Origin of the sequence: Brevundimonas sp. LPMIX5 (genome assembly GCF_003576505.1) — a bacterium.
GTDB classification, from domain to species: domain Bacteria; phylum Pseudomonadota; class Alphaproteobacteria; order Caulobacterales; family Caulobacteraceae; genus Brevundimonas; species Brevundimonas naejangsanensis.
Map to the genome: position 1 here is coordinate 166,526 of NZ_QWTZ01000010.1, position 55,946 is coordinate 222,471.

A 55,946-nucleotide genomic window follows, 5' to 3' on the forward strand; every position below is an offset into this window, starting at 1 on the left:
TGGCTGTAACCGCCCTGATAATAGCCCTGTTGTTGATAGCCGCCGCTGTACTGACTGCCGCTGTATTGGCCGCCGTAGCCGCCATAGCCGTAGCGCGCCCACGGATAGCGGCCGTAGCCGTCGACCGGATAGCCGAAGGGCATGGAGCGGGTGACGCCGGAATAGCCGTAGCCGCCCTGCTGGATCGGCGGTTGCGACGGAGCGACCACGACGGGCGGCCGCACCCCGGCGCCGCCGTAGCCGTATCCATAGCCGTAGCTCTCGACGGGGCCGTAACCGCCCTGCCAGCCGGTGTCGCTGTACCAGGTCTGGGCGCGGCTCTGGACCACAGGACCGCGGGCGTAGCCTGCGGCGGCGTTATAGCGGGCGCCGGCCTGGTGGGCCTCGGCCGCTCCGGCGATGAGGATCGCCGCGCCGGCGGCGGCGTAGAATAGAGCCTTCATGGCTGCGCTCCTTGTTTCGGCCGCAAAGGTTAATGCGCATTTCGCCGGAGCGTTCATTATTCTCCCAGCAAGGGAACCGATGCGGGATGAGCGCCGCCGCGCGGCGAGCGGCAGCGCCTTAAAAATCTACCGCCAGGCCTTTCTTCTCCCAGTCGCCGAAGCGGGTCGGCTCAGGCCCTTTGCGGCCGCCGACTTCATTGGGCAGGGCGGCGGCGTCTTCGGCGGCGCGGCGTTCAGCCGCCTCCAGCAGGGCGCGGCGTGCGGCCTCGCTCAGCGGGCGCTCCGGCGTGGCGTGGGGCACGTCGGCGTTGAAGACGGCCTCGGGGGAGGTTTCGATCGGGGGGGTGGGCTGTTCGGTCACAGGTCGCCTGCCTTGAGAGCGGGGATGCTGGGCCTCAAATAGACGTTCCGGCCGAACACGCCACCCCTGACGCTCGAAACCTTCGTCCGAAGCCTCTCGCATGAACCATCTGAAGACATTCGCCCTGCTGGCCGTGATGACCGCCCTGTTCATGGGGATCGGCTATCTGATCGGCGGCGCCAGCGGCATGGCCATCGCCTTGGCCGTGGCGGCGGGCATGAATGTCTTCAGCTATTGGAACGCGGACAAGATCGTCCTGAAGATGTATCGCGCCCAGCCGGTGGACGAGACACATCCCAACGCCGTGGTGCGCGCCTATGTCGCCGATGTGAAGCAGATGGCGCAGGATGCGGGCCTTCCCCTGCCCAACATCACCATCATCCCGAACGACCAGCCCAACGCCTTCGCCACGGGGCGCAACCCTCAGAACGCGGCGGTGGCGGCGACGACGGGGCTGCTGGACATGCTGACCCGCGAAGAGATCCGCGGCGTGATGGCGCACGAACTGGCCCATGTGAAGAACCGCGACACCCTGACCATGACGGTCACGGCGACGGTGGCGGGCGCCATCGCCATGCTGGCCAATTTCGCCCTGTTTTTCGGCGGCAACGACCGTGAAAGGCCGGGCGGCATGATCGGGACCATCGCCCTGATGCTGCTGGCGCCGATGGCGGCGGGTCTGGTGCAGATGGCCATCAGCCGCGCACGCGAATACGAAGCGGACCGCGTCGGGGCAGAGATCGCCAACGATCCGCAGGCGCTGGCCTCGGCCCTGCAGAAGATCGAGGCCTATGCGCGGGGCGCGGTCAACGCGCCTGCCGAGCGCAATCCGGCGACGGCCCATATGTTCATCATCAATCCGCTGAACGGGAAGGGGGCGGACAATCTGTTCTCGACCCACCCGGCCACCGGCAACCGCGTGCGCGCCCTGATGGAGCTTGGCGCGAAGATGGGCATGGGCGGGCGTCCGACGGCGGCCTTCGTCGCGACTGCGCCTTCCGCATCGCCGGTTCGGGGAACCAGCGTGCCGACAACCGACGATGCGCCGCCGCGCGGGCCGTGGGGCTGACTTTCCGCAAGGATGGGGCTTTGCGTGTGCGGGCTTAAGCCGCTAGAGCGAAATCGGTTCAGTTGGACGAGTGTCCAACTGAACGCAGATATTCGCTCAAAGCATGATTTTGGACCATTGATCTCGGTTCAGTCGATTTCGACTGAACCGAAAATGGTCTAGAGCGCGCGCCATGACCGACGAGACCGATCCCAAGCCGTCCGACGCCGACCGCCCCGAATGGGCCAAGGCGCATGGCCCGTTGCGCTCCTTCGGGCGCATCAAGTCGCGGCCGATCAAGGCGAAGCAGGCGGCCCTGTTCGACACCCTGATGCCGCGCATCGCCGTGCCGGACCCGGCCAAGGGGCCGATCGACCCGCTGGCCCTGATGCCGGGTGCAAGCGCCGCCTGGCTGGAGATCGGCTTCGGCGGCGGCGAGCATCTGGCGGCCCAGGCGGCGCGTCATCCCGAGGCGGTGATGATCGGCTGCGAGCCCTTCCTGAACGGCGTGGCCTCGGCCCTGCGCCACATCGAGGAAGGCGGGCTTCAGAATGTCCGCCTGCATGCCGACGACGCCCGCGCGGTGATGGCGGCCCTGCCCGACGCCTCTCTGGATCGGGTGATGATCCTCTTCCCCGACCCCTGGCACAAGGCGCGCCACAACAAGCGTCGCTTCCTGCAGGACGAAACGGCGGTCGAGATCGCCCGCCTGCTCAAGCCGGGCGGCAGGGTGCGCTTCGTCACCGACTGGCTGGACTACGCCGACTGGGCGCTGGAGCGGCTGGCGCGCACGCCGGGCCTGACGCGCATCGAGACGGGCGCCGACTGGTTCGCCGCGCCTGAAGACCACGTCGTCACCCGCTATGAGGAAAAGAAGCTGGGCGACACTGATCCGATTTTCCTGGAGTTCGTGAAGCGGACCTGACGGCGGGTCTTCGCCCAATAAGACGGCGGGGGGCTGACACGGCCCCCGCTTTGGCCTATATGACCGTTCACATCGTTAGACCGACGTCCAACGGCGTCGTTTCAAGCGGCGGCCCGGATGGTCCGTCGCTTTTGTTTTCTGGAGTATCCGCTTGCGGGCCAAGACCGCCGAAGACCGCGCTCTGCTGGAGCTGATCGACCCTGTGGCCGAGAGCCTGGGGCTGGCGGTCGTGCGCGTGCGCCTGATGGGCGGGACGCTGCGCCGTCGTCTGCAGATCATGGCCGAGCGCCAGGCCGACCACGACATCTCGGTCGAGGAATGCGCCCGTCTGTCGCGCGCCGTGTCCGAGGTGCTGGACGCCGCCGACCCGATCGCCGGCGAATATCTGCTGGAAGTTTCGTCGCCCGGTATCGACCGGCCGCTGACGCGCCTGATCGACTTTGACCTGTTCGAGGGGCTGGAAGCTCGTCTCGAAACCGACCGCATGGTCGAGGGGCGCAAGCGCTTCAAGGGCGTTGTCGCCGGGACCGAGGGCGAGAATGTCGCCATCGACCTGGACGGCGAGGACGAGACCGCCCTGATCCCCTTCGCCTGGCTGGCCGACGCCAAGCTGGTGCTGACCGACGAACTGCTGAAGCGCGGCGCCGCCCTGCGCGCGGCGCGCGGCGAACCTGAAGACGATGGCCTGCCTGAGGGCGCGCCGGACGCCGACAACTCCGACTCCACTCAAGACTCCACCAAGGACGACGCCTGATGGCCGTGACCGGAATCTCCGCCAACCGCCTGGAACTGCTCTCCATCGCCGACGCCGTCGCGCGCGAGAAGAGCATCGACCGGGAAATCGTCATCGACGCGATCGAGGAGGCGATCCAAAAGGGCGCCAAGTCGCGTTATGGCGCGCACCACGACATCCGCGCCAAGATCGACCACAAGACCGGCGAGCTGACCCTGACGCGTCACGTCACCATCGTCGCCGACGACTGGCAGCCGGAAGACGAGCTGGAAGAGTTCAACGACAGCGCCATGGTGCGTCTGCGCGACGCCCTGAAGCGCGACGCCGAGGCCGAGGTCGGCAAGGAATACGTCGAGGTCCTGCCGCCGTTCGAGTTCGGCCGCGTCCAGACGCAGATGGCCCGCCAGGTCGTGACTGGAAAGGTCCGCGAGGCTGAGCGCGCAAACCAGTACGAAGAGTTCAAGGATCGCGTCGGCGAGATCGTCAACGGCACGGTCAAGCGTGTCGAATACGGCAACACCATCGTCGACCTGGGCCGTGGCGAAGGCATCATGCGCCGCGACCAGTCGATCCCGCGCGAAGTGTTCAACATCGGCGACCGTGTGCGCACCTATATCTACGACGTGCGCCCGGAGGCCAAGGGCCCGCAGGTCATGCTGTCGCGCGCCCATCCGGGCTTCATGGCCAAGCTGTTCGCCCAGGAAGTGCCCGAAGTCTATGACGGCGTGATCGAGATCCGCGCCGCCGCCCGCGACGCCGGTTCGCGCGCCAAGATGGCCGTGCTGTCGAACGACAGCTCCATCGATCCGGTCGGCGCCTGCGTCGGCATGCGCGGGTCGCGCGTGCAGGCGGTGGTCGCCGAACTGCAGGGCGAGAAGATCGACATCATTCCGTGGGTCGACGACGAGCCGACCTTCATCGTCAACGCCCTGGCCCCGGCCGAAGTGGCCAAGGTGGTGCTGGACGAAGAAGCCGACCGCGTCGAAGTCGTGGTGCCGGACGAACAACTGTCGCTGGCCATCGGTCGCCGCGGCCAGAACGTCCGCCTCGCCTCGCAGCTGACCGGCTGGCAGATCGACATCATCACCGAGTCTCAGGACTCCGAGCGTCGCCAGAAGGAATTCAGCGAGCGCACCGCTCTGTTCCAGGAAGCCCTGGATGTGGACGAGACGATCGCCCAACTGCTGGTCACCGAAGGCTTCGCCACGGTCGAGGACCTGGCCTTCGTCGAACCCTATGAAATCTCGGAGATCGAGGGCTTCGACGAAGACACCGCCGAAGAACTGCAGACTCGCGCCCGCGAGCACCTGGATCGTCTGGCGGCCGAGCTGGACGCCAAGCGCGTGGCTCTGGGCGTCGAAGACGGCGTGCTTGAGGTTCCGGGCGTGACCGCCGCCATCGCTGTCGCCCTGGGCGAAGGCGGGGTGAAGACGGTCGAGGATCTGGCCGACCTGGCCACCGACGAAATCCGCGGCGGCTACGAAGTGCGCGGCGGCGAGCGGGTCAAGGTCGCCGGCGTGCTGGAAAGCTTCAACCTGAGCCAGGAAGACGCCGAAATGCTGATCCTGCAGGCGCGCGTGGCCGCCGGCTGGATCGACGCTTCGGAACTGCCCCAGCCTGAGTACGTCGAAGAAGAGACGTTTGAGGGCGAGTTCGATGGTGACTTCGACGGCGAGGGCGAAGACGCCCCGGCCGCCGATGCGAGCGACGACAGCGAGGCGCAGGCCGCCCCCGCTGACGACCTCGACGACCAGTCCCGCGACATGTGATGGGAGCCGTAGCCGTCCATGAGGTCGTCCGAGACGTTGATCGATAGGGATCGTCAGGACCTGGCGTCACGCCAGGCCCTCGATGAATCTCGCCTGATCCGTTTCGTGGCCGGCCCGGACGGCGCGGTGGTCCCCGATCTGGGGCGCAAGCTGCCGGGCCGGGGCCTGTGGGTCGCCGCCGACCGCGTCTCTCTGGAGGCGGCGATCAAGAAGAACATGTTCGCGCGCGCCGCCAAGGCGCCGCTGAAACCCGCCGCCGACCTGCCTGATCTGGTCGAAAGTCTGCTGGTTCGCCGCTGTCTGGACCAACTGGGGCTTGCCCGGCGCGAAGGCGTGCTTATCTCTGGCTTCGAGAAATGCGCTGCGGCGATCCGCAGCGGCCGCGCCGCATGGCTGATCGAAGCCGCCGACGGTTCGGCCGATGGGCGCGGTAAGCTTCTGGCCCTCTCCAGACACGCCTCGCCCGCCCCCGAAATCTGCGGGGCTTTCAGCGCGGACGATTTGAGTTTGGCCCTTGGGCTGGAAAATGCGATACACGCCGTCCTGCTGCAAGGCGGGCGGGCTGATCGCTGGACCCTGGAGGTTCAGCGGCTGGCGGGATTTCGACCTCTCTGTCCCCAGAGCTGGAACCGGGCGGGGCCCGAACACGGCGCAGAGGACGACCGGGGCGACGCCCCGGATGGAGAGCCTTAGGGTTTAAGCGGCTGCGGGCCTGTTTCCGAAACAACGGAGGCGGGGCCGCATTCTGCTATGGGTGATTGAGACAGGCGAAGGCGGAATTCTCCGCCCTGAGTAAAGCGACCGGATGAGCGACGAAAACAACAATTCCAACGACGGCAAGACTCCTGCCAACGCGCCTTCGCAGACGGGGCCGCGCGCCCCGCTGAGCCTGAAGCCGCGCGCGACGGGTTCGGTCTCGACCGGCACTGTGAAACAGAGCTTCAGCCACGGCCGTTCCAAGACCGTCGTCGTCGAGACCAAGCGCCGGGCCGGCGCCCAGGGCGGGCATCAGCGCCCGCAGGGCTTCGATGTCGCGCGTCCGCGTTCCGAAGGCGGCGCGCCGCGTTCTGCCGCGCCGCGTCAACCGATGGGCGGAGGTCTGTCGGCCGAGGAGCAGGAAGCGCGTCGTCGCGCCATCGCCCTGGCGACCCAGCAGGCGGCCGAAAAGGAACGCCAGGCCGTAGCCGCCAAGGCCGCCGCCGAGGCTGCCGAGCGCCAGCAGGCGGCCGCCGCTGAAGCCGCCGCCGCCAAGGCCGTCGCCGAAGCCGCCGCTGCAAAGGCTGCTGCTGAAGCGGCGCGGGTCGAGGCCGCCAAGCTGGGCGCCGCCGCCCCGGCGCCGGCCAAGCCCGCTGCGCCCAAGGTCGAGACTCCCAAGGCGGAAGCGCCGAAGGTCGAGGCCCAGAAGGTGGAGGCCAAGCCTGAGCCGGTCAAACCGGCCGCGCCCAAGCGCCCGGCCGTCAACTTCGGCCAGCGTGCGCCCAAGATTCCGCAAGGCCGCGCGCCGCTGGAACGTCCCGCCTTCGGGGGGCGCTCGGCTCGCGAACAGGCGATGGGCGGCGAGCGTCCGCAGGCCAGCGAACAGGCGCCGCGTGAAGGCGGTCGCGAGGGCGGCGAGCGTCCCGCCCGTCCGGCCCAGACGGTTCGCTATTCGGCCCTGAACCCGCGTCCGGCTCCCGGCGCCCGCACCGGCGCGCCCGGCGCGGCCCGTCCTGGCGGCCGCCCGGCCCCTAACCAGCCACCGGCCCAGCCCGAGGTGGCGCGTCCCAGCCGCGCCGGCGGCGGCTTCGCCCGTCCGGCCGGTCGTGAGGACGACCGCGACAAGCGTTTCGCCGACAATGCGCCGGGCAAGGCCGTCAGCCGCACGCGCGGCGAGCCCAAGCGCCGCGAAGGCCGCCTGACCATCCACTCGGTGGCGGGGGGCGACGAGGACGCCGTCGAGCGGATGCGCTCGCTGGCCTCGGTGCGCCGCGCTCGCGAACGCGAGAAGGAAAAGCGCCGCGGCGGCTCGACCGAAACGCCGAACCGTCCGCGTGAAGTGATCATTCCGGACACCATCACCGTTGGCGAACTGGCCAACCGGATGGCGGTGCGCGGCGTCGACATCATCAAATTCCTGATGCGTCAGGGCCTGATGATGAAGATCAACGACGTGATCGATTCCGACACCGCCGAACTGGTGGCCGAGGAATACGGCATGGCCGTCAAGCGCGTGTCGGAATCCGACATTGAAGAAGGCTTCATCGCCGAGGCCGACGAGGCCGACACCGGCGACCTGCGCGCTCCGGTCGTGGCCATCATGGGTCACGTCGACCACGGCAAGACCTCGCTGCTGGACGCCCTGCGCACCACGGACGTGGCGGCGGGCGAAGCCGGCGGCATCACCCAGCACATCGGCGCCTATCAGGTGCGTCTGGCCGATGGTCAGCGCATCACCTTCCTGGATACGCCGGGCCACGCGGCTTTCTCGGCGATGCGGGCGCGCGGCGCCAACGTCACCGACATCGTCGTCCTGGTGGTGGCCGCCGACGACGGCGTCATGCCGCAGACGGTCGAGGCCATCCAGCACGCCAAGGCGGCCGGTTCGCCGATCATCGTGGCGGTCAACAAGGTCGATAAGCCCGACGCCAACCCGCAGAAGATCGTCAACGAGCTGCTGCAATATGAGGTGATTGCTGAATCCCTGGGCGGCGACACTCAGATCATCGAGCTGTCGGCCAAGGAGAAGATCAACCTGAACGGCCTGACCGACGCCATCCTGCTGCAGGCGGAAGTCATGGACCTGCGCGCCAACGCCGAGCGTTCGGCCGAGGGCGTGGTGATCGAGGCCCAGTTGGACAAGGGCCGCGGGCCGGTCGCGACCGTCCTGGTCAAGCGCGGCACGCTGAAGCGCGGCGACATCGTCGTGGCCGGCTCCGCCTGGGGCAAGGCGCGCGCCCTGCTGGACGAGCGCAACGCCCAGCTGACCGAAGCCGGTCCCTCGGTTCCGGTCGAGATCCTGGGTCTGTCGGAAGCCCCCACGCCGGGCGACGTCTTCGCTGTGGTCGAGAACGAGGCCCGCGCCCGCGAACTGACCGAATACCGTCAGCGCGTGAAGCGTGAAAAGGGTCAGGTCTCCGGCGGCAGCCTGTCGCTGGCCGACATGATGGCCAAGCTCGGGTCAAAGAAGATCAGCGAGCTGCCGGTCCTCATCAAGTCGGACGTGCAGGGCACGGCCGAAGCCATCACCACCTCGCTGGAGAAGATGGGCAACGACGAAGTGCGGGCCCGCGTGGTCATGCATGGCGCCGGCGGCATCACCGAGAGCGACGTCAATCTGGCCAAATCGGCCGGGGCGCCGATCCTGGGCTTCAACGTCCGTGCATCGAAACAGGCGCGCGAACTGGCTGAGCGTGAAGGCGTCGAGATCCGTTACTACTCGATCATCTACGACCTGCTGGACGACATTAAGGGCGTGCTCTCGGGCATGCTGGCGCCGCTCCAGCGCGAAACCTTCCTGGGCAACGCCAAGGTGCTGCAGACCTTCGACATCACCAAGGTCGGCCGGGTCGCGGGCTGCCGCGTCACCGAGGGCGTGGTCCGCAAGGGCGCGCGCGTCCGCATCATCCGCGACGACGTGGTGGTGCTGGAGCTGGGCGTGCTCAACACGCTCAAGCGCTTCAAGGACGAGGTCAACGAAGTGCCTTCGGGTCAGGAGTGCGGCATGCAGTTCGCCGGCTTCCAGGACATCAAGGAAGGCGACTACATCGAGTGCTTCACTGTCGAAGAGATCAAGCGCACCCTGGACTAGGGTGCCTAGATCTGGACGTTTGAGCCTCACGGCCTGAAACATGAAGGGCGCGGTTTCGAAAGAAGCCGCGCCCTTTGTCTTTGGCGTTGCGGCCAATTTCCGCTCATCCCGGCGTCCGACGGGATAAGCGGGTGGGGTAGGGTCAGTCCTCCACGACAGACTTCAGCGCGCCGTCCGAGAAGGTCATGGTGAAGCGCTGGATCGGCGCCGCATCGTCGGCCTGAAGCTCGATCTCCAGCCGTTCGCCGGTCAGTTCGGCGGTCATGGAGACCTCGGTCTCGCCCAGCCAGGCCCGGCCCGTCACCTGCTGATACTTCTGCTCCAGCTCCAGGCGGCAGGTTGTTCCGTTTTCGCGGGTCCAGTCCCAGCGCCCGGCGACCGAGGCGGGCACGGTCCATTTGTAGATATAGCCGTCGGCGACCCTGATCCGCTCATCCGCGGCCCAGTCGTCCATGTCGAAGGCGTGGGAGACGATGCGGGCGCCGGGCTTCAGCTGGCTGAGCAGGCGCGGGCGCAGTTCGACATTGATCGATTGCAGCAGATAGAGACTGACCACGGTGGCTTCGCGGACATCGACGCTGAACAGGTCTTCCTCGATGAAGTCGACCATGTGTTCGACCCCGGCCCAGCCCGCGTATTCCATTGCGTCGGCGATGCGGGTCGGGTCGATGTCGAAACCGATGGCGTGGGCGTCCCGGTCGCGGGCGGCGGCGATGACGATGCGGCCGTCGCCGCACCCCAGATCATAGAGGCGATCCTTCGGCCCTACCCCCGCCAGCGCCAGCATGGCGGCCACGGTGTCCTCCTCCGTCGGGACGAAGGGCACGGCCAGATAGCGGTCCGGGTCCTGGGCGTAGTTGTCGATGTCGAAGGGGTCTTTGAACACGGCGGCTCGGATCATGAAGGGGAGGAACGGGCGTAGGGGGCCTAGGCAGAAGGCCATACGCCCGGACGCCCATCATGCCGGATGGACGCCTGCCTCGCCAGCGGCCGAGCATCGAAGGCTTCATCTGACGTTCGGTTGGCTTTAGGGTTCGGCCATCGCGTCGGGGGGCGCAGAAGAATAGGCCGCCAATGTCACGCCCTGGACTGTCCCTGCTCTTGATCGCCTTCGTGGCCGCCAGCGTGGCGACGCCCGCGCTGGCCGACACGCGGTTCCTGTCGTTCGACGCCAGGGATCGCGCCACCCAGGCTCTGACGCGCGGCGTGACGCTGGAGGTGGAGCGCGGCTGGTTCGGCGCCACCTCGGTGAAGAACCTCTTCTCCTCGACCTCGCGCGGATCGGCCCGGTTCGAGCGCGGCGGGCCCGATCAGGTCCGGCGCGTCCTGCCTCAGGGCGCGGCTGACGGCGGAGTCTACAGCATCACGGCCGACGGCGACGGTCGCGCCCTGTCACGCGCCCTGTGCCCCGGCGCGGATGAGGCCTTCATCGTCGTGGGCCGGGTGCGCGCCGGCCATCCGCTGACGATCGAGACGGTCGGCCGCTGGGCCGACGGCCAGTTCCGTCATTGCGTCAGCCTGAACTACAGCTATCGGGGCGAGTGGGCGACAATGCAGGGCTCTTCGCCCGCGCGCGACGTTCCGGCCGCATTCGGCAACAACTAAAGGCGAGGCGGGCGTGCTCATCCGCTGGAGCTTCGCTGTTCTTCTGGGTCTGTTGGCGGGTCTGTGGACGGCGCAGCGGCCGGGCGATCCGGCGCTGTTTCCACCCGAGGGAGAGCAGGCGGCGATCGTCGTTCATCTGCTCGACAACGGGTTTCACACCGATCTGGCGGCGCCGCGCGCGGCGTTGGCGGCCGGAGACGATGCGCTGGCGCGGGCCGTGCGAGCCCTGCCGCCCGGCGACTGGGTGCGGATCGGCTGGGGCGACGCCGTCTTCTATGTCGAACAGGGGCCGATCAGCGGGCGGCTTCCCGACGGCGCGCGGGCCTTCTTCAGGCCGGGCGGCAATCCCTCCGTGGTCATGCTGGACCCCGATCCGGTCGATCCGACCCTTCTGCCCGAGAAGACGCGGGCGACCCTGAGCCTGTCGCCCGACGGTTTTGCAGCCTTGCGCGCGCGCGTGGCGTCCTCGCTGCGGCTGGATGCAGAGGGGCGGGCGGTCATCGCGGCCAGCAGGCCGGGCGACGACGCTGTCTTCTACGCCAGCCATGAGACCTTCTGGGTCGGCCATCTGTGCAATCACTGGACGGCCGAGGTGCTGAACGCGGGCGGCCTGCCCATGCCGATGGTCCGCAGCCTGACCTCAGGCGCGGTGATGCGGGCGGCGAGAACCGCCGAACAGCGCGTGGCGGAACTGGACTTGAGCGACGCAGGCGACTAGACCCCGCCCCTTCGCGTTTCAGAGCCGGCGTCCGATCCCCGGCGGCGCGAGCAGGAGGAGCCCCGATGGCCCGCAAGCAACACACCCGCAACGCCAGCGGTCCCCTGGGACCGTCGCAGCGCCAGCTGCGCGCCGGCGAACTGATCCGCCACGCCTTGGTCGACGTGATGCGCGAACATGAGATCCACGACGAGGCGTTGGCGGGTGTCTCCGTCACCGTGACCGAGGTGCGGATGAGCCCGGACCTGCGCCACGCGACCTGTTTCGTCGAGCCGCTGGGCGCGGGCGTCGAGGCGGCCGAGACGGCCGGGCAGGAGAGCGCCATCATCAAGGCGCTGAATGAACACGCCAAATTCTTGCGCGGTCAGCTGGGCCGCCGCATCGACATGAAGTTCACGCCGGATCTGAAATTCCGCCACGACGAGAGCTTCGACGCCGCCAGCCACATGGACCGTCTGTTCAATGATCCGCGCGTGCGCGCCGACATCGAACAGGCTGACGACCAGGGCGAAGACTGACTCATGGCACGGCGCAAGAAGGGCGATCTCGTCAACGGCTGGGTCTGCCTCGACAAGCCCTATGAGATGGGCTCGACCGAGGCGGTGACGAAGGTCCGTCGCCTGTTCAACGCCCAGAAGGCGGGCCATGCCGGGACGCTGGACCCGCTGGCCTCGGGCATTCTGCCCATTGCGCTGGGCGAGGCGACCAAGACCGTGCCCTTCATGATGGAAGCGCAGAAGGTCTATCGCTTCACCATCCACTGGGGCATTTCGACCGACAGCATCGACCGCGAGGGCGAGATTATCGCCCGGTCGGACGTGCGGCCTTCGGTCGAGGCGGTGACGGCGGCCCTGCCGTCGTTTGTCGGCGAGATCGACCAGACGCCGCCCGCCTTTTCCGCCGTGAGGGTCAACGGCGAGCGCGCCTATGATCTGGCGCGGGCGGGGGTCGAGGTCGAGCTGCAATCGCGCCGGGTGACCATTCATGAGGCGGCGGTGACGGCCGCGCCCGACGCCGATCACGTCGAGATCACGATGCGGACGGGCAAGGGCGTCTATGTCCGTTCGCTGGCGCGCGACCTGGCGATCATGCTGGGCGCCGAGGGCCATGTCTCGGACCTGCGACGCGAGCGGGTGGGGCCGTTCTCGGTCGACAACGCCGTAACGCTGGATTTTCTTGAGGAGTTGGCGCATAAGGGCGCCGCCTTTGAGGGCTTGCTGCCCGTTTCGACCGCTCTGGACGACATCCCGGAGTTGGCCGTGACGGATCAGGACGCCCTCTCTTTGAGGCAGGGACGGCCGATCGTTCTGCTCCCCCGACAGATTGAAACGCTCAAGGCCCGGCTCACCGCCGGTTCGCGGCTGGTTTCGGTCTTCGAGGGCGGAACCCTGGTCGCGCTCGGCAATCTCAGGGCCGGTCGGCTTGAACCCGACCGTGTTTTCAACCTCCCTTGAAGCAGGCCTACCCGCTTGCCGACAGGAACTCCAACGCCCTCAAACAGCGAGCCTCCGCGAGGCGAGCGTTAGGGCAAGAAAGGACCTCCGATGTCGATTACAGCTGAACGTAAAGCTGAAGTCATCGCCGACAACGCTCGCTCGACGGGCGACACCGGTTCGGCCGAAGTGCAGGTCGCGATCCTGACGGAACGCATCGCCAACCTGACCGAGCACTTCAAGACCCACAAGAAGGACAACCACTCGCGTCGTGGCCTGCTGAAGCAGGTTTCGCAGCGTCGTCGCCTTCTGGACCACCTGAACAAGACCGACAGCGCCCGCTATCAGGCGCTGATCGCCAAGCTGGGCCTGCGTCGTTAAGGCGCCCCGGTTGCGGATCGGATAATCTCCACGAGGCGCGGGCGGACACGTCCGCGCCTCGTTCCGCTATTAGTAGCAAGCTTCCCGCGCGCCGCGGGTCTGACCGGCGCAACCGACGCGAGGGCCTTGAATCCGGTCCTCAATCACCCGCCCGGCCGCGACATTGCGGTCAGGTCACCGGGGACCGTTAAGGACTGAACGGCCTGACGCTCCGCACACCCCCGACGGGAATACGCCCGCGGGAGACGAAAGACGAAACATGTTCGATATCAAACGCAAGACGATCGAGTGGGCCGGACGCCCGCTGACCTTGGAGACGGGCCGCATCGCCCGTCAGGCCGACGGCGCCGTGCTGGCGACCTACGGCGAGACCGTGGTCCTGGCCACCGTCGTCTACGGCCGCCAGCCCAAGCCGGGCCTGGATTTCTTCCCCCTGACCGTCAACTATCAAGAGAAGACGTTCGCCGCCGGCAAGATCCCGGGCGGCTACTTCAAGCGTGAAGGCCGTCCGACCGAGAAGGAGACCTTGGTCTCCCGCCTGATCGACCGCCCGATCCGCCCCCTGTTCGTCAAGGGCTTCAAGAACGAGACCCAGGTCATCGTCACCGTGCTGCAGCACGACCTTGAGAACGATCCCGACATCCTGGGCATGGTCGCCGCCTCGGCCGCCCTGACCATCTCGGGCGTGCCCTTCATGGGCCCGATCGGCGCCGCGCGCGTCGGCCTGATCGGCGGCGAACTGGTGCTGAACCCGGCCATCGACCAGATGGGCGAAAGCGCCCTGGACCTGGTCGTCGCGGGCACGCAGGACGCCCTGATGATGGTCGAATCCGAAGCCAAGGAACTGTCGGAAGAGAAGATGCTCGAGGCCCTGATGTTCGCGCACGCGGGCATGCAGCCGGTGATCGACGCCATCATCGACCTGGCCGAGCACGCCGCCAAGGAGCCGTTCGACTTCCAGGCCGAAGACCACTCGGACGTGGTCGCCTCGATCAAGTCGCTGGTCGGCGAGGACATCAAGGCCGCTTACGCCCACCCGGGCAAGTATGAGCGCCGCTCGGGCGTCGACGCCGCCAAGAAGAAGGCCGCCGAGGCCCTGGTGAAGACCGACGAGAAGCCGGAAGGCGTCGACTCGTCCAAGTTCTCGGCCGCGTTCAAGGAATGCGAAGCCGACGTCCTGCGTCGTGATATCATCGAGAACAGCCACCGCGTCGACGGTCGCGCTCTGGACAAGGTCCGCGCCATCGTCTCGGAAGTCGGCGTCCTGCCGCGCACCCACGGTTCGTCGCTGTTCACGCGCGGCGAAACCCAGGCCCTGGTCGTCGCCACCCTCGGCACCGGCGAGGACGAGCAGTACATCGACAGCCTGACGGGCACGTACAAAGAGTCCTTCCTGCTGCACTACAACTTCCCGCCCTATTCGGTTGGTGAAGCGGGCCGCATGGGCTCGCCGGGCCGTCGCGAAATCGGTCACGGCAAGCTGGCCTGGCGCGCCATCCGTCCGATGCTGCCGTCGCGCGAAGACTTCCCCTACACCATCCGTCTGGTGTCGGAGATCACCGAGTCCAACGGTTCGTCCTCGATGGCCACGGTCTGCGGTTCGTCGCTGGCCCTGATGGACGCCGGCGTGCCGCTGGTCCGTCCGGTCTCGGGCATCGCCATGGGTCTGATCCTGGAGCCGTCGGGCGAGTTCGCCATTCTGTCGGACATCCTGGGCGACGAAGACCACCTGGGCGACATGGACTTCAAGGTCGCGGGCACTTCGGAAGGCATCACCAGCCTTCAGATGGACATCAAGGTCGCCGGCATCACCAAGGAGATCATGCAGCAGGCCCTGACGCAGGCTTCGGCCGGTCGTCTGCACATCCTCGACGAAATGTCGAAGGCGATGGAGGCTCCGCGCGCCGAGCTGGGCGAGTTCGCTCCCAAGATCGAATCCATCAAGATCGCGGTCGACAAGATCCGTGAAGTGATCGGTTCGGGCGGCAAGGTCATCCGCGAAATCGTCGAGAAGACCGGCGCCAAGGTCGACATCGGCGACGACGGCACCATCAAGATCGCCGCCAACGAGCAGGAAAAGATCGAAGCCGCCAAGGCCTGGATCCAATCGATCGCCTCGGAGCCGGAAGTCGGCACGATCTACACCGGCAAGGTCGTGAAGGTCGTCGACTTCGGCGCCTTCGTGAACTTCTTCGGCGCCAAGGACGGTCTGGTCCACGTGTCCCAGATCGCTCTGGAGCGCGTCGCCAACCCGGCCGACGTCCTGTCGGAAGGCCAGGAGGTCAAGGTCAAATTCCTGGGCTTCGACGATCGCGGCAAGACCAAGCTGTCGATGAAGGTCGTCGATCAGGAAACCGGCGAGGACATCACCGACAAGATCAACGCCGAGCGCGCTGAACGCGGTGAAGCTCCGCTGTCGGAAGACACCGGCGGCCGTCCCAAGGGCGACCGCAACGGCGGCGACCGCGGCCGTCGCCGTCGCGACTAAGCCTCGGCGTCATCGCTGAATTGAAGAAGACCCCGGTGGAGCGATCCGCCGGGGTTTTTTCTTGGGCGCTATCGTTTGCCGCGCGGCGGCTCGCTGCTTGAGCGCGCCTTCTCCCTCCCCTTCATGGGGAGGGAGAAGATCAGCCCTTGCATTCTTTCGGCGGGGTTTCGCCGTCGCGGGTCCACATCGCGCAGGAACGATCGATCTCGCCCTGGATCAGGTCGCAGGGATTGGCGCTGTTGCAGGGCGGGCGCGTGGCCGGGCTGACGGCGATGCAGCGCTGGACCAGGCGGGCGGAGGCGGCTTCGCCCAGGGTCTCAAGGCAGGGGCGGTCGTCGAGCGGAACCGGCTGGGGCGCCATATCCGGACCTTCGGGCAGGCGGGCTTCGGGCTCGGGGGCCGAGGCGGGCGCTGGCGTCGGGACCGGCGCGGGGGCCGCTGGCTCAGGACGCGGCTGGCAGGCGACGAGCAGGCTGCTCAGGATCAGGCAGGCCAGAAGGGGCGGTCGGGTCATGCGGGGCTCCGGATCGGGGTTCGCCTATGCAACGACGATGGCCCCGATCCGGCTCCGCGAAAAGCCTTATCGGCGGGCGGCCTCGACGGCGGCGCGTTGCAGGGCGAACAGTTCGGTGCAGCCGATTTCCGCCAGTTCGAACAGACGGTCGAACTCGGCCCGGCTGAAGCCGCGCTTCTCGCCGGTGGCCTGAATCTCGACGATCTGGCCTGCGCCGGTCAGGACGAAGTTGGAATCGGCTTCGGCGGTGGAGTCTTCCTCATAGTCGAGGTCCAGCACCGGCAGATCCTTGAACACGCCGCACGACACGGCCGCCACCTGATCCAGAATGGGGTCGGTCGTCAGCACGCCCTCGTCCTTGAGGTAGTTGAGGGCGCTGGCCATGGCCACCCAGGCGCCGGTGATGGAGGCGGTGCGGGTGCCGCCGTCAGCCTGGATCACGTCGCAGTCGATCAGGACCTGACGCTCGCCCAGCGCCTTCAGGTCGACCACGGCGCGCAAGGAGCGGCCGATCAGGCGCTGGATTTCCTGGGTGCGGCCCGACTGCTTGCCGGCGGCGGCTTCGCGGCGGCCGCGAGTGTGGGTGGCGCGGGGCAGCATGCCGTATTCGGCCGTGACCCAGCCCTGGCCGGTGTTGCGCATCCAGCCCGGCACCTTTTCCTCGATCGAGGCCGTCACCAGCACCTTGGTATGGCCGAAGGACACCAGGCATGAGCCTTCGGCGTAGCGGTTGACGCCGGTTTCCAGCGTGACGGTGCGGAGTTGTTCGGGGGTGCGTTCGGACGGGCGCATGGGAATTCCTTGGAAGCGGGATGGCGCGTGCTTATCCTGAAACCATGAGCCTGTCCCGCCCTGACCCGTTTGCGGTGAGTCTCCGTTCCGTTTTGACGGGGCGGAGGGCGGCGCCATGAGCCTGCTTTACCCCTCGCCGGGTCTGGCGACGCTGGATGCGCGGGCGCGCGACATCTTCCGCCGGGTGGTCGAGACCTATCTGGAGACGGGCGAGCCGGTGGGGTCGCACACCCTGTCGCGCGCCGGGCTGGACCTGTCGCCCGCCTCGATCCGCAACACCATGCAGGCGCTGACGCAGGCCGGGCTGCTGGCCTCGCCGCACACGTCAGCCGGGCGGGCGCCGACCCATGCGGGGCTGCGGCTGTTCGTGGACGGCCTCCTGGAGGTCGGCGACATCGGTCAGGAGGAGCGGCGCGAGATCGACGCCCGGCTGGCGGTGATGGGCGCCAAGGGCGGCGGCCGCAATGTCGAGGAGGCGCTGGATGCGGCCTCCTCCCTGCTGTCGGGTCTGGCGGGCGGGGCGGGCATCGTCGCCAGCCCGGTGCGCGAGGCGGGGGTGCGCCATGTGGAGTTCGTGGCTCTGGGCGGCGGACAGGCGCTGGCGGTGCTGGTCGCCGACGACGGGGTGGTCGAGAACCGGCTGATGAATCTGGCGCCGGGCGTGACGCCCTCGACCCTGCAGGAGGCGTCGAACTTTCTCAGCGCGCGGCTGAAGGGGCGCCCGCTGGCCGAGGCACGGCACGAGATGAAGGCCGAGATGGAGGCTGCCCGGCGCGATCTGGACGCCGCCGCCGCCCGTCTGGTCGAGGACGGACTGGCGGCCTGGAGCGGCGGCGCAGGCGGCGGAGGCCACGACCGCAACCTGATCGTGCGCGGGCGCGGCAATCTGTTGCAGGACGCCCGCGCGGCCGAGGATCTGGAGCGGGTGCGCGTTCTGTTCGACGATCTGGAGCAGAAAGAACAGCTGATCGGCCTGCTGGACGACGTCGGCGCCGCCCAGGGCGTGCGCATCTATATCGGCGCCGAAACGCGACTCTTTTCGCTTTCGGGTTCCGCCGTGATCGCGGCGCCCTATATGTCGGGCCGGCAGCGGGTGCTGGGCGCCATCGGCGTCATCGGTCCCGCGCGGTTGAACTACGCCCGTGTCATACCGTTGGTGGACTATACCGCCCGGGTGCTGGGCCGGATTCTGGACGGACAAGAGACGTGAACGACATCAACGACGAGACCCGGGACCAACTCGAGCAGGACATCCACGAGGCCGATCTCGCGCCTGAGGGCGATGAGAACGCCGTGGTCGACGCCCTGATCGCCGAGCGCGATCAGTGGAAAGACCGCGCCCTGCGCGCCGTGGCCGATGCCGAGAACACCAAGCGCCGCGCCGAGACGCAGCAGAATGACGCGCGCGCCTACGCCATCCAGCGCTTCGCCAAGGATTTGCTGGGCGTGGCCGATACGCTGGAGCGCGGTCTGGCGACGGCGCCCAAGGATGCGGACGGCCCCACGGCGGCCATGGTCACGGGGCTGGAGCTGACGCAGAAGTCCCTGCTGTCGGCCTTTGAGGCCAACGGCCTGACCCGCGTCGACCCGGCGCCGGGCGACGCTTTCGATCCGCACCTGCATCAGGCGATGATGGAGCAGCCCTCGGACACCGTGCCGGGCGGCGCCGTCATCCAGACGCTGCAACCGGGCTACGCCCTGTTCGGCCGCACCGTGCGCGCGGCCATGGTGGTGGTCGCGGCCAAGGGCTCGGGCCCGGCGACGGGCGGCGCCTATGCCGATCCGAACACGACGGGCGGGAATTTCGACGCCAAGGCCTGAGGCTTTCGCGCGTTGATATGACGACGGCCCGGCGCAGACGCGTCGGGCCGTTTTTATGCGCCTGCAAAATAAACCGCTCATCCCGGCGGACGCCGGGATGAGCGGGTGGAGAGGTTAGCCCTTCAATTTCGAATCGAACAGTTCCAGCAACCTCCGCCAGCCGTCCTTCGCGTCCGCTTCGCGGTAGGAGGCGCGATAATCGGCGTGGAAGCCGTGCGGAGCGTCGTCATAGAGGATGATCTGGCTGTCGGTCCGGCCCGCAGCCTTCAGCGCGTCGTTCATCGCCCTGACCGTGTCGTTGGGAATGCCGCTGTCCTGGCCGCCGTAAAGACCCAGCACCGGCGCCTTCAGTTCGCCCGCCAGGTCGATGGGCCAGGGGCGACCCGCCGCCTTCTGGTCGTCGGTCGCATTGGCGGCGGGCGACAGGCGGCCGTACCAGGCGACCCCGGAGTCCAGCGCCGGGAAGCGGGCCATCGCCTGCCACACCACCTTGCCGCCCCAGCAGAAGCCGGTGATCCCGACCTTGTCCGCCTTCGCCCAGGATTGGGTGCCGACCCAGTCCAGCGTAGCGGCAATGTCGCCCATGACCTGTTCATAGCTCGCCGCGCCGACGATGCGCTGGATCGCCTGCATGTCGCTGAGCGGGGCTGGGTCCTGGACGCGGACGAAGAAGGCGGGCGCCACGGCCGCATAACCCGCCTTGGCCAGGCGGCGGCAGACGTCGCGGATGTATTCGTGCACGCCGAAAATCTCGGACACGACGATCACGACTGGGAAGGGGCCGGGGCCTTCGGGGCGGGCGATATAGGCGGGCAGGTCAAAGCCGTCGGGCGCCGGATAGGCTGCGTCTTGTGTGACCAGCCCCGCCGCGTCGGTGGCGATCGGCTGGGCGGACTGGCTGAGGGCGGCGGGGGCGTAGGCGGCGAAGAACAGCCCGCCCGCCGTCGCCACGCCCAGACTGCGGCGGCTGGGGGCGATCTGGTCGGGGCTCAGGCCCTCGGGCCGGGTGATCAGGGTCATCTCGGGTCTCCGGTCGGCGCTGTGGAAGCGGCGACAGTGCCTCGGCTTTCCCTCCGCCGTCGAGTCTTTCCGGCCTAGGCGGCGACCCGCAGCGTCAGATTGACCCGCCCGCCGCCGGGCAGCAGGCGCGACGAACCGGCCAGCAGCCGGTCGATCCCGTGGCGCGCCAGCCGCGCTGGGCCGGTCAGGGTGCAGACATCGCCGGAAGCCAGGCGCACCGTACTGGTGGCGCCGCCCTTTCCGGTTTCGTCGGGGGCCGGACCGATGCGAAACACCGCCGTATCGCCCAGAGACACCGACAGCACCGGCGCCGTCAGGTCGCGTTCGTCCTTGTCCTGATGCAGGCCCATCTTCGCTTCGCCCTGATAGAGGTTGACCAGGCAGGCGTCGGGCGGAGCCGGCCAGCCGGTCAGGGCGTCCCACAGGCTCAGCAAGCGGGCCGGGATGGCGGGCCAGGGCGCTCCGGTCGCCGGGTGTGTCGGCTGATACCGATAGCCCTGACGGTCCGACACCCAGCCCAGGGCGCCGAAATTGCTCATCCGCACCGAGAAGGGCCGCCCGCCGGGCGTTGTCGGCCGATAGAGGGGCGCTGCCTCCAGCCCTGCTCGCACCTCGGCCAGCAGTTCCGCCTGCGCCGCCGTGTCCAGCAGACCGGGCCACAGCCGAAATCCGGGCAGGGCGGTCGGAGTTTCCGGGGACGCTGGCGGTGGGATTTGCGAGGTCATCGGCTGAATTTAGCGGCGCGATGCACACTTGTCCGCCATAAGGCGCGGAATCTGGCCGGAAGCGGGCGGAAGGCCTTGCAGCCCCTGCGGTCTTTCCCATATCCGAGCCAATCCGGCGATAACCCCCTTTTCGTTAGGGGCTTGTCCGCCGACCTCATCCACCGCCGTACCGGGCCTCGCGTCCGGCGCGGCATGATTTCAGAAGCCCATCAGGGGGCGGTCACGCGCGGCGCTTGATTTTGCGAGGCCGCCGCATCGCCCGCCGCAAGGAGTGAAAAAGACAAGCCCATGGCCAAGATCATCGGCATCGACCTCGGCACGACCAACTCGTGCGTCGCCGTCATGGACGGCAAGAACCCCAAGGTCATCGAAAACGCCGAAGGCGCCCGCACCACCCCGTCGGTGGTCGCCATCCAGGACGGCGGCGAGATTCTCGTCGGCCAACCCGCGCGCCGTCAGGCGGTGACCAACCCCGCCAACACCTTCTTCGCCATCAAGCGCCTGATCGGCCGCAATTTCGATGACCCGGTGGTGGCCAAGGACAAGGGCATGGTGCCCTTCGAGATCGTCAAGGGCCCGACCGGCGACGCCTGGGTCCAGGCCCACGGCAAGGACTATTCGCCCCAGCAGGTTTCGGCCTTCACCCTGGGCAAGATGAAGGAGGCCGCCGAAGCCTATCTGGGCGAGAAGGTCACCCAGGCCGTCATCACCGTTCCCGCCTATTTCAACGACGCCCAGCGTCAGGCGACCAAGGACGCCGGCAAGATCGCCGGTCTGGAAGTCCTGCGCATCATCAACGAGCCGACGGCGGCGGCCCTGGCCTATGGTCTTGAGAAGAACGACGGTCAGAAAATCGCCGTATACGACCTGGGCGGCGGCACCTTCGACGTCTCCATCCTTGAGATCGGCGACGGCGTGTTTGAGGTGAAGTCGACCAACGGCGACACCTTCCTGGGCGGTGAAGACTTCGACATGCGTCTGGTCGACTACCTGGCCGACGAGTTCAAGAAAGAGCAGGGCGTCGACCTGCGCTCGGACAAGCTGGCCCTGCAGCGCCTGAAGGAAGAGGCCGAAAAGGCCAAGAAGGAGCTGTCCTCGACGACCCAGTACGAGGTCAACCTGCCGTTCATCACCATGAACGCCTCGGGCCCGCTGCACCTGAACATCAAGCTGTCGCGCGCCAAGCTGGAAGCCCTGGTCGATGACCTGGTCCAGCGCACCATCGAGCCGTGCAAGAAGGCCCTGGCCGACGCCGGGCTGAAGGCTTCGGACATCGACGAAGTGGTTCTGGTCGGCGGCATGACCCGCATGCCCAAGGTGCAGGAAGCCGTGAAGGCCTTCTTCGGCAAGGAACCGCACAAGGGCGTGAACCCGGACGAGGTCGTGGCTCTGGGCGCCGCCGTTCAGGCGGGCGTGCTGCAGGGCGACGTCAAGGACGTGCTGCTGCTGGACGTGACCCCGCTGACGCTGGGCATCGAGACGCTGGGCGGCGTGTTCACCCCGCTGATCGAGCGCAACACCACCATCCCGACCAAGAAGGCCCAGGTCTTCTCGACCGCCGACGACAACCAGTCGGCCGTGACGATCCGCGTCTTCCAGGGCGAGCGCCCGATGGCCGCAGACAACAAGGTCCTGGGTCAGTTCGACCTGATGGGGATCCCGCCGGCGCCGCGCGGCATGCCGCAGATCGAGGTCGCCTTCGACATCGACGCCAACGGCATCGTCCACGTGACGGCCAAGGACAAGGCGACCAACAAGGAACAGTCGATCCGCATTCAGGCCAACGGCGGCCTGTCGGATGCGGACATCGACCAGATGGTTAAGGAAGCCGAGGCCAACGCCGCGGCCGACAAGGCCCGCAAGGAGCTGGTCGAGGCCCAGAACGGCGCCGACAGCCTGGTCCACTCGACCGAGAAGGCCCTGTCCGAGCACGGCGACAAGATCGACGAGGCGACCAAGACGACCATCCAGTCGGCCCTGGACGATCTGAAGTCGGCCAAGGACGGCACGGACCCCGAGGCCATCCGCGAGAAGACCAATACGCTGGCTCAGGCTTCGATGAAGCTGGGCGAGGCCATGTACGCCGCCCAGCAGGGCGGGGCTGAAGGCGACGCCGAGGGTCAGCCCGCCGACGACGGCGTGGTCGACGCCGAGTTCGAGGAAGTCTCGGACACGGACGAGAAGAAGGACGCCTGAACCGGCGCCTGACTGATGTTCGGCCCCGCTTGTCAGACGGCAGGCGGGGCCGTTTCATAGAACTTGCATCATTCGACCGGGCGCCCATGTCATCAGGCAGGCCGTCGGTCATCCGCGAACGGAACGCCTCCGTGTTGAAGAGAGGCTCGAAAGCGGCGGGAAGGTAAGAGGACGAACGCCTGATGGCGCAACGTGACTATTACGAGATTCTGGGGGTCGAGCGGACGGTCGATGCGGCCGTGCTCAAGAGCGCCTATCGCAAGCTGGCGATGGAGCACCACCCTGACCGCAACGGCGGCTCTGAAGAGTCCGTGGCCCGCTTCAAGGAAATCTCCGAGGCCTACACCGTCCTGTCTGACGAGCAGAAGCGCGCGGCCTATGACCGTTTCGGCCATGCGGGCGTGGGCGGCGGCGGCGCGGGCGGGGGCAATCCCTTCGGCCAGGGCGGCGGCCAGGGTTTCCACGACATCAACGACATCTTCTCCCAGGTCTTCGGCGACGCCTTTGGAGACGCCTTCGGCGGCCGGGGCGGCGGCGGACGCCAGAGCCACGGGCCGCGTCGCGGCTCGGACCTGCGCTACGATCTCGAGATCACCCTGGAGCAGGCTTACAAGGGGGCCGAGGTCGAGATCGCCATCCCGACCCTGATGGCCTGCGAGGTCTGCGACGGCTCGGGCGCCAAGGCGGGCACCAAGCCGACCATCTGCTCCACCTGCGGCGGCGCCGGGCGCGTGCGTCAGGCCAACGGCTTCTTCCAGGTCGAGCGCACCTGCCCCCGCTGCGGCGGTTCGGGCGAGATGATCGCCGACCCCTGCACCACCTGCCGGGGCCACGGTCAGGTCCGCAAGACCCGTAAGCTCAGCCTCAAGGTTCCGGCGGGCGTCGACGACGGCTCGCGCATCCGCCTGTCGGGCGAGGGCGAGGCGGGCCAGCGCGGCGGGCCTCGCGGCGACCTCTACGTCTTCCTGTCGGTGCAGCCGCACGAATTGTTCGAGCGCGACAATCTGGACCTTCTGGTCACGGTGCCGGTGCCGATGACGGTGGCGGCCCTGGGCGGCGTCGTGGACGCCCCCTGCCTGATCTCGGACGCCTGCGACGGCAAGTGCAAGGCCCCGGTCGAGGTGCCTGCGGGCGCCCAGACCGGCAAGACCGTCCGCATCAAGGGCAAGGGCATGCCGCACCTGAACGGACGCGGTCGCGGCGACCTGGTGGTTGAACTGTTCGTCGAGACGCCGACCGATCTGAACGCACGCCAGAAGGAGCTGTTGGCCGAATTGGCGGCGTCGCTGGGCGAGAGCCAGACCCCGCGCAACACCAGCTTCGCCGGCAAGGCCAAGCGCTTCTGGGCCGACATTCTGGGCGGCGACGCCGATAATCCGAAAGAAACCGCGTGAGCGACATCTTCCACGCCGGCATCTCCGGCGCCCGGGGCCGCATGGGCCGCGCCGTTTCTCAGGTTCTGGACGCCCGTGAGGACGTGGTGGTCGCCGCCCGCTTCGATCGCGGCGAGACCGTCGACCTGAAGCTGTGCGACGTCATCATCGACTTCTCGACGCCCGAGGCCTCCGTGGCTCTGGCGCGCGCCTGCGCCGAGGCGGGCGGACCGGCCCTGGTCATCGGCTCCACCGGCCTGACGCCGGAGCAGGAGACCGAGATCGAGGTCGCCGCCGAGAAGATCGCCATCGTCATGAGCGGCAACTTCTCGCTGGGCGTGAACATATTGATCGGTCTGGTCGAGCACGCCGCCCTTCGGCTGGACGCGCGCGACTGGGACATCGAAGTGCTGGAGACTCATCATCGGCGCAAGGTCGACGCGCCTTCGGGCACGGCCCTGATGCTGGGCGAGGCCGCCGCCAACGGCCGGGGCCGCGATCTGGCGGAGCTGCAAAGCGCCCCCTACGACGGCATCACCGGCCCGCGCGAGCCGGGCAAGATCGGCTTCGCCTCCCTGCGCGCCGGCGGCGTGATCGGCGAACATACCGTGATGTTCGCCTCGGAAGACGAGATGCTGACGCTGTCGCATTCGGCCATCGACCGCAGCCTGTTCGCCAAGGGCGCCGTGGCCGCCGCCGCCTGGGTGCGCAACCGCCGCCCCGGTCTCTACGACATGCAGGACGTGCTGGGCTTTCGTCAGGCTTGATGCCTGGGGGCGCTGAGGCGCCCCGCGTATCGCTTGCCGCGCGGCGGCTCGCTGCTTGAGCGCGATTTACGCGCGACTTCTCCCTCCCCGGGACGGGGAGGGTGAGGCGTTTCGCCTTGTTTTTCAGGCCGCCTTGTCTTTCAGGCCGCCTGGACGAGGAGTTCGGTCATGGCGCCGCGCCAGGCCAGCAGATCCGGCGAGCGCGCGACGATCAACTGTCCCAGCGCCTCGGATTGGCCGAGAGACGGCGCGGTCATTCCCCAGGCAGCGAAGTCGCGGCGCTCGATATGCTCTCTGGCGACGACCTCAATGTCTTCATGCCGTTCATCGAAATGCAGATGCAGCATGAGGATATCGAGCGCGCTGGGCGAGCCTTCCAGAAATTGCACGAACGTGCCGTCCTGAAGGGTCAGGGCGCCGCTGATGCCGTTTCGGGCGTTCAGATAAGCCGCGACATGGACGATATCGGCAAGCGCCGCCGCCTCTTCGTCCGGCGAAAGTCGTGACCGGCTGCAGTAGACCAGCTGTTCCAGCGTGTTCATGGCGGCCACGCTAGACCAGTATCTAAGGATGTGAAAGTAGAGTCTTCATCAACGCCCGGTTGAACCGAATCCTCCGGCGCCCCGCTCGGTTTCGTCCAGGGTTTCGACCTCGACCATCTGCGCCTGCTCATAGCGGGCGATCACCATCTGGGCGATGCGGTCGCCGCGCTTGATCTCGAACGGCAGCTCGCCGTGGTTGATCAGGATGACCCCGACTTCGCCGCGATAATCGCTGTCGATGGTGCCGGGCGAATTGGGCGCCGAGACGCCGTGTTTCAGCGCCAGGCCCGAACGGGGTCGCACCTGGGCCTCATAGCCGGGTCCAAGGGCGATCTTCAGCCCTGTGGGAACCAGCTTGCGTTGGCCGGGCTCCAGCACCAAGGTCTCGCCCTCTGCGAGGGCGGCGCGCAGGTCCATTCCGGCCGAACCGGCGGTCTCATAGGCGGGCAGGGCCAGACCCTCGGCGTGGGGCAGGCGTTCGACGCGGACGGTGGTCATGTCGGGAGGTCTCTTCTAGGCCTTGAAGTGATCGGCGATGCGCTGGGCCAGCTTCCTGGCGACTTCGGTCTTGGATTGGCGGGGCCAGGGCTCGTCGCCATCCTGGGTGAACAGGGTCACGGCGTTTCCGTCCGAGCCGAACACCTCGTCCGAGACGTCGTTGCCGACGATCCAGTCACAACCCTTGCGTGAGAGCTTGGCGCGGGCGTTGGCCTCAAGGTCGCTGGTCTCGGCGGCGAAACCGACCACCAGTTTCGGGCGGCGCGGACCGGGCGCAGAGACGCCCGCCAGGATGTCGGGGTTTTCGATCAGGGCCAGCGACGGCGGTCCGCCCGGCGCCTTTTTGATCTTGCCCGAGGCCACGCCGTCCACGCGCCAGTCGGCGACGGCGGCGCTCATTACGGCGATGTCGGCGGGAAGGGCGGCCTCGACGGCGGCCTTCATTTCGGTGGCGGCCTCGACCCAGACGCGGGTCACGCCGACAGGGGCGTCCAGCGCCACCGGGCCGGAGATCAGCGTCACCTGCGCCCCCAGATCGGCCAGGGCGGCGGCGACGGCGTAGCCCTGTTTGCCGCTGGAACGGTTGGTCAGGCCGCGCACCGGGTCGATCGGCTCGAACGTCGGCCCGGCCGTCACGACAGCGGTCCGGCCGGTCAGCGGGCGCCCGTCCGGCCCGGCTAGCAGGCGGGCGATGGCGTCCAGAATGATCGGCGGCTCGGCCATGCGACCCGGCCCGAACTCGCCGCAGGCCATGATGCCGTCGTCCGGTCCGACCACGGCCATGCCGTGAAAGCCGTCGAAACCCTTCAGCCGCTCGACATTGGCCTGAACCGCCGGATGCAGCCACATGCGCACATTCATCGCCGGGGCCAGCAGCACCTTCTTGTCGGTAGCCAGAAGCGTGGTCGAGGCCAGGTCGTCGGCCATCCCGTTGGCCGCCTTGGCGATCAGCCCGGCCGTGGCGGGCGCTGCGACCACCAGATCGGCCCAGCGCGACAGCTCGATATGGCCCATGGCGGTTTCGTCTTCCGGCATGAACAGGTCTTGTCGGACCGGATGGCCTGTCAGGGCCGCCAGCGACATGGGGGTGACGAACTGGGCCCCGGCCTTGGTCAGGACGGTCATCGTCTCCGCCCCGGCCTTGCTGAGCAGGCGGATCAGTTCCAGCGCCTTATAGGCGGCGATGCCGCCGCCGATGATCAGCAGGACCTTGCGGCCGGTCAGGACGCTGGAAAGCGAGGGTGCGGTCATGAACCAAGGTCTAGCGGCGTGGCGTGACGGCGTCGAGACAAAGCCACCTCGCTTACGCTTATGTCAGCAGCAGCGTTGAAGGGGCGAAAAATCTATGTCTATCTGCGTTCGTCGAAATTTCAGAGAAGGGGCGACTGATGGCTGTGCGGAGGTTGGCGGCGCTAGCGGCGTCGCTGTTGTTTCTGGCCGGATGCGACAGCGGCGGCTCGGCGGTGGAGACCAGGGACCGCAGCACCGCTGAACCGGTCGGATTGAGCGCGGCGGCGGAAACCGACATGGCGGGCGCCGCAGGTCCTGTCGAGGCGGCCAAACCTGCCGTCACCGCCAACCGGCGCGAGACCGCCGACGCCAAGGTGCAGCGGCTGTACGAGCGCAACGGCGCCGACTTCGGCGCGCGCTCTGCGGACGACTATCTGCAGAAGGTCCGGACCTTCACCGAGGCGACGCCGAAAGGAACCGAGACGGTTAAGCGAGCCAACGGCGACACTCTCTTCTATCAGGCTGCGACCAACACCTTCGCCGTGGTGGACCGCAACGGCGTGCCGCGCACCATGTTCAAGCCGGACGACGGCCCGACCTATTGGGCGCAGCAGAAGGAGCGGGCGCCCACCTTCGGCCAGCGTCGAAACGCGACCCGCACGGCTGAATAGCGGGCGAGCGTCTCAGGCCGCCTCGAACGTCAGGGGCGCGCCCCAGAACTGGGCGACGAGGTCCGATTGCGGGCCGGGCGTTCCGGTGGTCAGGAAGTCGCGGCGGGCCGAGGATCCCAACTCATACTCCGGGTGACGCTGGAAATAGCGCTCCAGCGAGTCGGCGACGGCGGCGGGCTGGCTGATGACCTCGACGCCGGGCGGAAGGGCCTGGGCGAACAGATCGGCCACGATCTCATAGTGGGTGCAGCCCAGGACGGCCTTGTCCGGATGGCGGCCGATCCGGCGGCGCAGGGCGTCGACGTGGTCGTCGATCACCACCTTCAGCTCCTCTGTCGGGGCGCCCAGTTCGATCAGTCCGGCCAGGCCGGGGCAGGCCTCGGTGAAGACCGCCAGGTCGTCGCGGCGCTTGTCGATCTCGATCTCATAGACGCGGCTCATGGCGGTGGCGGCGGTGCAGAAGACGCCGGTCACGTCGATGGCCTGTTTCTTCTCGCCTTCCAGCCGCCCGTTGCGTTCGGCCTCATAGGACCAGGGCAGGCCGGTGGCCGCTTCGATGGTCGGGACGATGATGCCGAGGACGTTGACCGGACGGCCCAGCTTTTCGCGCATCCCCGGGATCCAGGTCTGCTGCAGGCGGCGCAGTGCAATGGCTGAGGCCGTGTTGCAGGCCAGTACGACCACGGAGGCGCCCGCATCGAACAGGCGCTCGCATCCTGCGCGGGTCAGTTCGACGATGTCCTCGCCGCCGCGCCCGCCATAGGGGGCGTGGGCCTGATCGCCCAGATAGATGAAGTCCCGCGTCGGAAAGCGGGTCGTGAGTTCGCGGTGGACCGTCAGGCCCCCCACGCCGGAGTCGAAAACGCCTATCGCCATGCAGCGGCCTTTAGACCTGCGGGGTTTCGCCGTCCAATACTTAGGACTAAACCGGATTTATGGGACGCTGTCGGCCCCTGCGCCGAAGGATGTCCAAAACAGCTATGGTTGGGAGACCTGGATGCATAGACGCCATCTTCTCATCGGGGGCGCGAGCCTCTTCGCCCTGTCGGGCTGCGCCTCGGCCGGGGCCGTGGAGAACGCTGTGAGCGGCGCCGTCGCCGCCCTGACGACCGCCGATGAGGCCCGTATCGCCCGCGCCGTCCTGCCGACGACAGCGCCGCGCGCCGAGCTGCTTCAACCTTGGACCGGCCCCTATGAAGGCGTGCCGCCGTGGGACAAGGTGACGGCGCCCAAGATGCGCGAAGCCATCCTGGAAGGCATCGAACTGCAGCGCGCCGACATCGCCGCGATCGCTGACAACCCCGAGGCGCCGACCTTCGCCAACACCATGGCGGCGATGGAGATGGCGGGCGAACCGCTGGACCGCGCCATGAACGTGTTCAGCGTCATGACCTCGAACATCGGCGGCGAGCAGTGGGACGTGCTGGAGACCGAGCTGTCGCCGATCCTGTCGGCCGCCTCGGACGAGATCACCTTCAACGAGACGCTGTTCGCCCGCATCAAGGCCGTGGCCGACGGCGCTGACGCCGCAGGCCTGAACGCCCAGCAGAAGCGTCTGGCCGAGCGCAGCCGCGACGCCTTCGTGCGCAACGGCGCCGCCCTGGACGCCGCAGGCAAGGCAGAACTGGGCCGCATCAACACCGACCTGTCGAACGCCTTCACCAGCTTCGGCCAGAAGGTGGTCGCAGACGAGAACACCTGGACCGTCATCGCTGACGAGGGCGGTCTGAAGGGCCTGCCGGACTCCAACAAGGCCGCCGCAGCCGCCGCCGCGCGTTCGCGCAACGTTCAGGGCTGGGCCATCGTCAACACCCGCTCCAGCGTCGATCCCTTCCTGACCTTCGCGGACGACCGCGCCCTGCGTCAGCAGGTTTGGACCAAGTTCGTCAAGCGCGGCGACAACGGCGACGCCAACGACACCAAGTCGACGATCGCCCAGATCGTCGCCCTGCGTCAGCAGCGCGCCCGCCTGCTGGGCTTCGGCAACCACGCCGAATGGCGGATGCAGGACACGATGGCCAAGACCCCGGCCGCGGCGATGGACCTGATGCAGCGCGTCTGGGCCCCGGCCAAGGCCCGCGTCGCCGAGGAAGTCGCCGACATGAAGGCGATCGCCGGCCACGACATCGAGCCGTGGGACTACCTCTACTACGCCGAGAAGGTGCGTAAGGCGAAGTACGACCTCGATCAGAACGAGCTGAAGCCCTACTTCGAACTTCACGCCGTTCGCGACGCATCCTTCTATATGGCTGAACGTCTGTACGGCTTCGTCTTCAAGCGCTTGCCTCAGGGCCAGGTCTCGACCTTCGAGCCGGACGTGACCACCTATGAGGTCACGGACAAGGCCACCGGCAAGCTGATCGGCCTGTTCTACGCCGACGACTTCGCCCGTCCGGGCAAGCGTTCGGGCGCCTGGATGACTACCTATCGGTCCTTCTCGAAGCTGACCGGCTCCAAGCCGATCCTGGCTTCGAACAACAACAACTTCGTTAAGGCGCCCGAAGGCCAGCCTCTGCTGATCTCGCTGGACGACGCCGAGACTCTGTTCCACGAGTTCGGCCACGCCCTGCACTACTTCTCGTCGGTGGTGACCTATCCGTCGTTCGGCAACACGCCGCGCGACTTCGTGGAATATCCGTCTCAGGTGCATGAGCACTGGGTGCTGACCCGGCCCATCCTCGACGGCTACATGAAGCACGTCGAAACGGGCCAGCCCATGCCGCAGGCGCTGGTGGATAAAATCGAGGCCTCCTCGACCTTCAATCAGGGCTACGCCACGGTCAGCTATCTGTCCTCGGCCCTGGTCGACATGGATCTGCACACGCAAGCCACGCCGCCGACCGATATCGACGGCTTCGAAAAGGCCTCGCTGGCGCGTCTGGGCATGCCCAGGGAGATCGTGATGCGGCACCGCCTGCCGCAGTTCAATCACCTGTTCACCTCGGACGCCTATTCGGCCGGCTACTACTCCTACCTGTGGTCGGAGACGATGGACGCCGACACCTGGGCCTACTTCGAGGAGTCGGGCGACGTCTTCAATCCGGACATCGCCGGCCGCTTCAAGTCGATCATGCTGGCGCCGGGCAACACCACGGATCGCGGCGACGCCTATCGCCAGTTCCGCGGCCGCAACCCGGACGTGGCGGCCCTGTTGAAGGTGCGCGGCTTCCCGACTTCTTAAGTGGGCCTATCGGCCTTCGGCCTGCTTGAGGCCGTTGGACGCTAGAATGGTGAGGCCCGGTGGAGCAATCCGCCGGGCCTTTTCTATTTTCCGTTGAGGTAGCGTAAGCCTTGCCCGTGGTTCTGCTGGAGAAGTCTGCATGAGCGTCGTCGCCTCCTACGTCTACAAGGACGGCAAGCGGGTGCGCGAAGCGCCGCTGACGGATCAGGGGCTCGCTCTGGCCGAGGGCGAATACCTGTGGATCGGCCTGCATGAGCCGTCGGACGAGGAGTTCGACGTTCTGGTCCGCCGTTTCCATCTGCATCCCCTGGCGGTCGAGGACGCCCTGACGGCGCATCAGATCCCCAAGCTGGAAGTCTATGGCTCCGAGTTGTTCATCGTCGCCCGCACGGCTCAGGCCAAAGGCGACCGCATCCTGTACGGAGAGACCCACGTCTTCGTCGGGCCCAACTACGTCATCACCATCCGCCACGGTTCAGCGCGCGCCCACACCCAGCTGCGCGCTCAGCTGGAGGCCTCGCCGCATCAGCTGAAGCACGGGCCGGACTTCATCCTGCACGGGGTGCTGGACTTCATCGTCGACGGCTACATCCCCATCATCGACGCCATCGAGGACAAGGTGCTGGAGATGGAGCAGGTCGCGCTGGACAGTTTCCTGGCGCGCGACGACATCACCCGTCTGTTCCAGCTGCGCCGCGAACTGGTGAAGTTCAGCCGGGTGCTGGGGCCGATGGAGGAGGTCTGCGTCAAGCTGCAGTCGCTGGACCTGCCCTGCATCGACCGCGAGGTGCGGCCCTATTTCCGCGACGTGGCCGACCATGTGCGGCGGGTGTCCAGCCGGGCGGCGGGTCTGCGCGACATCCTGGCCTCGGTGTTCGAGGTGTCGAACCTGCTGGAGCAGCAGCGGCAGGGCGTCATCACCCGCAAGCTGGCGGCCTGGGCCGCCATCCTGGCCACGCCGACGGCGGTGGCGGGCATCTACGGCATGAATTTCGAGCATATGCCCGAACTGCGCTGGACCTATGGCTATCCGGCGGTTCTGGCCTTGATCGTCGCCATCTGCATCGGCCTGTACGTCACCTTCAAGCGGTCGAAGTGGCTGTGATCAGCCGCTGTTCCTGAGGCCCGCCGCCACGCCGTTGATGGCCAGAAGGATGCCGTTGCGCACGCGCGGGTCGTCGTCGCCCGCTCGGCGACGGCGGATCAGCTCGATCTGCACATGGTTCAGCGGCTCGACATAGGGCATCCGCTGACGGATCAGCCGATCCAGTTCGGGCTGGCCTCCCAACAGGCTCTGCTGGCCGGTGATCGACAGGACGGCGGCGATGGTGCGGTTCCATTCGGCGCGGATAGCGGCGTAGATTCGCTCGGCCAGGACGGCGTCGGGGACCAGCCCGGCGTAGCGGCGGGCGATGGCCATGTCGGCCTTGGCCATCACCATCTCCATGTTCTGGACCACGGTGCGGAAGAAGGGCCAGGTCTCGGTCATGGCGCGCAGTTCGGCGGGATCTTCGCCCTGGACCGCCGAGCCGAAGCCGAACCAGCCGGGCAGCATGACCCGCGACTGCGACCAGCTGAACACCCAGGGAATGGCGCGCAGGTCCTCGATGGCGGGCGAGGCGGTGCGGCTGGCCGGGCGCGAGCCGATCTTCAGGTCGGCGATCTCGGCGATGGGGGTGGCTGCGCGGAAATAGTCGACGAAGCCGGGCGTGTCATAGACGAGGGCGCGATAGGCCTTCATGGAGGCCGCGGACAGGCGCGCGGCCGTCTCGCCGTGGCGGGCGCTGTAGCCCGCGTCGGACTGCGGCCCCAGCGAGGCCAGCAGGGCGCCGCAGGTCAGGGCGTCGAGGTTCCGCTGGGCCACCTCCGGCTCGCCGTACTTATTGGCGATGACCTCGCCCTGTTCGGTGACGCGGATGCGGCCCGCGACGGTGCCGGCGGGCTGGCCCAGAACGGCCGAGAAGGCGGAGCCGCCGCCGCGCCCCACGGCGCCGCCCCGGCCGTGGAACAGTTGCAGCCGCACCCCCGCCGCGCGCGTGACCTCCAGCAGGGCGCGCGAGGCCTCGTGCAACTCCCAGCCCGAGGTCAGGTAGGAGCCGTCCTTATTGCTGTCGGAATAGCCGATCATCACCTCCTGCACCCCGCGCGCCTCCGCCACGGCTCGGGCGGAAGGCTCGGCGAGGACGCGCTCCAGCGTGTCGCGGGCGGCGCGCAGGTCGTCGATGGTCTCGAACAGGGGCGCGGCCTGAATGGGGCAGGCGCCGGGGTCGGTCGGGTCGTATAAGCCGACCTCCTTGAGCAGCAGATAGACCTCCAGCATGTCCGAAGCGGCGTCGGTCTTGGACACGATGTGGGTGCGGATCGCCTGCGGACCGAAGGTGGAAAGGGCCTCGGCGGCGGCCTGAAGGATGGCGCGCTCCTTCAGCGTCTCGGTCGCATAGTCGGCATAGGGCGAGAACAGGGGGCGGGGGTCGGCCAGTTCGCGCGCCAGCACGGCCAGCCGATCGGCCTCGTCCAGGGCGGCGTAGTCGGGACAGACGCCCGCGACTTTCAGCAGGTCGGCGACAACCCGTTCATGCACGTCCGAGTTCTGGCGCAGGTCCACCGTCGCCATGTGGAAGCCGAACACGTCCGCCGCCGTGATCAGCCGCGCCAGCCGGTCGTCGGCGAAGACGGCGCCGTGGGTCCGCACCAGACTGTCATGCAGGATGTTCAGATCGGCGCGGAAGGCGTCGGGGCCGTCATAGGGAGCGGTGGCGAAGCGGGCGGGGCGCGGCGTCGACTCGCCGGTCAGGGCCGGATAGGCCGCCGACAGGCGGGCGTAGATCTGGCTGAGCGCCCGGCGATAGGGTTCGTCCGCGCGCTGGATGGAGGCGTCGCCTGATCCTTGCGCCAATGCGGCCAGTTCGGGGGTGACGCGGGTCAGGTCGATGGACAGGCTGAGCTCGGCGCCCAGGGCGTGCACCTCGTCCAGATAGAAGCCCAGCGCGGCGCGGGCCTGGCTGCGGAAGGCGGCGCGCAGGGTGTCGGCGTCGACATTGGGATTGCCGTCTCGGTCGCCGCCGACCCATGAGCCGATGCGCACGAAGGGCGCCAGGTCCGGCGCCTCCAGAAGGCGGCGCCATTCGGCCAGCTGGGTCGGGGCGACGTGCAGGAAGATGCGCTGGAGCCAGTCGACAACGGTGTCGATCTCGTCCTGCACCACCAGAGCCGAGGCGCGGGTCAGCCGCGTGGTCCACAGGATGACGATCTGGCGGCGCAGCGCTTCCTTCAGGGTTTTGGCGTCGCAGGCGATCCCGTCGCGGTCGCATCCGTCCAGCAGCTCGCCGACCGCCGTGGTGCGGTCGATGACGCTCTTGCGGCGCACCTCGGACGGGTGGGCGGTCAGCACCGGCGAGATCAGGGCCTGGGCCAGCAGATCGCGCACCGCGCTCCTGTCGACGCCCGCCTCGGCCAGGCGTTTAAGCACGCCCTCGGGCGTATCGGCCCGTTCGCCCGCTTCGGCCTGGGCCTGGGCGCGGCGCTTGCCCGCCCGGTCCTCGGCGACATTGGCCAGCAGGGAGAAGGCGGCGAAACCATGCGTCAGGCCGACGGCCTGATCCAGCGACAGCTCGCCGAGCAGTCGCTCCAGTTCCGAGGCGTCGTCCGAGGTCGGGTCGCGGTGATAGGCCACCGAGGCGCGCCGCACCGCCTCGATGCGGTCATAGAGGACCTGTCCGCCTTCGTCGCGGATCACCTCGCCCAGCAGGGCGCCCAGCAGCCGAACCTCTTCGCGCAGGCGGTCGTGGGGGAACTCGGGGGTCTGGGTCATGGGGTCGTCTCTCAGCGGGGAGGCCGGAAGCGGAACCGTATCAGCGGAATCCGAACGCGCCAGTCCATGTTGCAACGCGCAAACCCTTTGGGTGGTCGCCTCGCGGGTTGAATGACGCTTCAACAAACTATCGACTCCGGCTGGATTTTCCGCCATAAGCCGCGACTTCCGGCGCAATTGAACCTGCGCCTCCACCGGGACGATCCCATCCTTTCATGGATGGATGAGCCCGGAGAGGGCCTCTGTCGACGTGATCGTTCGCAGAGGTCGCCCGCCTATGGGCGTTGCTCACGGAGGCCAAGGCCCAGGCGCATGAAAGGGTTTGAATGTTCGAGGCTCTGAACGAGCGGCTGACAGGCGTCTTCGACCGGATCACCGGCCGCGGCGCCCTGTCCGAAAAGGATGTCGAGGAGGCCCTGCGCGAGGTCCGCGTCGCCCTGCTCGAGGCCGACGTCGCCCTGCCGGTGGTCAAGGACTTCATCGCCCGCGCCAAGACGGCCGCGACCGGCGAAGACGTCATCCGCGCGGTCAAGCCCGCCGATCAGGTCATCAAGATCGTCTATGACGGCCTGGTCGACATGCTGGGCGGCGAAGAGCCGGTTCCGCTGAACACCAATGCGACCCCGCCCGCCGTCGTGCTGATGGCCGGTCTGCAGGGGTCGGGCAAGACGACGACCTCGGCCAAGCTGGCCCTGCGTCTGTCGAAGTTCGACAAGAAGAAGGTCATGATGGCCTCGCTGGACACGCGTCGTCCGGCGGCTATGGAACAGTTGGCTACCTTGGGCCAGCAGATCGAGGTCGCGACCCTGCCCATCGTGGCGGGCGAGAGCGCGGTCCAGATCACCCGCCGCGCGCTTCAGTCGGCCAAGCTGCAGGGCTTCGACGTCCTGATCCTCGACACCGCCGGCCGCATCACCCTGGACGAAGGGCTGATGAACGAGGTGGCCGAGGTCGCCCAGATCGCCAAGCCGGTCGAGACGTTGCTGGTCGCCGACAGCCTGACCGGTCAGGACGCGGTGCGCACCGCCGCCGCCTTCCATGAGCGTCTGCCCCTGACGGGTCTGGTGCTGACCCGCGCCGATGGCGACGGGCGCGGCGGCGCCATGCTGTCGATGCGGGCCGTCACCGGCCTGCCGATCAAATATCTGGGCGCGGGCGAAAAGGTCGATGCGCTGGACGTGTTCGACGCCCGCCGCGTGGCCGGCCGCATCCTGGGTCAGGGGGACATCGTCGCCCTGGTCGAGAAGGCCGCGGGCGAGCTGGACCAGGCCAAGGCCGAGAAGATGGCCCGCAAGCTGGCCAAGGGTCAGTTCGATCTGGACGATCTGGCGGGTCAGCTGAACCAGATGAAGAAGATGGGCGGTCTTCAGGGCATCATGGGCCTGCTGCCCGGCGTGGCCAAGCTGAAGAACCAGATGGCCGAGAACAACGTCTCGGACAAGATGATCGACCGCCAGCTGGCCGTCATCAACTCCATGACCAAGGCCGAGCGCAAGAAGCCGGATCTGCTGAACGCCAGCCGCAAGAAGCGCGTGGCCAAGGGCGCCGGCGTTGAGGTTCAGGACATCAACCGTCTGCTGAAACAGCACCGGCAGATGGCCGACATGGTCAAGTCGCTGTCCAAGGGCGGCGGCAAGAACCTGCAGAAGATGGCGGCCATGATGGGCGGCCTGCCCGGCATGGGGGGCGGCGGCCCGGACATGAACCGTCTGAAGGCTCTGGGCGGCGGCAAGATGCCGGAACCCAGCGCCGATGAAATGAAAGCCATTCAGGACCGCCTGGCGGGTCTGCGCGGCGGACAACTGCCGGGGGGCCTTCCGGGTCTGCCGGGCCTTCCCAAAAAGAAATAACGACTTTCTAGAAAGAGACTGAAAATGCTGAAGATTCGTCTGTCCCGCGGCGGCGCCAAGAAGCGTCCCTACTACCACATCGTCATCGCCGACTCGCACGCTCCGCGCGACGGCAAGTTCATCGAGCGCGTCGGCAGCTACAACCCGATGCTGCCGAAGGACAGCGCCACCCCGCGCATCGTCCTGAAGGCCGACCGCATCGCCGAATGGCTTGCCAAGGGCGCTCAGCCGACCGATCGCGTCGCCCGCTTCATCAGCGAGAGCCAGGACGAAGCGCTGGCCGGCAAGGTCCAGTGGGTCCAGGGCAACAACCCGAAGAAGGCCGAGCCGGGCAAGAAGGCTCAGGAACGCGCCGCCGAGCGCGCCCAGCGCGAAGCCGACCGCCTGGAGGCCGAAGCCGCCGCCAAGGCCGAGGCCGCTGAAGCCGCCGCCGCCGCAGCCGCCGCCCCGGCCGTGGAAGAAGCTCCGGCTGAAGAAGCCCCTGCCGAAGCCGCTGCTGAAGCGACCGAAGAGCAGGCCTGAGCCTTATCTCTTCATCCGGCCACGGCCGGTTGAAACGGGAAAGCAGCGTCCTTTCGGGGCGCTGCTTTTCTGCTATCTGGACCCCATCGCATCGGTAAACGGAGCCCGGTATGAGCAGCGAAGACAGACTGATCCTGGTGGGCCAGATCGGCGGCGCCTTCGGCGTGAAGGGCGAGGTGCGGATCAGCGCCTATACCGCCGAGCCGATGGCTCTGATGGGCTATTCGCCGCTGTTGGGCGCTGACGGCAAACCGGTGCTGACCCTGATCTCGGCCCGGCCGGACAAGGCGGGCGTGGTGGCGCGCGTCAAGGAGATCGCCACCAAGGAAGAGGCCGACGCCCGGCGAGGCCAGAAGCTGTTCGTCACCCGCGAGGCCCTGCCCCAGCCGGAGGAAGACGAGTTCTACCTGGCCGACCTGATCGGCCTGGAGGGTCGCGATCCGTCCGACGTGGTTCTGGGCACGGTGAAGTCGGTCCAGAACTTCGGCGCCGACGACATGCTGGAGATCGCCCCGGCCGAGGGCGGCCCGACCTGGTACCTGCCCTTCACCCGCGAAGCGGCGCCGGAACTGCACATCAACGACGGTTGGCTGCGCATCGTCCGCCCGACCGAAGTCAGCGACCGCGACGAAGACTGACGCCGACACGGTTGCGGATCGCCCTGCGGCTTCCGACATGGACGGGGTCACAACAGCCGGAGCGTTCCATGGCCGACCTGTCCGCCTTTCCCGTCACCTGCCAGTTTCCGCCGCAGCATCCCGACCGGCTTCAGCTCTACTCCCTGCCGACGCCCAATGGGGTGAAGGTCTCCATAATGCTGGAGGAGCTGGGCCTGCCTTATGAGGTCCACCGGGTCGACATCAGTAAGGATGAAACCTGGACGCCTGAGTTCCTGTCGCTGAACCCCAACGGCAAGATCCCGGCGATCATCGACCCCGACGGTCCCGGCGGAAAGCCGCTGCCTCTGTTCGAATCCGGCGCCATCCTGGTCTATCTGGCTGAAAAGGCGGGGCGCTTCCTGCCGACCGATCCGGCGACGCGCTATGAGACCCTGCAGTGGGTCTTCTTCCAGATGGCGGCCATAGGCCCGATGTTCGGCCAGGTCGGCTTCTTCCACAAATATGCGGGCAGCGCCTTTGAGGACAAGCGGCCGCGCGACCGCTACGTCGCGGAATCGCGGCGTCTGCTGGGCGTGCTGGAAGGGCGGCTGAAGGATCGCCAGTGGATCATGGGCGAGGACTATACTATCGCCGACATCGCCACTCTGGGCTGGGTGCGCAATCTGGTCGAACACTATGGCGCGGGCGATCTGGTCGGCTATGCGGACTTTCCGCATGTCGCCGCCTGGCTGGAACGCGGCGTAGCGCGTCCGGCCGTGCAGCGGGGGCTGAACATCCCGCCGCTTTCCTGAAGACGCCAAGGCGGGGGCGGACGCTTGAGCCGCCCCCCGCAGTCTCAGGCTCAGATTTCTTCGGTCGGGGCGTCAGGAACGTATTTCTTGATCGACTCGATGGCGCGCTTGGCGCCCGACTTGTCGGAATAGCCTTCGGTCGAGAAGATGATCTCGGAGTTGTACTTGAACCGCACGCGGTACTCGCCAGCCTTGTCCTTATAGACTTCGAACTTGTGCGCCATGATCGCCTCGCTCTGACGGCCGCCAGTCGGCCGAGGGCAGAAGGCTGCCACGGTCCAGCTTCGGGCGTAAAGAGTGCGAAATGTAAAACGCCGTCATCGCTTCAGGAGCGGGCGGGGATCCATCGTCGCGCCGCCAGCGCCAGAAATCCAACGGCCAGTCCCCAGAAGGCCGAGCCTACGCCGAACAGGGCGACGCCCGACGCCGTGGCGGCGAAGGTCAGCACGGCGGCCTCGCGATTCTTGACCTCGCTCATCATGGCGCCCAGCGACCCGGTCAGGGGCGCGATCAGGGCCAGTCCTGTGATGGCGGCCAGCGCGCCGGTCGGCATGGCGATGAACAGGCCCGCCAGCGGCGCCGCGAACAGGGCGACGACCAGATAGAACAGGCCGTAGATCACCCCCACGGTCCAGCGTCTGGCGGGGTCGGGGTGGGCGTCCGGCTCGGTGCAGATGGCGGCGGTGATGGCGGCCAGATTGACGCCGTGCGCGCCGAAAGGGGCCAGAAGCGTGCTGGTCAGCCCGCCCCAGAAGATCAGCTTTCCGGCAGGCGGGGCGTAGCCGGCGGCCCTCAGCACCACCAGACCGGGCAGGTTCTGCGAGGCCAGCGTCACCAGATACAGCGGCAGGGCCAGACTGACCGCCGCCTTCCAGTCGAAGGCGGGCATGACCGGCGACAGGGCGCCGAACAGGCCGGTTCCCTCGGGCAGGGCGACCTGACCGCGCACGGTCAGAACCGCGAAGGCGACGACCAGAACGGCGGGCAGGGACCAGGCGGGCGCCAGCCGACGCATGACCAGAAAGACCAGCAGCAACCCCGCCGCCAGCATCAGGTCGGTCGGGAACACGAGAAACAGCTTGAGGCAGAAAGGCAGCAGCACCCCGGCCAGCATGGCCGAGGCGACGGCGGCGGGAATGCGCTCGGCCAGTCGACCCAGCGCCGGGACCAGCCCGGTCAGCACCATCATCAGCCCGGCGATGACGAAGGCGCCCACGGCCGTCGACCAGCCGAGCCCCAGCGTCGAGGCGGCCAGCAGGGCGGCGCCCGGCGTCGACCATGCCAAGACCACGGGCATCTTCAGCCGCCAGCTCAGTACCGCGCCGGGCAGGCCGATGCCCAGGCACAGGGCGGTGACCATGGAGATGATCTGGCCGGGCGACGCGCCCATCGCCTGTCCCGCCTGAACGATCAGGGCGACCGTGCCGCCGAAGCCGACGACGGTGGCTACGGCGGCGGCGGAAAAGCTGGCGGGAGGAGGCAGGCGCGCGGAACTCATGCGCCCAAGCTAGGCCGGTAGAGGGGCGCCTGAAAGTGGAAACCTATCTTCCGCTCATCTCGGCGTCCGCGGGGATGAGCGGGTAGTGGAGGAGATGCAAAAAAGGCCGCCGGTTCGCCCGGCGGCCCTCTGTGTTCTCATGAAGTCGGGGGCTCAGCCCTCCATATCGTCCGGCAGGCCGACGGCGTGGAAACCGGCGTCGACGTGGACGACTTCGCCCGTCGTCGAGCGGCCCAGATCCGAGCACAGCCACAGGGCGGCGCCGGCGACGCCTTCCATCGAGGTCTCTTCCTTGATCAGCGAGAATTGGGCCGACTTGGAGTGCAGGCCGCGCCCGCCCGAGATGCCGGCCAGCGACAGGGTGCGCATGGCGCCCGCCGAGATGGCGTTGACGCGGATGCCCTTCGGCCCCAGGTCGCGCGCGATGTAGCGGGTGGCGGCTTCCAGCGCGGCCTTGGCCACGCCCATGGTGTTGTAGTTGGGGATGACCCGCTCGGAGCCGAGGTAGGTCAGGGTGATCATCGAGCCGCCGTTCGGCATCAGCTTGGCCGAACGCTTGGCCACGTCGACGAAGCTGAAGGCCGAGATGTTCATGGCCAGCAGGAAGCTGTCGCGGGTGGTGTTGTCGACGAAGGAGCCCTTCAGCTCGTCCTTGTTGGCGAAGGCCACCGAGTGGACGACGAAGTCGATCGTGCCGAATTCCTTCTCCAGCTCGGCGAAGGCGGCGTCCATGGAGGCGTCGTCGGTGACGTCGGCCTGGATCAGCAGCTTGGCGCCGACGCTTTCGGCCAGGGGACGCACGCGGCGCTCAAGCCCCTCGCCCAGATAGGTGAAGGCCAGTTCGGCGCCCTGCGCCGCCAGTTGAGAGGCGATGCCCCAGGCGATGGAGTTGGAGTTGGCCACCCCCATGATCAGGCCCTTCTTGCCCTTCATGAGTTCGCCGGTGGGCATGTCCCAGCCTTCGCTCGTCGCCATGGTTCGTCTCCGTATCTAGAACTTGATCTGCCTTTTGGACGGGCGCGCGGCGGGTGACAAGTGAGTGCTGACGCTGGCGTTTATCCGCCAGCGGCCTAAGTTGGCGTCATGAGCTTCGACGCCGACAGTTCGAATGCACAGCCGCAGGGGCCTTCCCCGGCCGGGCCTGTCTTCTTCGACCGCCGCGAGTTGGGCCAGATGCTGCGGGTCTATGGGCGGATGGTGGCGGCGGGTGAATGGCGCGACTACGCCATGGCCGGGGCCAGGGAGCACGCCGAGTTCGCCGTCTTTCGCCGCCACGGCGACGCACCCGTCTATCGCATCGAGAAACGTCCGGCGCTGCGTCTGAAACAGGGGCAGTGGGCGGTGATCGGCGAGGGCGGCCATGTGCTGAAGCGCGGCCGCGATCTGGCCCAGGTGCTGCGCGTGTTCGACAGCCGGAAGTTCACGGTGGTGGAATAGGGCTGTGCGCCACGCAACATAAGAAAAAGGCTCCGACAGCGATGTCGGAGCCTCTCTTTCTGGACCTGTTTAAGCCGCGCTCAAGTCGGCCGTGACCGCGTCACGGCCATAGCGCACTCAAAAATTCCTATTCGCGGCCGCCCATGAAGGCGAGCAGGAACTGGAACAGGTTGATGAAGTTGATGAACAGGCTCAGGGCGCCGAAGCCCGTGGCCACGCCCATGGCGTTCTTGTCGCCGCCGAGGGCGTAGTAGGTCATCTTCAGACGCTGGGTGTCATAGGCGATCAGGCCCGAGAAGATCAGCACGCCCAGGCCCGAGATCACCAGGCCGAACATGCCCGACTTCACCAGGAAGGCGTTGACCAGCATGGCCAGGATCAGGCCGATCAGGGCCATGATCAGGAAGGTGCCCATGCCGCTCAGGTCCTTCTTGGTCGTGTAACCGACCAGGCTCAGACCCGCGAAGGCGGCGGCGGTGACGAAGAAGGTCGAGGCCAGCGAACCGCCCGTATAGCGCAGGAACAGCACGCCCAGACCGGCGCCGATGGTGGCGACCACGGCCCAGTAGAGCATGTTCACGCCCTTGGCCGTCGGATTCTTCATGAAGAACATGGAGCCGAACAGCATGACCAGCGGCGAGAACTGGATGATCATGCCCAGCATGGTCAGGCCGATGCGGCCGTCCGGCATGCGGGCGAACAGCAGCTGCTGCACCGCCGGGACGTTGCCGGTGACGTAGGCCAGGACGCCCGCGACGACCAGACCGATCGCCAGCTTGTTGTAGACGCCCAGCATGAAGGCGCGCAGACCGGCGTCGACGGACATGTCCGCCGACTGCGGAAGCGGGCGCGCATAGCCGTTGTTGAAGTCGCTCATCGCGAAAGAAGTCTCCCATTCGGCCGGGAAGGTCCCGACCTTTGGCTCAAATATCGGGACGCGGGGGCGTCCATGCAAGAAAAACCGGACTTCCGGCCGCCGGTTCCGCCCGCTACCAAGGGTCGCATGTTACGTCTGTTCACAGCCATCGCCATTCCCGACGACGTCGCCGAGACCCTGGCGCGGCGTCAGTCCGGCCTGCCCGGCGCCCGCTGGCGGCCGCTGGACGCCCTGCACGTGACCCTGGCCTTCTATGGCGAGGCGTCAGAGCGCACGGCTGACGATCTGGCCTCCGAACTGACCCGCGCCGAGGGCGGAGGGGCGTTCGAGATCACCCTGAGCGGCGTCGGCGCCTTCGGCGACGCCCACCGCAGCCACACCCTGTGGGCCGGGCTGGAACGTTCCGAGCCGCTGAACGTCCTGGCCGGACGTTGCCGGTCGGCGGGCGAGCGCGCGGGCGTTCCGCCGGAGAAGCGCGAATACCGGCCGCACGTCACCCTGGCCTATCTGAAACCTCAGGCGAACCCCGACCGTATCGGCGCCTGGATCGCCGGGCACAATCTGCTGAAGTCGCCGCCGATCCGTGTGGATCGCTTCGGCCTCTATTCCAGCGTCCTGACCGGCGACGGCAGCGTCTACACCCTGGAACGCGAGTATCTGCTGTGATCGACCGCCCGACATCCCCTCTCGGCCCCACGCTGGAAACCGAGCGACTGTTCCTGCGCGCGCCGACGCTGGAGGACTTCCCGCGCTGGGCCGACTTCATGAGCGACCCTGAGACGACCCGCTTCATCGGCGGAGTGCAGTCGAAGCACGAGGTCTGGCGCGCCATGGCCTCGGTGGCGGGCATGTGGGCGCTGCAGGGCGAGGGCATGTTTTCGGTGATCGAGAAGGCGACCGGCCTGTGGATGGGACGGATCGGACCGCTGCACCCCTATGACTGGCCGGGCCGGGAAGTCGGCTGGAGCCTGCACCGCGACGCCACGGGCAAGGGCTATGCGCTCGAGGCTGCTGCGGCGACCATGGACTACGCCTTCGACGTGCTGGAGTGGCCCGACGTCATCCACTGCATCGACCCGGACAACCGCGCCTCGGAGAAGCTGGCCGAGCGGCTGGGTTCGACCAATCGCGGGCCGGGCGCGATCCCGCCGCCGTTTCACGAGCACAAGGTCAATCTGTGGGGCCAGACGCGCGATCAGTGGCGGGTGAACCGGCAGCGCTTGCGGTAGGAACGCAAGGAGAACATAAAGGCGCATGGCCGCCGCCGCGCTTCATCTCGAACTGGTTTTCAGCCGCCCTGAAACGACCCTGTCCGTCACGCGGGGAGCGGCGCGGCTGCTGGTCGACATGGGCTATGCGCCCCTGTTGGAGGTCTGCCTGCCCAATGGGCGGCGCGCCGACGTCATGGCCCTGGGGCCCAAGGGGGACATCGTCATCTGCGAGGTGAAGTCGGGCATCGACGACTATCGCGTCGACCGCAAATGGCAGGAGTACGGCCCCTTCTGCGACGCCTTCTACTTCGCCGTGGCGCCTGAGTTTCCAGACGGTGTCCTGCCGGGCGAACCGGGTCTGATCGTCGCTGACGGCTTTGGCGGGGCGGTGGTGCGCGACGCGCCCTCCACGCCCCTGGCGCCCGCACGCCGCAAGGCCCTGACCCTGGCCTTCGCCCGTCTGGGCGCGCTGAGGGCGATGCGCGAGTAAACGCCTATCCGCCAACCGCATGCAGGGATGCGCCATGCTCGCGCAGCCAGCGGCGGTGCGGGCGGTGGTCGCCGATCAGTCGGGTGACGACAGACCAGTAGGCGGGGCTGTGGTCGGCGTGGACCAGGTGGGCCACTTCGTGCGCGGCCAGGTAGTCGGCCACCGCGGGCGGGGCCATGACGACGCGCCAGGAATAGCGGATCGAGCGGTTGTGCGGGCTGCAGGAGCCCCAGCGCGAGCGCGTATCGACGATCGACACCTTCACCGGCGCCTGCCCGAGGGTCTTCAGGTGGACCAGCGTGCGCTCGGTCAGGAAGTCGCGCGCGGCGCGGCGAAACCAGTTCTCGATGCGGCGGGAAAAGGCCTCGCCCTCGCCGCCGGAACGCAGCACCGGCCCTTCGTCCGTCTCGATCAGGCGCGCCGCGCCCGCGCCGCCCGTCGCCTCCAGCCGCAGCGGGCGGCCTAGCCAGGTCACGACGGCGCCCGGCTCGAATGGCTGGGCATCAAGGCGTGCGGCCAGCCGTTCGGCGATCCATCCGGCCTTGGTGCGGGCGAAGGCCACGACCTCGCCAAGGCGCCGTTCGCTGGGGGCCACGGCCACGGCCTCGCCGGCGCGGGCGTCGATGCGGATCGACAGCCGCCGCGCGCGCGGATTGACCGACAGTCGCAGGGCGCCGCCGCCCTCAAGCGGCAGACGCTGACCGTTCCGGTACGACACTGATCGCTTCGTTTTGGGCGATGAAATCGCGCACGCGGGGATAGATCTCCTCGCGGAAACGGCGGCCGTTGAAGACGCCGTAGTGGCCGACCTTGGGCTGGACGTAGAGCAGGCGCCGGTCGTCGGGGATGTTCGGCGTCAGGCCGTGCGCGGCCTGGGTCTGGCCGACGCCGGAGATGTCGTCCATCTCGCCCTCGATGGTGGCCAGGCCGATGTCGGTGATGGCCGTCAGATCCACCGTCTGGCCGCGATGCTCAAGCAGGCCGCGCGGCAGCAGGTGCTGCTGGAAGACGATGTCGATGGTCTGGAGATAGAACTCTTCGGTCAGGTCCAGCACCGACAGATACTCATCGTAGAACTGCTCGTGCTTTTCCACCCCGTCGCCGTCGCCCGTCACCAGATCCTCGAAATAGCGGCGATGGGCGTCGACGTGCTTGTCTTCATTCATCGACATGAAGCTGTAGAGCTGGACGAAGCCCGGATAGACCCGCCGCCCGACGCCCGGATAAGGCAGGGGCACGGTGTGGATCATGTTCGACTTGAACCAGGTGAAGGGCTTTTCCTCAGCCAGCTGGTTCGTCACCGTCGGCGACAGGCGCGCGTCGATGGGCGAGCCCATGAAGGTCATGGAGGCGGGGCGATTCGGGTCGTCCTCGGCAGCCATCACGGCGCAGGCGGCCAGCACCGGCGGCCCCGGCTGGCAGACGCCGACGACATGGGCGCGCGGCCCGACGGCGGCCAGCATGTCGCGCACATGGTCGATGTAGTCGCTGAAGTCGAAGCGGCCTTCCAGCATCGGCACCTGACGGGCGTTGGCCCAGTCGGTGACATAGACGTCGTGGTCCTGAAGGAAGGTCTCGACCGTGCCGCGCAGCAGGGTGGCGTAGTGGCCTGACAGCGGCGCCACGATCACCACGGCGGGCGCGGCGGCGGGTCGGCCCGCACGTTTCAGGTCGCCGATGTTGCGGGCGAACCGCACCAGCCGGCACCAGGGCGAGGACCACACCACCTGTTCGGTGGTGCGGACGGGCTTGCCGTCGATCTCGATCGTCTCAAGGCCCCAGTCAGGCTTGCCGTAGCGGCGCGTCAGGCTCTCGAACACCTCGGCGGCGGCATAGGCGGTGCGGCCGATCGCCGTGTCCGACGCCGGATTGAGCGGAGAGGTCCAGAACTGGCGGGCCATCTGGGCCCCGATCCGGAACGGAGTCGCCGAATGATAGGCGAGCTCGTGAAAAGCGTAGAGCATGAAACCCCGACTGCGGCCCCCGCCGATGCGGAACGGCGATCATACAGGATGATGCGCTGCAAAAAAGACCGGCCGCGCCGCGTTCAGGCAAAGGTGATCAGCCCTTCTCCATCGCGTTTTCGATCAGGGTCACGGTGCGGCTGGGCCCGAGATCATGGGCGACGGCGCTGCGGAACTTGCCGTCCGGACCCATCAGATAGACGGTCAGGCCATGGTTCATGGTGTAGCCCTCGCCCTCGCCGACCTTCTGATAGAAGGCGCGGTATTCTCTGGCGACCTGGGCCACCTGTTCCGGCGTGCCGGTCAGACCGATGACGTCGTCGGGAAAGCCGTCCGACGACAGATAGTCCTTCAGCATCTGCGGCGTGTCGCGCTCGGGGTCGATGCTGATGAAGACAATTTGCAGGTCCTTGGCCTTGTCGCCCATCCGTTCCTGCACGGCGTTCAGCACGCCCAGCGTGGTCGGGCAGTAGTCGGGGCAATAGGTGAAGCCGAAGAAGACTAGGCTCCATTTGCCCTCAAGCATCTTTTCAGTGACCGCCTGCCCGTCCTGATCGGTCAGGGTGAAGGGGCCGCCGACCAGAGGCTGGCCGGTCGCCGCATCCGTTGTCTGCGCCGCTTGTTGACGACCGCCGACCACCACCATGGTGATCAGGCCCAGCGCCAGGGCGATGACCGCGCAGGCGGCGGCGAACAGGATGACGGGACGGCGGGGCATGGCCTCTCCTTGAGGGGAACGAAGCGGATCATCGGGCGAGCGCGACACATGGCGCGACACAGGGCGCCGTGCAGCCGCCCTTCGCCCGGTCTATAGAAGAGGGGTGAGCCCGACAGAAGCCCCCATACCGCCGCACGCCCCCCCGCATCTCCTGGCCCAGGCGGGCGGCGAGCTGGCCGGTCTGCCCGAACTGCCCCGGCGAGGGCGCGGTCTGTCGCTGCGCACCCTGATCGTGCTGCGCTGGCTGGCGGTGATCGGCCAGACCTGCGCCATCCTGACCGCCTATTTCGCCCTGCACTTCCCCTTGCCGTTATGGGAGTGCCTGACGGTGATCGGCGCGGGCGTGGCGATGAACCTGGCCACCATGGCGCGGGCGCGGCGTATCGACGGCAGCCTGCCGGACGGGCCGCGAACCGCCGCCCAGCTGGGCTTCGACATCCTGCAGCTGGCGACCCTGCTGGCCCTGACCGGGGGGCTGGCCAACCCCTTCTGCCTGCTGCTGGTCGCGCCGGTGACGATCGCGGCGGCGGCCCTGCCTGCGCGGCAGGCAGTCATTCTGGGCGTGATGGCGCTGATCGCCGTGGGCTTCCTGTTCTCCTGGTCCCTGCCCCTGCCGTGGCGCCTGCATGAGCATCTGGAACTGCCGGGCCTCTATCGTCTGGGGCTGGGGCTGGCGCTGGTGACGGGGGTGCTGTTCACCGCCGGCTACGCCTGGAAGGTGGCCGCCGACGCTGACAAACTGGAACTGGCCCTGGCGACGACGCAGGACGTGCTGCAACGCGAGCAGAGGCTGGCGGCCCTGGGCGGTCTGGCCGCCGCCGCCGCTCATGAGCTGGGCACGCCGCTGGCCACCATACAGGTCGTCGCCAAGGAGATGTTGCGTGAGGCCGCTCCCGACAGCCCCGCCGCCGAGGACGCGGGCCTGATCCTGCAACAGGCCGAGCGCTGCCGCGCCATCCTGAAGCAACTGTCGGCCCAGCCCGAGGAAGGCGACGCCCTGTTCGCCGACATCGATCTGAAGACCCTGCTGGAAGAGGTGGCCCAGCCGCATCGCGGCTTTGATCTGGATTTCGACATCAGCCTGAAGGTCCCGCCGGGACAGGCCGCGCCGCGCGTACGTCGGCTGCCTGAGATCGTCCACGGCCTGTCCACCCTGGTCGAGAACGCGGCCGATTTCGCCACGGCGCGAGTGCAGTTGACCGCCGTGGTCGACGCCGGATGGATCGAGATCGACATCGTCGACGACGGCCCCGGCTTCGCCTCTGAAATCCTGCCGCGTCTGGGCGAGCCCTATGTGACCAGCCGCCCGCAGGCCAAGGCCCGCCGCGCCCTGGCGGCCCAGATCGCCTCGGCGTCCAGCCCCGCGCGGCGGGGACGGCGCGCGCCGCCGCCCCCGGTCACCGCCCCCATCGCTCCCAGCCAGGGCGGCATGGGGTTGGGCTTCTTCATCGCCCGCACCCTGCTGGAACGGACGGGCGCCAAGGTCTCGGTCGGCGCGGGCTCGCCCGCCAAGGGCCAGCCGGGCGGCGCCCTCGTTTCCGTACGCTGGGCGCGTCAGGCGCTGGAAGTCACCGCCTCGGCGATGGATGGGGGCGGAACCTGATGTCGCAGTTGCGAGCTTGGCTCTTGACCCTGCGTCGCTGACGCACGACCTGAACCGCAGGAGAATTTCATGTCCGAACTCGAGACCCAGATCGCCGCCCTCAACGACAAGTCCCTGCTGCTGCTGGACGACGATCAGGCGTTGCGCACCCGGCTGGGCCGGGCGCTGGAAACGCGCGGGTTCGCCGTCACCGTCGCCGGTTCCGTAGCCGAGGCCAACGAGGCCCTGCGCCAGTCGGTCCCGGCCTTCGCGGTCCTCGACATGCGGCTGGAAGACGGCAACGGCCTGAAGGTGGTCGAAATGATCCGGGATCGGCGCGAGGACGCCCGCATCGTCATGCTGACCGGCTATGGCGCCATCGCCACGGCCGTGGCTGCGGTCAAGGCGGGCGCGGTCGACTATCTGCAGAAGCCGGCCGACGCCGACGACGTGGTCAAGGCGCTGCTGTCCGCCGGCGAGGCGCCCGAGCCTCCGGAAAACCCGATGTCGGCCGATCGGGTGCGCTGGGAGCATATCCAGCGCGTCTATGAGCTGTGCGACCACAACGTGTCCGAGACGGCGCGCCGTCTGGGCATGCACCGCCGCACCCTGCAACGCATCCTGGCCAAGCGCGCCCCGCGATAGGCTGCTTTTTGCGCGCTATGCTCGCGACGCGGTCGCTCGCGGCTTGAGCGCGCCGCCTTTCCTTCTCCCCACAAGGGGAGAAGGTGGCCGACACCCATTCAGAAGAACAGCGCGTCTGGGCGCCGTTCCTGCTGCGGCGCAGGGGGCGTCTGCGGCGGAGCGGGGCGCGTCGCCGGGGGCTGTTGCGGCTGGGCCGGTTGAGGGGCCTGACCGTCGATGATCACGGGCGGCGCCGCGTCATAGGGCGTGGCCGTGGCGTAGGGGTCCTCGACCTGGCCCATCAGGTCGCCGACGGGATCGGGCGCAGTCCAGCCTTCCGGCAGAGGGGGGCCGTTGGGGATGGGCTGGACGGCCAGACGCGGCAGGGCCGCCTCCATGAAGCCGCGCCAGATGGCGGCCGGGGACGAGCCCCCGGTGATGCGGGCCATCGGCTTGTTGTCGTCCTTGCCGACCCAGACGGCGGCGACGAAGCCGCCCGTGTAGCCGACGAACCAGGCGTCCTTGTAATCCGAGGTGGTGCCGGTCTTGCCGGCGATGTCGCGCCCGCCGATCGCCGCCGAGCGGCCGCTGCCTGAAGTGACGACGCCGCGTAGCATCTGGTTCATGTAGTAGAGCGGCGGATTGTTGATGGCCTGGCCGCCTTCCGACGGGCCGTGGGTGTAGATGACGCGGCCGGACGGGGTGCGGATGCGGCTGATGCCATAGGCGTCCACCCGGCGGCCGCCGTTGGCGAAGGCGTCGTAGGCCTGGGCCATCTCCAGTGGGCTGACCTCGACGGCACCCAGCGCCATGGAGGGCTGCAGGCCGATCTCGCTGGTGATCCCCAGACGCTTGGCGGCGCGGGCCACGCTGTCGCGTCCGACCTGATCGGCCACATAGGCGGCCACCGTATTGGTTGACTGGGCCACAGCCTGAGCCAGGGTCATCTGGCCGGAGAAGCGGCCTGAATAGTTGCGCGGCGACCAGCCGCCGATGGTCACGGGCTGGTCGATCACCGGCGTCTCGGGCGTATAGCCCGCCTCGACCGCGGCCAGATAGACGAAGGGCTTCCAGGCCGAGCCGGACTGGCGCCGCGCATCCACCGCGCGGTTGAACTGGCTGTCGCCGTATGAGGCGCCGCCGATCATGGCGCGCACCCGGCCGTCGCCGTCCAGGGCGACAAGCGCGGCCTGTTCGACGCCCTTGCCCTTGTCGCGGTCCAGAATACGGCGGACGGCGCGCTCGGCGTCGGTCTGAAGGGTCAGGTCAAGCGTCGTCTCGACGACCATGTCCTCGGTCGGTTCGCCGACCAGGCCGCGGATCTGCTTGTCCAGCCAGTCGATGAAGTATTGGGCGTGCTGGCTGGCCAGGGTTTTGGACACCCGCACCGGCTCGGCCACGGCGGCTTCGCGCTGGGCCGGGGTGATGGCGCCGACCTCGACCATTTCGTTCAGCACGACGTTGGCGCGGGCAGCAGCGCGCTCGCTCTCGGAAACCGGCGAATAGCGCGAGGGCGCCTTCAGAAGGCCCGCCAGCAGGGCGGCCTCGCCTACAGTCAACTTGTCGGCGCTCTTGTCGAAATAGCGTTGCGAGGCGGATTCGATGCCATAGGCGCCCGCGCCGAAATAGACGCGGTTCAGATAGAGGGCGAGGATTTCCTTTTTGGAGAATTTCATCTCAAGCCACACGGCCAGGATCAGCTCCTGCACCTTGCGCTTCATGTTCTGATCGGGCGTCAGGAACAGGTTCTTGGCCAGCTGCTGGGTGATGGTCGAGCCGCCCTGGACCACGCGCCCGGCCCTCAGGTTCGAGGCCATGGCCCGGCTCATGCCGATCGGATCGAAGCCGGGGTGGTGGTAGAATCGCCGGTCCTCGATGGCCACGAAGGCGGCGGGGACGTAGTCGGGCAGGGCGTCCAGATCGACCGGCGGCGCCATCTGGGTGCCGCGCACCGCGATCAGGGCGCCGGAGCGATCCAGATAGGTGATCGAGGGCTGGCGATCGACTTCATACAGGCTGGAGGTGTCCGGCAGGTCGCGCGCGAAGACGGCCAGGAAGACCACGGCGAAGATCAGGCCCCAGACGGCCAGCACCGCGCCCCAGTAGAACAGGCGGCCCATGACGGTTCGACGCGGCTTTGCGCCGCCCTGCTCGTTCCGGTCGGGTCCGCGATCGTTGCGCGTCATGAACATCCCTTTATGCCAGCGAAGCAAACCCTAGCCGTTCCTGCCGCTGGCGAAAACGCCCCCGTTTTCGACCACGGCAGCCTGTGCGTCCTTTTCGCCGAAAGAATGGCTCAGCGCGCCAGGAAGGCGTCCAGTTCGCCGTAGAAGGCTTCCGGCTGGTCGAACATGATGAAGTGGGCGCTGTCGTCGATGCGCTTCAGCCTGGCGCCGGGCAGGGTCGCGAACGACGCCTGATAGATGGCGTCAGTGATCGCGTCGGTCATGCGGGCGTCGTTGAATTTGACGTAGAGCACCTCGGTCGGGGCGGTGATCTTGGCCAGTTCGGGCCGCAGGTCGGTCGTGACCAGTTCGCGGAAGGCGGCGGCCGAGACCTTCTGGTCGCTGTTGCGCATGTCTTCCAGCGCCTCTTCGCGGCGGCTTTCGGTGTTGATCATGCCGTTGATGGCGGGGGTGGCCTGGGCGACGTAGGCTTCCCGCGGGCTGGTCGACTGAGCGGTCCAGATCTGATTAGCGACGGGGGTCACGCTCTCGGCCGTCGCGCCGGGCGCGCCGAACATGGCGCCCATGAAGGGGATCATGTCGACGACCATCAGCCGGCCGACCAGATCGGGGTGACGGGCGGCCAGCATCATGCCCATGGTCCCGCCCATGGAGTGGCCGACGACGGCCGGCCTGTTCAGATGCTGCTCGCGGATGTAGCGGGCGATTTCCTCGGCCACGGGGGAGCCGACCGGCTGAGGCGCGTCGCCCTGGGCGTTGGCCTGAGCCGCAGCGCCGGCGAAACCGGCGACGTGGATGCGGTGGATGCGATAGCGCCCGTTCAGGTGATCGACCGTTCCCTGCCAGACGGCGGGCGAGGACGACAGGCCGGGGATCAGGATCAGGTCGGGCGCGCCCTCGGGCCCGTCGACCACCACGTTGAGGCGGTCGGAGGTGAAGGCGGCGTGCTGCGCGCCGTGGGCTGCGTGGTTGACATGGCCGTCCTGAGCCAGGGCGGGGGCGGCGGCCAGCAACAGGGCGGCGGCGGTGAAAAAAACGGTGGAGGCGGTGCGGATCAAGGCGTCTCTCCCAAAGAGAATTTGAGACAGATTAATTCATCGGCTGAGGAAGGGAATGGCCTTTGGACGCCTGACCGTCCCTGCTGCTACAAGGCGGCCATGACCGCAGACGCCGCGCCCGCCCCTTTAGCCGCCCCCGAAGCCAAGATTCCATTGGCCGCTTTCGGCAAGGGCTTCATCACCGACGCCTGGTATTTCGTCGCCCTGGCGCGCGACGTGCCGGTCGCCAGCCTGAAGCGCTATGAGATCATGGGCGAGCCGGTCCTGATCGGGCGAACCCGCGCGGGCGAGGTCTATGGGATGCGCGACATCTGCCCCCACCGCGCCGCGCCGCTGTCGGCCGGGCGGCTGGTCGAGAAGCCGGGCGAGGGCGAGACGATCGAATGCCCCTATCACGGCTGGCGCTTCCGGCCTGACGGCGTCTGCGCGGCCATCCCGTCGCTGGTCGAGGATCAGGCGTTCGAGGCGAACCGCATCAAGGTGCGGTCCTATCCGGTGCGCGAGAGCCAGGGCATGGTCTTCGTCTGGATGGCGGCCGACGCCCGCAATCCGTCCGAGCCGGATCAGGAGCCGCCACAGTTCCCCGGCGCCGTCGGCCAGCCGCGTCTGGTCGAGGCGATGGATTTCGACAGCCATATCGATCACGCCGTCGTCGGCCTGATGGACCCCGCGCATGGCCCTTACGTCCACCAGCAGTGGTGGTGGCGGTCCGAGCACTCGATGCACGAGAAGGCCAAGACCTTCGCACCCGTAGACTTCGGCTGGGCGATGGTGCGCCATGCGCCGTCCTCGAACAGCCGCCTCTACAAGGTGCTGGGCGGGGCGCCCGCGACCGAGATCACCTTCCGCCTGCCGGGCTATCGCTGGGAGCATATCCAGGTCGGCGCCAAGCAGGTGCTGGCCCTGACCTGCCTGACGCCGGTGAGCGAGACCAAGACCCGCATCACCCAGATCTTCTGGTCCGACCACTGGGTGTTCGGCATCGCCAAGCCCTTCCTGCGCATGGGGGTCGTCGCCTTCCTGAAGCAGGACGGCGGCATGGTGAACCTGCAGAACGAGGGGCTGAAATACGACCCGGCCCTGATCTGGATCGACGACGCCGACAAACAGGCCAAATGGTATCAGCAGCTGAAGCGCGAATGGCTGAAGAGCCGCGCCGAGGGCCGCGCCTTCGTCAATCCGATCAAGGAGACGGTGCTGCGCTGGAAGAGCTGACGGCTGAAGTCCGGCGGCGCAGCTCTGGCCGTTCCGTGCGGAACGGCGCAATCATGTCGTCATGAAATCGGTCGCGCGCCTCTTTCGTCTGCATTTCGCCCTGTGGTTGGGGTTGGCGATAATGGCGGCCGCGAGCGCCGTTTCGCCCGTAGCCTGGGGCTGGCCGGTGCGGCTGGCGGTCGCCTGGGACGCGGGCGTGGCGGCCTTCCTGCTGCTGACCTTCGTGCGGCTGAGCCGAACCCGATCGGTGGCGGAGATTCGCGCGCGGGCGGCGGAGCTGGATCAGGCGGGCGGGGCGGTGCTGCCGCTCAGCCTGTTGGCGGCGGGGGCCAGCGTCTTCGTCATCGTCTTCATGGCGGCGTCGGGCGGCAAGCCGACGGCGACGGCGGCGGTTCTGACCGTGGCCACCATCGCCCTGAGCTGGCTGTTCGTGCAGACCATTTTCAGCCTGCATTACGCGCATGAATTCTATGCGCCCGCCGAAGCCGACGATGGCGACCGACAGGGCCTGATGTTTCCGGGAGAGGAAGACGCCGACTATTGGGACTTCCTGCACTTCGCCCTGATCATCGGCGTGGCGAACCAGACGGCCGACGTACAGATCTCCAGCCAGCGCCTGCGCCGCCTCGCCACCGTCCACAGCATCGTGGCCTGGCTGTTCAACACGGTGATCCTGGCCCTGGCCGTCAATCTGGCGGTCAATCTGTTGTAGCTTTCGCCGGGTTCGCCTTGACTTGGCCGCTATTGAGGCCCATCTGCGCTGCATCGCACAATGCGGTGACCGGCGCGTTCCAGCGCGTGTTTGGGCTTCCCTGACCGGAAGGCCTGTCTGTCGAGCGGCCGGATCATTCGATTTCATACGTCGTCCATACACGCGGGGCGGCGCCCGTTCCCCGCCCGATTTCGGGCAGGCGACGTGCGCCCTTTTGTGAAGGTCTGGTTCGTCCAGACGCGCGCGCCGCCGTTCGTGAAAGACAGACGTGAGCGACACTCTTACTTTTGAATCCATGGGCCTGAACAAGGCTCTTCTGACCGCCCTGGCCGCGACCGGCTATGAGAAGCCGACGCCGATCCAGGCCAAGTCCATCCCCGACGTGATGAAGGGCAAGGACCTGCTGGGCATCGCCCAGACCGGCACCGGCAAGACCGCGGCCTTCGCCCTGCCCATTCTGCACCGCCTGGCCGAAAACCGGGTGGCGCCCAAGCCGCGCACCACCCGCGCCCTGATCCTGAGCCCGACGCGCGAACTGGCGACCCAGATCGCCGATAGCTTCAAGCAATACGGCGCCCACCTGGGCTTCCGCGTGGCGGTCGTCTTCGGCGGCGTGAAATACGGCCCGCAGGAACGCGCCCTGCAACAGGGTCTGGACGTCCTGGTCGCCGCGCCCGGCCGCCTGCTGGACCACATCCAGCAGAAGACGCTGGACCTGTCGCAGACGGAAATCTTCGTCCTGGACGAGGCCGACCAGATGCTGGACCTGGGCTTCATCAAGCCGATCCGCCAGATCGTCAGCCGCATCCCGGCCAAGCGCCAGAACCTGTTCTTCTCGGCCACCATGCCGTCGGAGATCGGCAAGCTGGCGGGCGAACTGCTGAAGGACCCGGTCAAGGTGCAGGTCACGCCGCAGGCCACCACGGTCGAGCGCATCAAACAGTCGGTGATCTGGGTCGAACAGGGCAAGAAGCGCGCCCTGCTGACCGAACTGTTCTCTGATCCCGCCTATACGCGCTGCCTGGTCTTCACCAAGACCAAGCACGGCGCCGACAAGGTCGCGGCCTATCTGGAGGCCGGCGGCGTCGAGGCCGGGGCCATCCACGGCAACAAGAGCCAGCCCCAGCGTGAACGCGCGCTGGAGGCCTTCAAGAACGGCAAGCTGCGCGTGCTAGTCGCCACCGACATCGCCGCGCGCGGCATCGACGTGGACAAGGTCACCCACGTGGTGAACTTCGAGCTGCCCTATGTGCCGGAAGCCTATGTCCACCGCATCGGCCGTACGGCCCGCGCGGGCAAGGACGGCACCGCCATCAGCTTCGTCGCCGGCGACGAGATGAAGCTGCTGAAGGACATCGAGAAGGTTACGCGCCAGAAGATTCCCGCGATCGACCGCCGCAACGACAAGGCCCTGGCCCAGCTGGACGCCTCCATCATGTCGGCGGGCGTGGCCAAGAAGGCGACCTTGCCCGAACGTGAAGGCCGCTCGGACGGCGAGGGCCGGGGCGGACGTGGCCGCGGCGGGCGCAACCCGCATCGCGAAGGCGTCAAGCAGGAGGGCGGCGGTCAGCCGCACCGCCAGCGTCGTGGCCGCAACGGCGCGCCTGCGGCCGAACGCCCGGCGGTCGCCTATGATCCGATGGCGGGCGACCGCGCCCGGTCGTCGGTGCGCGCCGCCCCTGCGGCCGAGCCCAAGCCGGTCGGCGAACTGCAGCGTCGTCCGCGCCGTCGCCGCCCGTCCAACGGCGGCAAGGGCCAT

Annotated in this window: 54 protein-coding genes (2 of these 54 running past the window's edge); 33 read left to right on the forward strand and 21 right to left on the reverse strand. The window is 67.8% G+C overall.

The genetic code is table 11. The annotated features are described in order from the left end of the window. Positions 1-443 carry the 5' portion of a hypothetical protein gene (locus tag D1604_RS10465; protein ID WP_119413229.1) on the reverse strand. It extends 388 nt beyond the left edge of the window, so the window shows 443 of its 831 coding nt (coding positions 1-443); the start codon lies at positions 441-443; the stop codon falls past the left edge of the window. 118 nt (positions 444-561) lie between these two features. Then, on the reverse strand, positions 562-804 hold the full coding sequence (locus D1604_RS10470) for a DUF1674 domain-containing protein (protein WP_119413230.1): 243 nt from the start codon (positions 802-804) through the stop codon (positions 562-564). A gap of 100 nt (positions 805-904) precedes the next feature. Here D1604_RS10470 and htpX point away from each other — a divergent pair, with 100 nt between their 5' ends. From htpX to infB, 6 genes are all read left to right on the forward strand, one after another. After that, a complete protein-coding gene (gene htpX, locus D1604_RS10475; protein WP_119413231.1) occupies positions 905-1,873 on the forward strand; it encodes a zinc metalloprotease HtpX in 969 nt (322 codons plus the stop codon). A 172-nt stretch (positions 1,874-2,045) separates the two neighbouring features. Next, positions 2,046-2,777, forward strand: a complete 732-nt coding sequence (gene trmB, locus D1604_RS10480) for a tRNA (guanosine(46)-N7)-methyltransferase TrmB (RefSeq protein ID WP_119413232.1) — start codon at positions 2,046-2,048, stop codon at positions 2,775-2,777. A 151-nt stretch (positions 2,778-2,928) separates the two neighbouring features. After that, complete coding sequence (gene rimP / locus D1604_RS10485; RefSeq protein WP_119413233.1) at positions 2,929-3,531, forward strand: ribosome maturation factor RimP; 603 nt, start codon at positions 2,929-2,931, stop codon at positions 3,529-3,531. After that, positions 3,531-5,279, forward strand: coding sequence for a transcription termination factor NusA (nusA, locus tag D1604_RS10490; protein WP_024354290.1), 1,749 nt, complete (start codon positions 3,531-3,533; stop codon positions 5,277-5,279). The genes rimP and nusA overlap by 1 nt, the downstream gene beginning before the upstream one ends. An 18-nt stretch (positions 5,280-5,297) precedes the next feature. After that, positions 5,298-5,972: an RNA-binding protein gene (locus tag D1604_RS10495; RefSeq protein WP_119413234.1), complete on the forward strand. Its 675-nt coding sequence runs from the start codon at positions 5,298-5,300 to the stop codon at positions 5,970-5,972. A 112-nt stretch (positions 5,973-6,084) separates the two neighbouring features. Next, positions 6,085-9,066, forward strand: a complete 2,982-nt coding sequence (gene infB / locus D1604_RS10500) for a translation initiation factor IF-2 (RefSeq protein WP_119413235.1) — start codon at positions 6,085-6,087, stop codon at positions 9,064-9,066. A gap of 142 nt (positions 9,067-9,208) precedes the next feature. On the opposite strand, the gene D1604_RS10505 is transcribed toward infB, so the two are convergent. Next, positions 9,209-9,952, reverse strand: coding sequence for a class I SAM-dependent methyltransferase (locus tag D1604_RS10505; RefSeq protein ID WP_119413307.1), 744 nt, complete (start codon positions 9,950-9,952; stop codon positions 9,209-9,211). A gap of 188 nt (positions 9,953-10,140) precedes the next feature. Here D1604_RS10505 and D1604_RS10510 point away from each other — a divergent pair, with 188 nt between their 5' ends. The 6 genes from D1604_RS10510 to pnp all read left to right on the forward strand — a co-directional run bounded on the left by D1604_RS10510 (position 10,141) and on the right by pnp (position 15,691). Further along, positions 10,141-10,671, forward strand: coding sequence for a hypothetical protein (locus D1604_RS10510; RefSeq protein ID WP_024354286.1), 531 nt, complete (start codon positions 10,141-10,143; stop codon positions 10,669-10,671). A 13-nt stretch (positions 10,672-10,684) separates the two neighbouring features. Then, positions 10,685-11,389 carry a DUF2459 domain-containing protein gene (locus D1604_RS10515; RefSeq protein WP_233552038.1) on the forward strand — a complete coding sequence of 235 codons (705 nt, stop codon included), beginning with the start codon at positions 10,685-10,687 and terminating at the stop codon, positions 11,387-11,389. A 65-nt stretch (positions 11,390-11,454) separates the two neighbouring features. Continuing rightward, the gene (gene rbfA / locus D1604_RS10520) at positions 11,455-11,907 is read left to right on the forward strand and encodes a 30S ribosome-binding factor RbfA (RefSeq protein ID WP_119413236.1); all 453 of its coding nucleotides are present in this window, start codon (positions 11,455-11,457) and stop codon (positions 11,905-11,907) included. 3 nt (positions 11,908-11,910) lie between these two features. Next, entirely contained in the window at positions 11,911-12,843 is a 933-nt protein-coding gene (gene truB, locus D1604_RS10525; RefSeq protein ID WP_119413237.1) for a tRNA pseudouridine(55) synthase TruB, read from the forward strand. A gap of 90 nt (positions 12,844-12,933) precedes the next feature. Beyond that, the gene (rpsO, locus tag D1604_RS10530; protein WP_024354282.1) at positions 12,934-13,203 is read left to right on the forward strand and encodes a 30S ribosomal protein S15; all 270 of its coding nucleotides are present in this window, start codon (positions 12,934-12,936) and stop codon (positions 13,201-13,203) included. Between the two features lie 259 nt (positions 13,204-13,462). Beyond that, complete coding sequence (gene pnp / locus D1604_RS10535) at positions 13,463-15,691, forward strand: polyribonucleotide nucleotidyltransferase (protein WP_119413238.1); 2,229 nt, start codon at positions 13,463-13,465, stop codon at positions 15,689-15,691. A 139-nt stretch (positions 15,692-15,830) separates the two neighbouring features. Here pnp and D1604_RS10540 read toward each other — a convergent pair whose 3' ends face one another. Together D1604_RS10540 and rph are read right to left on the reverse strand one after the other, a co-directional pair. Next, on the reverse strand, positions 15,831-16,205 hold the full coding sequence (locus D1604_RS10540) for a hypothetical protein (RefSeq protein ID WP_119413239.1): 375 nt from the start codon (positions 16,203-16,205) through the stop codon (positions 15,831-15,833). Between the two features lie 66 nt (positions 16,206-16,271). Next, complete coding sequence (gene rph, locus D1604_RS10545; protein WP_087139716.1) at positions 16,272-16,997, reverse strand: ribonuclease PH; 726 nt, start codon at positions 16,995-16,997, stop codon at positions 16,272-16,274. A 115-nt stretch (positions 16,998-17,112) separates the two neighbouring features. Here rph and hrcA point away from each other — a divergent pair, with 115 nt between their 5' ends. Next, positions 17,113-18,207 carry a heat-inducible transcriptional repressor HrcA gene (hrcA, locus tag D1604_RS10550; RefSeq protein ID WP_024354278.1) on the forward strand — a complete coding sequence of 365 codons (1,095 nt, stop codon included), beginning with the start codon at positions 17,113-17,115 and terminating at the stop codon, positions 18,205-18,207. Next, complete coding sequence (grpE, locus tag D1604_RS10555; protein ID WP_119413240.1) at positions 18,204-18,818, forward strand: nucleotide exchange factor GrpE; 615 nt, start codon at positions 18,204-18,206, stop codon at positions 18,816-18,818. Before hrcA ends, grpE begins: the two co-directional genes overlap by 4 nt. A 114-nt stretch (positions 18,819-18,932) precedes the next feature. Here grpE and D1604_RS10560 read toward each other — a convergent pair whose 3' ends face one another. Both D1604_RS10560 and D1604_RS10565 read right to left on the reverse strand, forming a co-directional pair. Further along, positions 18,933-19,838 carry a dienelactone hydrolase family protein gene (locus D1604_RS10560; RefSeq protein WP_119413241.1) on the reverse strand — a complete coding sequence of 302 codons (906 nt, stop codon included), beginning with the start codon at positions 19,836-19,838 and terminating at the stop codon, positions 18,933-18,935. Positions 19,839-19,912: 74 nt separating this feature from the next. Beyond that, on the reverse strand, positions 19,913-20,563 hold the full coding sequence (locus D1604_RS10565) for an alpha-ketoglutarate-dependent dioxygenase AlkB (RefSeq protein ID WP_119413242.1): 651 nt from the start codon (positions 20,561-20,563) through the stop codon (positions 19,913-19,915). A 288-nt stretch (positions 20,564-20,851) separates the two neighbouring features. Here D1604_RS10565 and dnaK point away from each other — a divergent pair, with 288 nt between their 5' ends. The 3 genes from dnaK (at position 20,852) to dapB (ending at position 24,899) form a co-directional block, all read left to right on the forward strand. Next, on the forward strand, positions 20,852-22,759 hold the full coding sequence (gene dnaK, locus D1604_RS10570) for a molecular chaperone DnaK (RefSeq protein WP_024354274.1): 1,908 nt from the start codon (positions 20,852-20,854) through the stop codon (positions 22,757-22,759). A gap of 182 nt (positions 22,760-22,941) precedes the next feature. Continuing rightward, the gene (gene dnaJ / locus D1604_RS10575; protein WP_119413243.1) at positions 22,942-24,153 is read left to right on the forward strand and encodes a molecular chaperone DnaJ; all 1,212 of its coding nucleotides are present in this window, start codon (positions 22,942-22,944) and stop codon (positions 24,151-24,153) included. Beyond that, entirely contained in the window at positions 24,150-24,899 is a 750-nt protein-coding gene (dapB, locus tag D1604_RS10580) for a 4-hydroxy-tetrahydrodipicolinate reductase (protein WP_024354272.1), read from the forward strand. The genes dnaJ and dapB overlap by 4 nt, the downstream gene beginning before the upstream one ends. A 140-nt stretch (positions 24,900-25,039) precedes the next feature. On the opposite strand, the gene D1604_RS10585 is transcribed toward dapB, so the two are convergent. The 3 genes from D1604_RS10585 to coaBC are packed head-to-tail and all read right to left on the reverse strand — an operon-like array spanning position 25,040 to position 27,190. Next, complete coding sequence (locus tag D1604_RS10585) at positions 25,040-25,441, reverse strand: BLUF domain-containing protein (RefSeq protein ID WP_119413309.1); 402 nt, start codon at positions 25,439-25,441, stop codon at positions 25,040-25,042. A 48-nt stretch (positions 25,442-25,489) separates the two neighbouring features. Beyond that, positions 25,490-25,939, reverse strand: a complete 450-nt coding sequence (gene dut, locus D1604_RS10590) for a dUTP diphosphatase (protein WP_119413244.1) — start codon at positions 25,937-25,939, stop codon at positions 25,490-25,492. 15 nt (positions 25,940-25,954) lie between these two features. Next, complete coding sequence (coaBC, locus tag D1604_RS10595; RefSeq protein WP_119413245.1) at positions 25,955-27,190, reverse strand: bifunctional phosphopantothenoylcysteine decarboxylase/phosphopantothenate--cysteine ligase CoaBC; 1,236 nt, start codon at positions 27,188-27,190, stop codon at positions 25,955-25,957. Positions 27,191-27,327: 137 nt separating this feature from the next. Here coaBC and D1604_RS10600 point away from each other — a divergent pair, with 137 nt between their 5' ends. Further along, positions 27,328-27,840 carry an S-type pyocin family protein gene (locus tag D1604_RS10600; RefSeq protein WP_119413246.1) on the forward strand — a complete coding sequence of 171 codons (513 nt, stop codon included), beginning with the start codon at positions 27,328-27,330 and terminating at the stop codon, positions 27,838-27,840. A 12-nt stretch (positions 27,841-27,852) separates the two neighbouring features. Here D1604_RS10600 and D1604_RS10605 read toward each other — a convergent pair whose 3' ends face one another. After that, positions 27,853-28,716, reverse strand: coding sequence for a glutamate racemase (locus D1604_RS10605; RefSeq protein ID WP_119413247.1), 864 nt, complete (start codon positions 28,714-28,716; stop codon positions 27,853-27,855). 121 nt (positions 28,717-28,837) lie between these two features. On the opposite strand from D1604_RS10605, the gene D1604_RS10610 reads away from it, so the two are divergent. Together D1604_RS10610 and D1604_RS10615 are read left to right on the forward strand one after the other, a co-directional pair. Continuing rightward, positions 28,838-31,021, forward strand: coding sequence for a M3 family metallopeptidase (locus D1604_RS10610; RefSeq protein WP_119413248.1), 2,184 nt, complete (start codon positions 28,838-28,840; stop codon positions 31,019-31,021). 139 nt (positions 31,022-31,160) lie between these two features. Continuing rightward, positions 31,161-32,126, forward strand: a complete 966-nt coding sequence (locus D1604_RS10615) for a magnesium and cobalt transport protein CorA (protein ID WP_024354265.1) — start codon at positions 31,161-31,163, stop codon at positions 32,124-32,126. Here D1604_RS10615 and ppc read toward each other — a convergent pair whose 3' ends face one another. Further along, on the reverse strand, positions 32,127-34,832 hold the full coding sequence (gene ppc / locus D1604_RS10620) for a phosphoenolpyruvate carboxylase (RefSeq protein ID WP_119413249.1): 2,706 nt from the start codon (positions 34,830-34,832) through the stop codon (positions 32,127-32,129). It lies immediately after the preceding gene. Between the two features lie 326 nt (positions 34,833-35,158). Here ppc and ffh point away from each other — a divergent pair, with 326 nt between their 5' ends. From ffh to D1604_RS10640, 4 genes are all read left to right on the forward strand, one after another. Continuing rightward, positions 35,159-36,682 carry a signal recognition particle protein gene (gene ffh, locus D1604_RS10625; protein ID WP_119413250.1) on the forward strand — a complete coding sequence of 508 codons (1,524 nt, stop codon included), beginning with the start codon at positions 35,159-35,161 and terminating at the stop codon, positions 36,680-36,682. A gap of 24 nt (positions 36,683-36,706) precedes the next feature. Further along, a complete protein-coding gene (gene rpsP / locus D1604_RS10630) occupies positions 36,707-37,204 on the forward strand; it encodes a 30S ribosomal protein S16 (RefSeq protein ID WP_119413251.1) in 498 nt (165 codons plus the stop codon). A 110-nt stretch (positions 37,205-37,314) separates the two neighbouring features. Further along, complete coding sequence (gene rimM / locus D1604_RS10635) at positions 37,315-37,842, forward strand: ribosome maturation factor RimM (protein ID WP_119413252.1); 528 nt, start codon at positions 37,315-37,317, stop codon at positions 37,840-37,842. Between the two features lie 68 nt (positions 37,843-37,910). Beyond that, positions 37,911-38,615, forward strand: a complete 705-nt coding sequence (locus D1604_RS10640) for a glutathione S-transferase N-terminal domain-containing protein (protein WP_119413253.1) — start codon at positions 37,911-37,913, stop codon at positions 38,613-38,615. Between the two features lie 50 nt (positions 38,616-38,665). Here the strand turns inward: D1604_RS10640 and D1604_RS10645 are convergent, their stop codons facing one another. The 3 genes from D1604_RS10645 to D1604_RS10655 form a co-directional block, all read right to left on the reverse strand. Beyond that, a complete protein-coding gene (locus D1604_RS10645; RefSeq protein WP_119413254.1) occupies positions 38,666-38,839 on the reverse strand; it encodes a YegP family protein in 174 nt (57 codons plus the stop codon). Between the two features lie 101 nt (positions 38,840-38,940). Continuing rightward, positions 38,941-40,113 carry a benzoate/H(+) symporter BenE family transporter gene (locus D1604_RS10650; RefSeq protein ID WP_119413255.1) on the reverse strand — a complete coding sequence of 391 codons (1,173 nt, stop codon included), beginning with the start codon at positions 40,111-40,113 and terminating at the stop codon, positions 38,941-38,943. 153 nt (positions 40,114-40,266) lie between these two features. After that, positions 40,267-41,064 carry an enoyl-ACP reductase FabI gene (locus D1604_RS10655; protein ID WP_162140912.1) on the reverse strand — a complete coding sequence of 266 codons (798 nt, stop codon included), beginning with the start codon at positions 41,062-41,064 and terminating at the stop codon, positions 40,267-40,269. A gap of 132 nt (positions 41,065-41,196) precedes the next feature. On the opposite strand from D1604_RS10655, the gene D1604_RS10660 reads away from it, so the two are divergent. After that, positions 41,197-41,550 (forward strand): DUF2794 domain-containing protein, encoded by a 354-nt coding sequence (locus tag D1604_RS10660; RefSeq protein ID WP_119413256.1) that lies wholly within the window; start codon positions 41,197-41,199, stop codon positions 41,548-41,550. Positions 41,551-41,677: 127 nt separating this feature from the next. On the opposite strand, the gene D1604_RS10665 is transcribed toward D1604_RS10660, so the two are convergent. Continuing rightward, a complete protein-coding gene (locus D1604_RS10665) occupies positions 41,678-42,427 on the reverse strand; it encodes a Bax inhibitor-1/YccA family protein (RefSeq protein ID WP_003168359.1) in 750 nt (249 codons plus the stop codon). A 126-nt stretch (positions 42,428-42,553) separates the two neighbouring features. On the opposite strand from D1604_RS10665, the gene thpR reads away from it, so the two are divergent. The 3 genes from thpR to mmcB are packed head-to-tail and all read left to right on the forward strand — an operon-like array spanning position 42,554 to position 44,128. Beyond that, positions 42,554-43,093 carry an RNA 2',3'-cyclic phosphodiesterase gene (thpR, locus tag D1604_RS10670; protein WP_119413257.1) on the forward strand — a complete coding sequence of 180 codons (540 nt, stop codon included), beginning with the start codon at positions 42,554-42,556 and terminating at the stop codon, positions 43,091-43,093. Continuing rightward, positions 43,090-43,656, forward strand: a complete 567-nt coding sequence (locus tag D1604_RS10675; protein WP_119413258.1) for a GNAT family N-acetyltransferase — start codon at positions 43,090-43,092, stop codon at positions 43,654-43,656. Before thpR ends, D1604_RS10675 begins: the two co-directional genes overlap by 4 nt. A 25-nt stretch (positions 43,657-43,681) precedes the next feature. Further along, positions 43,682-44,128 (forward strand): DNA repair putative endonuclease MmcB, encoded by a 447-nt coding sequence (mmcB, locus tag D1604_RS10680; RefSeq protein WP_119413259.1) that lies wholly within the window; start codon positions 43,682-43,684, stop codon positions 44,126-44,128. A 4-nt stretch (positions 44,129-44,132) separates the two neighbouring features. On the opposite strand, the gene D1604_RS10685 is transcribed toward mmcB, so the two are convergent. The 3 genes from D1604_RS10685 to D1604_RS10695 form a co-directional block, all read right to left on the reverse strand. Continuing rightward, the gene (locus D1604_RS10685) at positions 44,133-44,846 is read right to left on the reverse strand and encodes a M48 family metallopeptidase (RefSeq protein ID WP_119413260.1); all 714 of its coding nucleotides are present in this window, start codon (positions 44,844-44,846) and stop codon (positions 44,133-44,135) included. Then, positions 44,812-46,092: a polyhydroxyalkanoate depolymerase gene (locus D1604_RS10690; RefSeq protein WP_119413261.1), complete on the reverse strand. Its 1,281-nt coding sequence runs from the start codon at positions 46,090-46,092 to the stop codon at positions 44,812-44,814. Before D1604_RS10690 ends, D1604_RS10685 begins: the two co-directional genes overlap by 35 nt. Before the next feature lie 97 nt (positions 46,093-46,189). Beyond that, positions 46,190-46,810, reverse strand: a complete 621-nt coding sequence (locus D1604_RS10695) for an SCO family protein (RefSeq protein ID WP_119413262.1) — start codon at positions 46,808-46,810, stop codon at positions 46,190-46,192. A 103-nt stretch (positions 46,811-46,913) separates the two neighbouring features. Here D1604_RS10695 and D1604_RS10700 point away from each other — a divergent pair, with 103 nt between their 5' ends. Together D1604_RS10700 and D1604_RS10705 are read left to right on the forward strand one after the other, a co-directional pair. After that, the gene (locus D1604_RS10700) at positions 46,914-48,413 is read left to right on the forward strand and encodes an ActS/PrrB/RegB family redox-sensitive histidine kinase (protein ID WP_119413263.1); all 1,500 of its coding nucleotides are present in this window, start codon (positions 46,914-46,916) and stop codon (positions 48,411-48,413) included. Positions 48,414-48,482: 69 nt separating this feature from the next. Continuing rightward, positions 48,483-49,037: an ActR/PrrA/RegA family redox response regulator transcription factor gene (locus tag D1604_RS10705; RefSeq protein WP_119413264.1), complete on the forward strand. Its 555-nt coding sequence runs from the start codon at positions 48,483-48,485 to the stop codon at positions 49,035-49,037. A gap of 98 nt (positions 49,038-49,135) precedes the next feature. Here D1604_RS10705 and D1604_RS10710 read toward each other — a convergent pair whose 3' ends face one another. Together D1604_RS10710 and D1604_RS10715 are read right to left on the reverse strand one after the other, a co-directional pair. Continuing rightward, complete coding sequence (locus D1604_RS10710) at positions 49,136-51,208, reverse strand: transglycosylase domain-containing protein (RefSeq protein ID WP_119413265.1); 2,073 nt, start codon at positions 51,206-51,208, stop codon at positions 49,136-49,138. Positions 51,209-51,312: 104 nt separating this feature from the next. Further along, on the reverse strand, positions 51,313-52,260 hold the full coding sequence (locus tag D1604_RS10715; RefSeq protein ID WP_119413266.1) for an alpha/beta fold hydrolase: 948 nt from the start codon (positions 52,258-52,260) through the stop codon (positions 51,313-51,315). 99 nt (positions 52,261-52,359) lie between these two features. On the opposite strand from D1604_RS10715, the gene D1604_RS10720 reads away from it, so the two are divergent. The 3 genes from D1604_RS10720 to D1604_RS10730 form a co-directional block, all read left to right on the forward strand. Further along, positions 52,360-53,475: an aromatic ring-hydroxylating oxygenase subunit alpha gene (locus tag D1604_RS10720; protein ID WP_119413267.1), complete on the forward strand. Its 1,116-nt coding sequence runs from the start codon at positions 52,360-52,362 to the stop codon at positions 53,473-53,475. A gap of 121 nt (positions 53,476-53,596) precedes the next feature. Continuing rightward, positions 53,597-54,187: a DUF1345 domain-containing protein gene (locus tag D1604_RS10725; protein ID WP_233552039.1), complete on the forward strand. Its 591-nt coding sequence runs from the start codon at positions 53,597-53,599 to the stop codon at positions 54,185-54,187. Positions 54,188-54,455: 268 nt separating this feature from the next. After that, on the forward strand, positions 54,456-55,946 hold the 5' portion of the coding sequence (locus D1604_RS10730) for a DEAD/DEAH box helicase (protein WP_373561212.1). The gene runs 15 nt beyond the window's last position; the window shows 1,491 of its 1,506 coding nt (coding positions 1-1,491); the start codon lies at positions 54,456-54,458; the stop codon falls past the right edge of the window.

Bases quoted from the DNA above. Each gene is read 5' to 3' on its own strand.
- htpX (WP_119413231.1), top strand. From the start codon at position 905: ATGAACCATCTGAAGACATTCGCCCTGCTGGCCGTGATGACCGCCCTG.
- trmB (WP_119413232.1), top strand. From the start codon at position 2,046: ATGACCGACGAGACCGATCCCAAGCCGTCCGACGCCGACCGCCCCGAA.
- nusA (WP_024354290.1), top strand. From the start codon at position 3,531: ATGGCCGTGACCGGAATCTCCGCCAACCGCCTGGAACTGCTCTCCATC.
- D1604_RS10495 (WP_119413234.1), top strand. From the start codon at position 5,298: ATGAGGTCGTCCGAGACGTTGATCGATAGGGATCGTCAGGACCTGGCG.
- infB (WP_119413235.1), top strand. From the start codon at position 6,085: ATGAGCGACGAAAACAACAATTCCAACGACGGCAAGACTCCTGCCAAC.
- D1604_RS10510 (WP_024354286.1), top strand. From the start codon at position 10,141: ATGTCACGCCCTGGACTGTCCCTGCTCTTGATCGCCTTCGTGGCCGCC.
- rbfA (WP_119413236.1), top strand. From the start codon at position 11,455: ATGGCCCGCAAGCAACACACCCGCAACGCCAGCGGTCCCCTGGGACCG.
- truB (WP_119413237.1), top strand. From the start codon at position 11,911: ATGGCACGGCGCAAGAAGGGCGATCTCGTCAACGGCTGGGTCTGCCTC.
- rpsO (WP_024354282.1), top strand. From the start codon at position 12,934: ATGTCGATTACAGCTGAACGTAAAGCTGAAGTCATCGCCGACAACGCT.
- pnp (WP_119413238.1), top strand. From the start codon at position 13,463: ATGTTCGATATCAAACGCAAGACGATCGAGTGGGCCGGACGCCCGCTG.
- D1604_RS10540 (WP_119413239.1), bottom strand. From the start codon at position 16,205: ATGACCCGACCGCCCCTTCTGGCCTGCCTGATCCTGAGCAGCCTGCTC.
- rph (WP_087139716.1), bottom strand. From the start codon at position 16,997: ATGCGCCCGTCCGAACGCACCCCCGAACAACTCCGCACCGTCACGCTG.
- hrcA (WP_024354278.1), top strand. From the start codon at position 17,113: ATGAGCCTGCTTTACCCCTCGCCGGGTCTGGCGACGCTGGATGCGCGG.
- D1604_RS10560 (WP_119413241.1), bottom strand. From the start codon at position 19,838: ATGACCCTGATCACCCGGCCCGAGGGCCTGAGCCCCGACCAGATCGCC.
- D1604_RS10565 (WP_119413242.1), bottom strand. From the start codon at position 20,563: ATGACCTCGCAAATCCCACCGCCAGCGTCCCCGGAAACTCCGACCGCC.
- dnaK (WP_024354274.1), top strand. From the start codon at position 20,852: ATGGCCAAGATCATCGGCATCGACCTCGGCACGACCAACTCGTGCGTC.
- dnaJ (WP_119413243.1), top strand. From the start codon at position 22,942: ATGGCGCAACGTGACTATTACGAGATTCTGGGGGTCGAGCGGACGGTC.
- D1604_RS10585 (WP_119413309.1), bottom strand. From the start codon at position 25,441: ATGAACACGCTGGAACAGCTGGTCTACTGCAGCCGGTCACGACTTTCG.
- dut (WP_119413244.1), bottom strand. From the start codon at position 25,939: ATGACCACCGTCCGCGTCGAACGCCTGCCCCACGCCGAGGGTCTGGCC.
- coaBC (WP_119413245.1), bottom strand. From the start codon at position 27,190: ATGACCGCACCCTCGCTTTCCAGCGTCCTGACCGGCCGCAAGGTCCTG.
- D1604_RS10600 (WP_119413246.1), top strand. From the start codon at position 27,328: ATGGCTGTGCGGAGGTTGGCGGCGCTAGCGGCGTCGCTGTTGTTTCTG.
- D1604_RS10605 (WP_119413247.1), bottom strand. From the start codon at position 28,716: ATGGCGATAGGCGTTTTCGACTCCGGCGTGGGGGGCCTGACGGTCCAC.
- D1604_RS10610 (WP_119413248.1), top strand. From the start codon at position 28,838: ATGCATAGACGCCATCTTCTCATCGGGGGCGCGAGCCTCTTCGCCCTG.
- D1604_RS10615 (WP_024354265.1), top strand. From the start codon at position 31,161: ATGAGCGTCGTCGCCTCCTACGTCTACAAGGACGGCAAGCGGGTGCGC.
- ppc (WP_119413249.1), bottom strand. From the start codon at position 34,832: ATGACCCAGACCCCCGAGTTCCCCCACGACCGCCTGCGCGAAGAGGTT.
- ffh (WP_119413250.1), top strand. From the start codon at position 35,159: ATGTTCGAGGCTCTGAACGAGCGGCTGACAGGCGTCTTCGACCGGATC.
- rpsP (WP_119413251.1), top strand. From the start codon at position 36,707: ATGCTGAAGATTCGTCTGTCCCGCGGCGGCGCCAAGAAGCGTCCCTAC.
- rimM (WP_119413252.1), top strand. From the start codon at position 37,315: ATGAGCAGCGAAGACAGACTGATCCTGGTGGGCCAGATCGGCGGCGCC.
- D1604_RS10640 (WP_119413253.1), top strand. From the start codon at position 37,911: ATGGCCGACCTGTCCGCCTTTCCCGTCACCTGCCAGTTTCCGCCGCAG.
- D1604_RS10645 (WP_119413254.1), bottom strand. From the start codon at position 38,839: ATGGCGCACAAGTTCGAAGTCTATAAGGACAAGGCTGGCGAGTACCGC.
- D1604_RS10650 (WP_119413255.1), bottom strand. From the start codon at position 40,113: ATGAGTTCCGCGCGCCTGCCTCCTCCCGCCAGCTTTTCCGCCGCCGCC.
- D1604_RS10655 (WP_162140912.1), bottom strand. From the start codon at position 41,064: ATGCCCACCGGCGAACTCATGAAGGGCAAGAAGGGCCTGATCATGGGG.
- D1604_RS10660 (WP_119413256.1), top strand. From the start codon at position 41,197: ATGAGCTTCGACGCCGACAGTTCGAATGCACAGCCGCAGGGGCCTTCC.
- D1604_RS10665 (WP_003168359.1), bottom strand. From the start codon at position 42,427: ATGAGCGACTTCAACAACGGCTATGCGCGCCCGCTTCCGCAGTCGGCG.
- thpR (WP_119413257.1), top strand. From the start codon at position 42,554: ATGTTACGTCTGTTCACAGCCATCGCCATTCCCGACGACGTCGCCGAG.
- mmcB (WP_119413259.1), top strand. From the start codon at position 43,682: ATGGCCGCCGCCGCGCTTCATCTCGAACTGGTTTTCAGCCGCCCTGAA.
- D1604_RS10690 (WP_119413261.1), bottom strand. From the start codon at position 46,092: ATGCTCTACGCTTTTCACGAGCTCGCCTATCATTCGGCGACTCCGTTC.
- D1604_RS10695 (WP_119413262.1), bottom strand. From the start codon at position 46,810: ATGCCCCGCCGTCCCGTCATCCTGTTCGCCGCCGCCTGCGCGGTCATC.
- D1604_RS10705 (WP_119413264.1), top strand. From the start codon at position 48,483: ATGTCCGAACTCGAGACCCAGATCGCCGCCCTCAACGACAAGTCCCTG.
- D1604_RS10710 (WP_119413265.1), bottom strand. From the start codon at position 51,208: ATGTTCATGACGCGCAACGATCGCGGACCCGACCGGAACGAGCAGGGC.
- D1604_RS10720 (WP_119413267.1), top strand. From the start codon at position 52,360: ATGACCGCAGACGCCGCGCCCGCCCCTTTAGCCGCCCCCGAAGCCAAG.
- D1604_RS10725 (WP_233552039.1), top strand. From the start codon at position 53,597: ATGGCGGCCGCGAGCGCCGTTTCGCCCGTAGCCTGGGGCTGGCCGGTG.